Annotated in this window: 45 protein-coding genes and 10 pseudogenes (2 of these 55 cut by a window edge); 25 read left to right on the plus strand and 30 right to left on the minus strand. The window is 62.1% G+C overall.

Features of this window, described 5'->3' with window-relative positions; all coding sequences use genetic code 11:
* The 6 genes from CNE_RS19910 to CNE_RS19935 form a co-directional block, all read right to left on the minus strand.
* Window positions 1-334 carry the start of an amidase gene (locus tag CNE_RS19910; RefSeq protein ID WP_041228786.1) on the minus strand. 1148 nt of this gene lie to the left of the window's left edge, so only the first 334 of its 1482 coding nucleotides appear in the window; it begins with the start codon at window positions 332-334; its stop codon lies beyond the left edge, outside the window.
* A gap of 161 nt (window positions 335-495) precedes the next feature.
* Window positions 496-1839 (minus strand): MFS transporter, encoded by a 1344-nt coding sequence (locus CNE_RS19915; RefSeq protein ID WP_013952073.1) that lies wholly within the window; start codon window positions 1837-1839, stop codon window positions 496-498.
* Window positions 1840-2030: 191 nt separating this feature from the next.
* Window positions 2031-3305: a M20 family metallo-hydrolase gene (locus CNE_RS19920; RefSeq protein WP_013952074.1), complete on the minus strand. Its 1275-nt coding sequence runs from the start codon at window positions 3303-3305 to the stop codon at window positions 2031-2033.
* 114 nt (window positions 3306-3419) lie between these two features.
* Window positions 3420-3884 (minus strand): RidA family protein, encoded by a 465-nt coding sequence (locus tag CNE_RS19925; RefSeq protein ID WP_041228535.1) that lies wholly within the window; start codon window positions 3882-3884, stop codon window positions 3420-3422.
* 77 nt (window positions 3885-3961) lie between these two features.
* A complete protein-coding gene (locus CNE_RS19930) occupies window positions 3962-4711 on the minus strand; it encodes a creatininase family protein (RefSeq protein WP_013952076.1) in 750 nt (249 codons plus the stop codon).
* 12 nt (window positions 4712-4723) lie between these two features.
* Window positions 4724-6010: an MFS transporter gene (locus CNE_RS19935; protein ID WP_013952077.1), complete on the minus strand. Its 1287-nt coding sequence runs from the start codon at window positions 6008-6010 to the stop codon at window positions 4724-4726.
* A 160-nt stretch (window positions 6011-6170) separates the two neighbouring features.
* Between CNE_RS19935 and CNE_RS19940 the strand changes: the two genes are divergently transcribed.
* The 3 genes from CNE_RS19940 (at window position 6171) to CNE_RS19950 (ending at window position 9120) form a co-directional block, all read left to right on the plus strand.
* Entirely contained in the window at window positions 6171-7133 is a 963-nt protein-coding gene (locus CNE_RS19940; RefSeq protein ID WP_013952078.1) for a LysR family transcriptional regulator, read from the plus strand.
* Window positions 7134-7630: 497 nt separating this feature from the next.
* Window positions 7631-8611, plus strand: a complete 981-nt coding sequence (locus tag CNE_RS19945; RefSeq protein ID WP_148271643.1) for an alpha/beta fold hydrolase — start codon at window positions 7631-7633, stop codon at window positions 8609-8611.
* Between the two features lie 107 nt (window positions 8612-8718).
* Window positions 8719-9120, plus strand: coding sequence for a cupin domain-containing protein (locus CNE_RS19950; RefSeq protein WP_041228537.1), 402 nt, complete (start codon window positions 8719-8721; stop codon window positions 9118-9120).
* A gap of 126 nt (window positions 9121-9246) precedes the next feature.
* Here CNE_RS19950 and CNE_RS19955 read toward each other — a convergent pair whose 3' ends face one another.
* Complete coding sequence (locus CNE_RS19955) at window positions 9247-9705, minus strand: winged helix-turn-helix transcriptional regulator (RefSeq protein ID WP_238553114.1); 459 nt, start codon at window positions 9703-9705, stop codon at window positions 9247-9249.
* A gap of 170 nt (window positions 9706-9875) precedes the next feature.
* On the opposite strand from CNE_RS19955, the gene CNE_RS19960 reads away from it, so the two are divergent.
* The 5 genes and pseudogenes from CNE_RS19960 to CNE_RS19975 all read left to right on the plus strand — a co-directional run bounded on the left by CNE_RS19960 (window position 9876) and on the right by CNE_RS19975 (window position 15510).
* Entirely contained in the window at window positions 9876-11069 is a 1194-nt protein-coding gene (locus tag CNE_RS19960; protein ID WP_013952082.1) for an MFS transporter, read from the plus strand.
* 54 nt (window positions 11070-11123) lie between these two features.
* Complete coding sequence (locus tag CNE_RS19965) at window positions 11124-12362, plus strand: efflux RND transporter periplasmic adaptor subunit (RefSeq protein WP_013952083.1); 1239 nt, start codon at window positions 11124-11126, stop codon at window positions 12360-12362.
* A gap of 4 nt (window positions 12363-12366) precedes the next feature.
* Window positions 12367-13467 (plus strand): annotated as a pseudogene (locus tag CNE_RS43085) (efflux RND transporter permease subunit); the annotation flags it as partial.
* Between the two features lie 2 nt (window positions 13468-13469).
* Window positions 13470-14111: pseudogene (locus CNE_RS43090) on the plus strand (efflux RND transporter permease subunit); the annotation flags it as partial.
* Window positions 14098-15510 (plus strand): annotated as a pseudogene (locus tag CNE_RS19975) (efflux transporter outer membrane subunit). The pseudogenes CNE_RS43090 and CNE_RS19975, both read left to right, overlap by 14 nt.
* Before the next feature lie 115 nt (window positions 15511-15625).
* Here the strand turns inward: CNE_RS19975 and CNE_RS19980 are convergent.
* The gene (locus CNE_RS19980) at window positions 15626-15979 is read right to left on the minus strand and encodes a hypothetical protein (RefSeq protein ID WP_013952088.1); all 354 of its coding nucleotides are present in this window, start codon (window positions 15977-15979) and stop codon (window positions 15626-15628) included.
* A 540-nt stretch (window positions 15980-16519) separates the two neighbouring features.
* Between CNE_RS19980 and CNE_RS39330 the strand changes: the two genes are divergently transcribed.
* Complete coding sequence (locus CNE_RS39330; protein WP_013952089.1) at window positions 16520-17014, plus strand: SgcJ/EcaC family oxidoreductase; 495 nt, start codon at window positions 16520-16522, stop codon at window positions 17012-17014.
* A 136-nt stretch (window positions 17015-17150) separates the two neighbouring features.
* Here CNE_RS39330 and CNE_RS19985 read toward each other — a convergent pair whose 3' ends face one another.
* From CNE_RS19985 to CNE_RS20005, 4 genes are all read right to left on the minus strand, one after another.
* Window positions 17151-17498, minus strand: a complete 348-nt coding sequence (locus tag CNE_RS19985) for a phospholipase D-like domain-containing protein (RefSeq protein ID WP_013952090.1) — start codon at window positions 17496-17498, stop codon at window positions 17151-17153.
* The gene (locus CNE_RS19990) at window positions 17488-18087 is read right to left on the minus strand and encodes a TMEM175 family protein (protein ID WP_013952091.1); all 600 of its coding nucleotides are present in this window, start codon (window positions 18085-18087) and stop codon (window positions 17488-17490) included. The genes CNE_RS19985 and CNE_RS19990 overlap by 11 nt, the downstream gene beginning before the upstream one ends.
* 12 nt (window positions 18088-18099) lie before the next feature.
* Window positions 18100-18828 (minus strand): YoaK family protein, encoded by a 729-nt coding sequence (locus CNE_RS19995; protein WP_013952092.1) that lies wholly within the window; start codon window positions 18826-18828, stop codon window positions 18100-18102.
* 214 nt (window positions 18829-19042) lie between these two features.
* Window positions 19043-19741 (minus strand): hydrolase, encoded by a 699-nt coding sequence (locus CNE_RS20005; RefSeq protein WP_013952093.1) that lies wholly within the window; start codon window positions 19739-19741, stop codon window positions 19043-19045.
* 718 nt (window positions 19742-20459) lie between these two features.
* Here CNE_RS20005 and CNE_RS20010 point away from each other — a divergent pair.
* Complete coding sequence (locus CNE_RS20010) at window positions 20460-21728, plus strand: patatin-like phospholipase family protein (protein ID WP_049800632.1); 1269 nt, start codon at window positions 20460-20462, stop codon at window positions 21726-21728.
* 98 nt (window positions 21729-21826) lie between these two features.
* On the opposite strand, the gene CNE_RS20015 is transcribed toward CNE_RS20010, so the two are convergent.
* The 5 genes from CNE_RS20015 to CNE_RS20035 all read right to left on the minus strand — a co-directional run bounded on the left by CNE_RS20015 (window position 21827) and on the right by CNE_RS20035 (window position 26460).
* On the minus strand, window positions 21827-22750 hold the full coding sequence (locus CNE_RS20015) for an SMP-30/gluconolactonase/LRE family protein (protein ID WP_013952095.1): 924 nt from the start codon (window positions 22748-22750) through the stop codon (window positions 21827-21829).
* A 12-nt stretch (window positions 22751-22762) separates the two neighbouring features.
* Window positions 22763-23728, minus strand: a complete 966-nt coding sequence (locus CNE_RS20020) for a Bug family tripartite tricarboxylate transporter substrate binding protein (protein WP_013952096.1) — start codon at window positions 23726-23728, stop codon at window positions 22763-22765.
* 92 nt (window positions 23729-23820) lie between these two features.
* Window positions 23821-24756: a hydroxyacid dehydrogenase gene (locus tag CNE_RS20025; RefSeq protein WP_013952097.1), complete on the minus strand. Its 936-nt coding sequence runs from the start codon at window positions 24754-24756 to the stop codon at window positions 23821-23823.
* Complete coding sequence (locus CNE_RS20030) at window positions 24753-25436, minus strand: RraA family protein (RefSeq protein WP_013952098.1); 684 nt, start codon at window positions 25434-25436, stop codon at window positions 24753-24755. The genes CNE_RS20025 and CNE_RS20030 overlap by 4 nt, the downstream gene beginning before the upstream one ends.
* Before the next feature lie 43 nt (window positions 25437-25479).
* Entirely contained in the window at window positions 25480-26460 is a 981-nt protein-coding gene (locus CNE_RS20035; RefSeq protein WP_013952099.1) for a Bug family tripartite tricarboxylate transporter substrate binding protein, read from the minus strand.
* Between the two features lie 97 nt (window positions 26461-26557).
* Here CNE_RS20035 and CNE_RS20040 point away from each other — a divergent pair, with 97 nt between their 5' ends.
* On the plus strand, window positions 26558-27328 hold the full coding sequence (locus tag CNE_RS20040; protein WP_013952100.1) for an IclR family transcriptional regulator: 771 nt from the start codon (window positions 26558-26560) through the stop codon (window positions 27326-27328).
* Window positions 27329-27690: 362 nt separating this feature from the next.
* On the opposite strand, the pseudogene CNE_RS20045 reads toward CNE_RS20040, so the two are convergent.
* Window positions 27691-27936, minus strand: a pseudogene (locus CNE_RS20045) (LysR family transcriptional regulator); the annotation flags it as partial.
* A 116-nt stretch (window positions 27937-28052) separates the two neighbouring features.
* Between CNE_RS20045 and CNE_RS43095 the strand changes: the two are divergent.
* The 6 genes and pseudogenes from CNE_RS43095 to CNE_RS20070 all read left to right on the plus strand — a co-directional run.
* A pseudogene (locus CNE_RS43095) lies at window positions 28053-28260 on the plus strand (hypothetical protein); the annotation flags it as partial.
* A 33-nt stretch (window positions 28261-28293) separates the two neighbouring features.
* Window positions 28294-28560 carry a DUF6537 domain-containing protein gene (locus tag CNE_RS20050; protein ID WP_013952103.1) on the plus strand — a complete coding sequence of 89 codons (267 nt, stop codon included), beginning with the start codon at window positions 28294-28296 and terminating at the stop codon, window positions 28558-28560.
* A gap of 183 nt (window positions 28561-28743) precedes the next feature.
* Window positions 28744-29838 (plus strand): branched-chain amino acid aminotransferase, encoded by a 1095-nt coding sequence (locus CNE_RS20055; protein ID WP_013952104.1) that lies wholly within the window; start codon window positions 28744-28746, stop codon window positions 29836-29838.
* 265 nt (window positions 29839-30103) lie between these two features.
* A complete protein-coding gene (locus tag CNE_RS20060; RefSeq protein WP_013952105.1) occupies window positions 30104-31501 on the plus strand; it encodes an amino acid permease in 1398 nt (465 codons plus the stop codon).
* 247 nt (window positions 31502-31748) lie between these two features.
* Window positions 31749-32846 carry a Leu/Phe/Val dehydrogenase gene (locus CNE_RS20065; RefSeq protein WP_013952106.1) on the plus strand — a complete coding sequence of 366 codons (1098 nt, stop codon included), beginning with the start codon at window positions 31749-31751 and terminating at the stop codon, window positions 32844-32846.
* 26 nt (window positions 32847-32872) lie between these two features.
* Window positions 32873-34075: pseudogene (locus CNE_RS20070) on the plus strand (2-isopropylmalate synthase); the annotation flags it as partial.
* 134 nt (window positions 34076-34209) lie between these two features.
* Here CNE_RS20070 and CNE_RS42150 read toward each other — a convergent pair.
* Window positions 34210-34368: pseudogene (locus CNE_RS42150) on the minus strand (cupin domain-containing protein); the annotation flags it as partial.
* Between the two features lie 340 nt (window positions 34369-34708).
* On the opposite strand from CNE_RS42150, the gene CNE_RS20075 reads away from it, so the two are divergent.
* Window positions 34709-35278, plus strand: coding sequence for a YdeI/OmpD-associated family protein (locus CNE_RS20075; RefSeq protein WP_013952108.1), 570 nt, complete (start codon window positions 34709-34711; stop codon window positions 35276-35278).
* A 243-nt stretch (window positions 35279-35521) separates the two neighbouring features.
* Here the strand turns inward: CNE_RS20075 and CNE_RS20080 are convergent.
* Together CNE_RS20080 and CNE_RS20085 are read right to left on the minus strand one after the other, a co-directional pair.
* Window positions 35522-36428: pseudogene (locus CNE_RS20080) on the minus strand (sensor histidine kinase); the annotation flags it as partial.
* On the minus strand, window positions 36374-37549 hold the full coding sequence (locus CNE_RS20085; RefSeq protein WP_013952109.1) for a class-II fumarase/aspartase family protein: 1176 nt from the start codon (window positions 37547-37549) through the stop codon (window positions 36374-36376). The pseudogene CNE_RS20080 and the gene CNE_RS20085, both read right to left, overlap by 55 nt.
* A 204-nt stretch (window positions 37550-37753) precedes the next feature.
* On the opposite strand from CNE_RS20085, the gene CNE_RS20090 reads away from it, so the two are divergent.
* Window positions 37754-37999, plus strand: a complete 246-nt coding sequence (locus CNE_RS20090; protein WP_049800633.1) for a UTRA domain-containing protein — start codon at window positions 37754-37756, stop codon at window positions 37997-37999.
* Window positions 38000-38134: 135 nt separating this feature from the next.
* Here the strand turns inward: CNE_RS20090 and CNE_RS20095 are convergent, their stop codons facing one another.
* Window positions 38135-42142, minus strand: coding sequence for a BTAD domain-containing putative transcriptional regulator (locus tag CNE_RS20095; RefSeq protein WP_238553115.1), 4008 nt, complete (start codon window positions 42140-42142; stop codon window positions 38135-38137).
* A 432-nt stretch (window positions 42143-42574) separates the two neighbouring features.
* Here CNE_RS20095 and CNE_RS20100 point away from each other — a divergent pair, with 432 nt between their 5' ends.
* The 3 genes from CNE_RS20100 (at window position 42575) to CNE_RS20115 (ending at window position 45973) form a co-directional block, all read left to right on the plus strand.
* A complete protein-coding gene (locus CNE_RS20100) occupies window positions 42575-43519 on the plus strand; it encodes a hypothetical protein (RefSeq protein WP_013952112.1) in 945 nt (314 codons plus the stop codon).
* An 806-nt stretch (window positions 43520-44325) separates the two neighbouring features.
* The gene (locus CNE_RS20110) at window positions 44326-45378 is read left to right on the plus strand and encodes a porin (protein ID WP_013952115.1); all 1053 of its coding nucleotides are present in this window, start codon (window positions 44326-44328) and stop codon (window positions 45376-45378) included.
* Window positions 45379-45463: 85 nt separating this feature from the next.
* The gene (locus CNE_RS20115; protein WP_013952116.1) at window positions 45464-45973 is read left to right on the plus strand and encodes a GlcG/HbpS family heme-binding protein; all 510 of its coding nucleotides are present in this window, start codon (window positions 45464-45466) and stop codon (window positions 45971-45973) included.
* Between the two features lie 98 nt (window positions 45974-46071).
* Here CNE_RS20115 and CNE_RS20120 read toward each other — a convergent pair whose 3' ends face one another.
* Window positions 46072-46860 carry an alpha/beta fold hydrolase gene (locus CNE_RS20120; protein WP_013952117.1) on the minus strand — a complete coding sequence of 263 codons (789 nt, stop codon included), beginning with the start codon at window positions 46858-46860 and terminating at the stop codon, window positions 46072-46074.
* A 271-nt stretch (window positions 46861-47131) separates the two neighbouring features.
* Here CNE_RS20120 and CNE_RS20125 point away from each other — a divergent pair, with 271 nt between their 5' ends.
* The 3 genes from CNE_RS20125 (at window position 47132) to CNE_RS20135 (ending at window position 50068) form a co-directional block, all read left to right on the plus strand.
* Entirely contained in the window at window positions 47132-48178 is a 1047-nt protein-coding gene (locus CNE_RS20125) for a Bug family tripartite tricarboxylate transporter substrate binding protein (protein ID WP_013952118.1), read from the plus strand.
* Window positions 48179-48210: 32 nt separating this feature from the next.
* Window positions 48211-48861, plus strand: coding sequence for a c-type cytochrome (locus tag CNE_RS20130; protein WP_238553116.1), 651 nt, complete (start codon window positions 48211-48213; stop codon window positions 48859-48861).
* Window positions 48862-48931: 70 nt separating this feature from the next.
* The gene (locus tag CNE_RS20135; protein WP_013952120.1) at window positions 48932-50068 is read left to right on the plus strand and encodes an acetamidase/formamidase family protein; all 1137 of its coding nucleotides are present in this window, start codon (window positions 48932-48934) and stop codon (window positions 50066-50068) included.
* Between the two features lie 32 nt (window positions 50069-50100).
* Here the strand turns inward: CNE_RS20135 and CNE_RS20140 are convergent, their stop codons facing one another.
* From CNE_RS20140 to CNE_RS20170, 7 genes and pseudogenes are all read right to left on the minus strand, one after another.
* Window positions 50101-50964, minus strand: a complete 864-nt coding sequence (locus tag CNE_RS20140; protein ID WP_013952121.1) for an AraC family transcriptional regulator — start codon at window positions 50962-50964, stop codon at window positions 50101-50103.
* A 354-nt stretch (window positions 50965-51318) separates the two neighbouring features.
* The gene (locus tag CNE_RS20145) at window positions 51319-52365 is read right to left on the minus strand and encodes an Ldh family oxidoreductase (protein ID WP_013952122.1); all 1047 of its coding nucleotides are present in this window, start codon (window positions 52363-52365) and stop codon (window positions 51319-51321) included.
* Entirely contained in the window at window positions 52362-53255 is an 894-nt protein-coding gene (locus CNE_RS20150) for an alpha/beta hydrolase (protein ID WP_041228544.1), read from the minus strand. Before CNE_RS20150 ends, CNE_RS20145 begins: the two co-directional genes overlap by 4 nt.
* 304 nt (window positions 53256-53559) lie before the next feature.
* A complete protein-coding gene (locus tag CNE_RS20155) occupies window positions 53560-54087 on the minus strand; it encodes a DUF3455 domain-containing protein (protein ID WP_041228545.1) in 528 nt (175 codons plus the stop codon).
* 419 nt (window positions 54088-54506) lie between these two features.
* Window positions 54507-55953, minus strand: a pseudogene (locus CNE_RS20160) (IS1182 family transposase).
* A gap of 337 nt (window positions 55954-56290) precedes the next feature.
* Window positions 56291-56593: pseudogene (locus tag CNE_RS20165) on the minus strand (integrase core domain-containing protein); the annotation flags it as partial.
* A gap of 7 nt (window positions 56594-56600) precedes the next feature.
* Window positions 56601-57671, minus strand: the 3' portion of a protein-coding gene (locus tag CNE_RS20170; protein WP_080569612.1) for an IS30 family transposase. It continues 306 nt past the right edge of the window; only the last 1071 of its 1377 coding nucleotides appear in the window; the start codon falls outside the window, past its right edge; its stop codon occupies window positions 56601-56603.

Genomic DNA, 57671 nt, shown 5'->3' on the forward strand with positions numbered 1-57671 from the left:
GACGGAAGCTCGTCATCACGTATGAGTCTTCCTTTGCGACGGTTCCCATCGCCAGGCGACTGCACATTTCGCTCCTGCGTCCCTGCATGGTGACGCCGAGATCCTTGAGGAGAAACGGCACGCCGCCGAGCGGTCTCGGATCGGCGCTCACGATGCCAGCTGACTGTATCTCCACCTCTTCGGGCCAGTAATCGAGCACAGCATTTACCTGGGGATTGACGGCCTCGATGGCAGCCAATGCGGCTTGCGCCACTTCCATTGCGGTCACTTCTCGCGTGGCGATGAGATGATGCAGCCCCATGCCGTCAAGGGCGGTGTATTCGGCGAGCTTCATGTGGACGTTCTCATTCAGGGACATCGGGAGGGCGCGCATCGCAAGGGCTGCGCACCTGTCTGGTCTGACCGCAGGCAACGAAAGACGTTTGTCCCGCATGGCCCCCCGGGGACTTCATAGTCGAGTGCCTACAGGCATGTGTGATCAATGGCCAGAGGAGCTTACTTAGCTTGACCCACACTGGCCGGCAATGACTCGTGGCGAAGCGCAGTATCGCCCCCGGGCTTCAGCCGCAGGAACAGGATGATGAATGCACACATCAGCAACATCGCTGCCATCAGCAGGAACCCGGGGTAGATGCTGCCGGTCACGGATTTCGACCAGCCGATGATGCTTGGGCCGAAGAAGCCGCCAGACAGGCCAATCGTATTGATCAGGGCAATGGCTCCCGCTCGTGCGTTGCCCTTGATGTACGCGGGCGGGACGGCCCAGAAGACGATGTTGGCCATCCACATCAGGCCGGTGGCGACGCTAACGCATACCAGTGTCACTGCGAGATTGCCGTCGGCGAGGTACCAGCCAATGAAGCAAAGACTGCTTATGGCAGCCGGCAGGGCGATGTGGATTCGACGCTCCTGACGCCTGTCGGAGCTGCGGCCGCCGAAGAAGATGGCAAACGCCGCTGCCACATAAGGAATGGCCGCATACCAACCGAGGGTCTGTGTGCTGGTGACACCGGCGGATTTGATGATTGTCGGCAGCCAGAAGCTCAAGGCGTAGATCGGCGCGATGATGCACAGATAGGCTACCGCCAGGACATACACCTTGGGATCACGCAGTACCATGAGAAACGATTCGTGCCGCCGGTCTGCAGCCGTGTTCGTTTCCGCAGCCAGCGCGCGTTTCTCCGTGTCGTTGAGCCATTTTGCATTGGATGGATCATCGACCAGCAGAAAGTAGGCCGCGACGCCAAGCACGAGGGTGGGGGCGCCTTCAATGAGAAACATCCATTGCCAACCGGCGAGGCTGGCCGTACCGGCGAAAGCCGTCATGATCCACGCCGACAGCGGACCTCCAACAATTCCGCTGAAAGGACCCGCAAGCCAAACTATCGAAATTGCGCCGGCGATGCGGCTCGAACCATACCAGCGCGACAGGTAGAAGAGGACGCCCGGCGCGAAGCCGGCTTCGAAGACGCCCAGCAGAAAGCGCAGGGCGTAGAACACCGGAACGCTATTGACGAACACCATGCACATCGAGGTGATACCCCAGAGCACCATGATGCGGCTGAAGGTAAGCCGGGCGCCAACCCTGGGCAGCAAGAGATTGCTTGGCACCTCGAACAAGACATAGCCCACGAAAAATATTCCTGCCCCGATGCCGTAGGCGGCGTCGGAGAAGCCGAGGTCGCTCTGCATCTGAAGCTTCGCAAAGCCTACATTGACTCTGTCCAGATAAGCGAACATGAAGCCAATGAACAGCAGCGGCAGCAGGCGTATATCTACCTTTCGATAGAGGGACGCACCGTCCCTCCTGCTCCCTGAAATTTGGTCCTTCTGAGACACAGACCTCTCCTTTGGTTGGTGTGCATAGCGTCGCCACGGTGCGCGTCGGCGCCGGCATCCGTGGTCGAAATGGTTTTGGCGTTACTGCGTGGCAACTTCGCTTTGTGTCGACCGACACTTCGCGGTGGTCGCGCGTCCGATGGCTGCCCGTGTGCCGTCAGTCCGAAATCGATGTGGGCAGTTGGAACTGCTTATAGTGGTTCGGACATGATCGCAAGCATGGCGTCGCAGAGGACCTGCGCCCCAGCCGCGACATCGACTTCGCGCGCGTTTTCGGCCTCGTTGTGGCTGATGCCCTTTTCGCAAGGCACGAAAATCATTCCGGTGGGAATATGTTGTGCGGTGTACTTGGCGTCGTGGGTCGCGCCGGAAACGATGTTCAGGAATTTCATGGCCCGACCACCAGCAGCTTTGCGCACGGTTGCCACCACGCGATCGTCGAACGTTATCGGTGTGGACCTCAACAGAACCTTCGCTGACACCGGGCAGCCTTCAATCTCGCCGGAGCAAAGCTGAAGGATCGTCTCGCCGGCACGCAGGAGGGAATCGGGGTCGGGATGCCGCAGATCGATATTGAATGTCACCCTGCCTGGCACGGTGTTGGGCGATCCCGGATAAACCTCCAGCCTTCCGACGGTGAAGCGCAGGATATCCTCGGGGTCGTTTATCGCGGCGCGAAGGCATCCGATGAGCGTGGTGGCGGCCACCAACGCGTCTTTGCGATGCCGCAGCGGCGTCGTGCCCGCGTGGGCCTCGGCGCCTAGCAGTTGGATCTCGTAGGCATGAAGCCCTTGAATGCCCGTGACAATGCCCACATCGCATGCCTGGTTCTCGAGCACGGGGCCCTGCTCGATGTGGGCTTCGATATAGGCAAAGCCGCTCATGCCAAGCGGGCGCTTCTCCAGAACCGGCAGCTCGGCGACCTGGGCCGTCAATGCGCTTTCCACATCGATCCCGTTGACGTCCTTGATTGCCAATGCATCGGTCAGCGGCAGCGCGCCGGCCGCAACGGCGGAGCCCATCGTGGGGGGTGGGAACCTTGAGCCCTCCTCGTTCATCCACACAACGAGCTCTATCGGGCGTTCGGTCTCCATGCCGTGATCGTCAAGTGTCTCGAGTACCTCGAAACCTGCAAGCACGCCGTAGACACCGTCGAACCTGCCTCCGGTCGGTTGGGAGTCAAGATGAGAACCCGTCAATACCGGGCTGAGGCCCGGATTCCTTCCGGGGCGGCGGATGAACAGATTGCCGATCGGGTCGATCGAGGTCTGATAGCCACGCCTGGATGCCCACTGGAGCAATAACATCTTGCCCTGGGTGTCTTCTGCGGTGAGCGCCTGGCGGTTGACGCCGCCTTTGGCCGTGGCACCGATCCTTGCCATGGCGTTGACATGTTCCCAGAGCCGCGGGCTGTTGATGCGGGGACCGACGGGGGTAAGAGAGGAGGAAGGAGTGGGGGCGTTCATCTGGCTACTTGCCTTGTTGCGTCGCTTCGCATGAGCAACGGGTTGCCGCGTTGAAAGTTGTCGCGCGGATATTTAGAGTTCATCTGCGTGCACTGTTTGGTTCGATCTGATGCCTCAGTCCAGTTCGACGCAGACTTCGATCTCCACGCAGGCCCCCAGCGGAATCTGTGCGACACCGAATGCCGACCGCGCATGCTTGCCGGCATCGCCGAACACGTCGACGAACAGCTCCGATGCGCCGTTGGTGACCAGATGCTGCCCGGTGAAGTCGGGCGTTGAATTGACCAGGCTCATGACCTTGACGATGCGTTTGACGCGATTCAGATCGCCGGTGTGGGCCTGAAGCGTCGACAGCAGATCGATCGCGACCGCACGGGCCGCGGCGCGTCCCTCGTCCGTCGACATCGTGGCGCCGAGCTTGCCAACCCACACGTTGCCGTTCTTCTTCGCAATGTGGCCGGAGAGGTAGACAAGGTTGCCGCTCTGCGCACTCATTACGTATGCGGCAGCCGGCGCGCCTGCAGGGGACAGCTCGATGTCGAGTGCTTTCAGTCTTTGGTGGATATCGTGTGATTGCATGATGTTTGTCGATGGAGGGCAATATGGCTGGCGCCACGGGGAGTCATCGCGAGTCATGTGGCGCCAGCAGACCGGTTTCAGTCCGGCATCGGCTCGCGGCCGAAGGCTTCGAGTTCGCGCGCCAGGGACTGCGCGGCCAGTTCGACCAGTGCGCGGCCTTTCTCGCGCGTTGCCAGGCCTGGATCGGAACCGATGCGTCCGTCCGGGAAGCGGGCACGGAAGTCGAGGGCTTCGCGGATCGGGCCGGTCGGGGCAATGGGCGGCGCATAGTCGGCCGACTTGATCGAATCGGGGAAGGCGTACTGCGTGATAGCAATTTCCGAAGGTGTGGCATGCGCGCCGTGGCCGGTCGGGAACTGGTCTCGTGCCAGTTCGCCCACCCCTGCGAGATCCCACCAGTTGCAGAGCTTCAGTGCGAAGCCGGCACGACGACGCGCAAAGCTTGCTTCGGCGTACAACTCGGAGAACGCGGCATCGATCGACGAGACATTGCCGCCATGGCCGTTCAGGAACAGGATTTTTTCGAAACCATGTACCACCAGCGAGCGGGTCCAGTCGCCGATCGCGGCGATGAACGTGGACGGGCGCAGCGAGATGGTGCCGGGAAAGCCGAGGTGATGCTGTGCCATGCCGATGTTAAACGTGGGGGCCACGAGGATATCGGCGGATTTTTCCGCTTCACGCGCAATGATTTCGGGACAGAGCCAGTCCGTGCCCAGCAGCCCTGTGGGACCGTGCTGTTCGTTGGAGCCTATCGGCACGACGATCGTGCGGCTGCGCTTGAGGAACTGCTCGATTTCGGACCAGGTGGAGAGATGTAGAAGCATGACGACTCCTTGTTACCGCTTCGCGGGAAGCTTGTTGGCGAGGATGATCAGTGCGGCGATGATTGGCAGCGCGGACAGGATCAGCACACCGAGGTGAAGGTTGCCGGTGGCGGTCTTGGCCCACCCGATGATGGCCGGGCCCCAGAAGCCGCCCGATAGCCCGATCGTGTTGATCAGTGCGATGCCGCCTGCAGCCGCCGGGCCCTTGATGTATTCGGAGGGCATGGCCCAGAACACCGTGTAGGCCATCCACAGCGCGCAGGTACCGAGCGTGAGCAACACTAGCGATGCCGCAAGATTGCCGTCGACGAGGATGGACGCAGCGAGCAGCAATCCGCCGACGGTTGCGGGCACGGCACTGTGGAAACGGCGCTCCCCGACCCGGTCCGAGCGGCGGCCCATGTAGTACATGCCGAAGGCCGCGGCGACATAGGGCAGGGCCGAGTACCAGCCGAGTTGCACGGTGTCGTTCACGCCCTGGGCCTTGATGAAAGTCGGCAGCCAGAAGCTGATCGCATAGATCGCGGCGATGATGCAAAAGTACGCCAGGGCCAGCACATAGACCCGGACATCGCGGGCCACGGCCAGGAAGGAATGATTGTGCGCCGCGCTGGATCCGATCTCGTTGGCGAGCAGGCGCTTTTCCTGCTCGGTCAGCCAGGCGGCGTCAGCGGGACGGTTCGGCACGAAATACAGGGCGAGCACGCCGAGCAGGATGCAGGGCAGGCCTTCGACCAGGAACATCCATTGCCAGCCGGCCAGGCCACCGGTGCCTGACAGCGCGGTGATCAGCCATGCCGAGACCGGGCCGCCGACAATGCCGCCGAGCGGGCCGGCAAGGAACACGATCGCAATGGCGCGCGCCATGCGCTGAGGCCCGTACCAGCAGGACAGGTAGTAGATCATGCCCGGGGCAAAGCCTGCTTCGAAGATGCCGAGCAGGAAACGCATGGCGTAGAACATCGGCACGTTGCGCACGAACAGCATGCAGGCCGAGGTGATGCCCCAGAGCACGAGGATGCGGCTGAAAGTCTTGCGTGCGCCGATGCGCGGCAGCATCAGGTTGCTCGGTATCTCGAACAGCACGTAGCCGATAAAGAAGATCCCCGCGCCCACGCCATATGCGGCATCGGAGAAGCCGAGGTCGCCTTGCATCTGAAGCTTCGCAAAGCCGATGTTGACGCGATCGAGGTAGGCGAACAGGTAGCAGATCAGCAGGAACGGCAGAAGTCGCCAGTTGATCTTGTTGTAGAGGGTGGGGGTGTCGTCTACTGCGCTTTCGCTCGAGATCACCAGCATGCCAGTCTCCAATGTCTTTTATGTGGGTACCGCGTGGATGGATCGATAGTGGCAGCGTCAACGGCAATCTCCAACAGCAACCATGTCCACACTTCGTTGCCTTCCGGGCAACGCATCAGGTATGGTGTGAGTCTGTCATCGGCCAAGTGGATGGTTCGACATGCGCGAAATCAATCAGCAGCGGCTGCGCTACTTCCGCGAAGTGCTTGAGCAAGGCACCATTCGCGGCGCTGCGGAAAGTCTCAACACATCGCCATCTGTGATCACCCGGCAGATCCGGCTGCTCGAGGACGAACTTGGCACGACACTGTTCGAGCGACAGGCGCGTGGGGTCAGACCGACCGAGGCCGCCGCGCATCTGCTTGAGTTCTGGCACGGCTACCGGTCACATCAGGAGAAGCTCGAGGACCAGCTCCATGCCCTCAAGGGCCTGCAGCAGGGGCAGGTCCAGCTGGTCCTGAGCGAGGGGTACGTGGATGCACTAGTCAATGAAGTGCTAGCGCCGTTCTGCGCGCAGTACCCGCTGCTCGACGTCAGCATGGAGATCCTCGGCGTGGATCAGGTGCTCGACGCCGTGGCCGAAAGTCGCGCGCACATCGGACTTGCCTTCAATCCGCCGCCACATCCGCGCATCGAGTATCTGGCGAGCTCGTCGCAGCCGGTCGGCCTGCTGGTGCGGCCCGACCATCCCTTGGCATTGCGTGGCGGCGCAGCCAGCGTCAAGGACATCTTGTCCTGGCCGCTGGCCATGATGCCGGCGTCATTCGGCGTCGGGCACGCCGCCAAGATGCTCGAATTCGCGGAGAACATCAGGATCCGGCCGACGCTGGTCACCAACTCACTGACGGCGCTCAAGCAGTTTGTTGCCTACGAAAACTACATGACGCTGATCGGCGGTGAGTTCGCCGCGTATCGCGAAATCGCTGCCGGAATGCTCACGGTGGTGCCGATCGATCATCCGCTGTTCAGGGGCACCCAGGCGCGCTTGCTGGTCAAGGCTGGGCGACCGTTACCGGCGGCGGCGCTCAAGCTGCTTGAACATATCCTGCGGGACATGCCGATGTTTGCACAGGGCGGCCATAGATTGCTGTCAGCACACGGGAAATCTGACGGGTACGGGTAAGCAGGCAGCTCCGCAGGATTTCACTGCCTGCGCTGTCCTTTTTTGCGGTGCTGGAGTCAGAAGTCTTCATGGTGATTGAGTTGCATATGCAGCCATTCTGGCGGTCAACATAGCTAATTGCATCAAAACCCATTTAAGACAGGGCTTGTGTCCCGTCTGTATTGCGGTCTGTCCTGATTTGTCACGGAACGTGTCAGCGCCGGACAAATCGCCTCAATGCCCGAGATGGATCCTGAGGCCTTCAGCTGCGTACTATGAGGCCGACCACTTCGCGTGCAACTTGACGATGGGCACTTGCATTTGAGCAGACGTAGAACTGCACACTGAGGGATTTTTGTATGCCAACGTATCGATGGCAGCGGCAGATACGAACAAATACGTTGGCCCCGGCGATTCACTACAGTAGGAATACAAATCCATTCTTCAATGCTGCATATGCAACAGAAACCCGCCGCGTCGGTTTGGGTGCTTGCAGGTCAAGCAAAATGGTGAAAGACATGACGATGAAAACCACGGTTCGCAGCGCGCTTCGGTTCACAGGTGCCGCCGGTCCTGCAGCCGCCCTGGTTGCCACATTGCTCATTGGCAACGCACACGCGGCAACGCCGAACACGACGCCCGAGATCGGGTTCGTGCAAGTCAATCCCGATATCAAGCTAAGGCGTCTGGTTGTGCACAATGCGCGCGCTAAAGGCACGGTCTTGTTTCTGCACGGATTTCCTGAAACGCTCTACGCGTGGAAAGACGTGGCGTCTTCCCTGGGCCAGGACTATGAGGTTCACGCTTTCGACTGGCCCGGCTATGGCGAATCGTCTCGTCCCGGCGTGGACAAGTTTTCCTATGCGCCCAGGGACTATGCCAAGGTGCTGGTGGATTACATCTCCACGACCGGAATCGATAAGCAGCGGCTGGTGATCTACGCGACCGATATCGGGGCGCTGCCCGCCCTGATGGCTGCCGTCAATGAGCCAGCCATCGCCAGACGGATCATTGTTGGCGACTTTGCACCGTTCAACCGTCCGCAGTTCATGCAGGAGCGACTGCAGGGGCTCAAGGATCCCGCCACCGCGGATGCTGTGCATGCGGCGTTCAACCGGACCCGCGACGAGATCCTGCAGAACGCATTCACGCGTGGGCTTCCCGAGTCCTCACACTATGAAGTCTCGCCGGAGTTCAAGGCAGACATGGCCCGTGGATGGCAGAACGGTGAACTGACCTCTGCTGACGCGTTCTATCAGTACTACACCCGGTTCACACGCGACCAGGACGATTTCGAAGCGAACCTGGCCAAGTTGAAAACGCACGTCACGGTGATCTGGGGCGAGAAGGACATCTACATTCGCAAGGAGATGGGCGAGGAGCTGGCAAGCCGCGCGCATCTGAATCTGAAGCTGTTGCCCGGCATCGGCCATTACCCGCATCTCCAGGACAAGGCCGCGACAATTTCAGAGGTGCGCGCCGCATTCGACGCGGAGTAGGCGAGGCCGCTCCAGCATCACTCACACGCGATGAATCGTTGCGGATGCAGCCAGCCGGCCCCGCACGAATCGCTTGCTCGCTTCGAAAGACAATCAAGGAAAGTGAAATGAATATCGTCCGAATCACGATGGGTGCCCTGGTCGTCGCCAGCCTTGCCGCGCATCTCCACAGCGCGCAGGCACAGACGCCTGAAGTCCATCGAACCGATCTGGCCAGCCACGACCTTAGCGTCCCGGGTCGGGAAGGCATTCAGGTCCGCGTGGATTTCGACCGCGGCGCGTTCGCACCGAAACACTCGCACCCCGGCGAAGAGATCGCCCACGTGCTGCAGGGGACACTTGAATACCGGCTTGCCGACCAACAGCCGGTCAGGCTCAACGCGGGCGAGTCGTTATTCATTCCCGCAGGCACGCCACATTCAGCTAGGAACGTCGGCACAGGGCAGGCGTCAGAACTCGCGACCTATATCGTCACGAAGGGCGCCCCACTCGTCGTGCCTGGCAAGTAGGGGGAGGGCAGCGGGCGCGCGAAGTACCACAACCCCGGACCGCATGGCGAAACGCGCCGCTGGTGTGCGGCGGCCGCCGGGCCCGCGCGACGCGGAGGCCTTGCCAAGATGTGAGTGACTGGATGATTATTTGCCGAGTATGGCCTTATTGCGGGCGTCGATGATCTCGGCCGTTTGCGCCGTCGCACCCTCGCCGGCTTCCAGACGCACGTCGCGCAAGCCAAGCGTGCGCGGACCCACGCGCAGGCTGACCGGTTCGACCGGCTTGCCGGTGCTGTCCTCGACGAGGCGGATGGGCTTTCGCGAGCTGCACCATTCGTCGCCCCATTGCATTAGCCCCACGATGATCGGATAAAGGGCCTCTCCCTTTTCCGTCAGTCGGTACTCGGTGCGCCGTTCGCTGCCCTCCGCCACCACCTTCACCAGCACTCCATGCTCGAGCAGCGTGTTCAGTCGCGTGGTCAGCACGTTTCGCGCGATCCCGAGGCGTTGCTGGAAGTCGTCAAAACGAGTCGTCCCCAACGTGCACTCACGCACGATGAGCAGGCTCCACCATTCGCCGATTTGCTCGAGGGCGCCTGCCACGGAGCAGTTCATTCCTGTGAAAGTTTTACGGTGCATAAGCGCAATCATAGATGATTAAGTTGCATCATGCAACTTAATGCGCTATCGTAAGTTTCATCAAGAAACTTACGCGGGCTGTGGTCCTGCAATTCCCTCAATAGGCGGCCGGGTGTGCCGCGAAGGACTCTCACATGGATAGACGTCTTATCGTCCTCGCCAGCGGCATGTTCGCGATTGGCACGGACAGCTTCGTTGTTGCCGGCGTTCTGTCGCAGGTCTCGGCCTCGCTCGGCGTATCCGTGGCGCTGGCCGGGCAGATGGTCACGCTGTATGCGATGAGCTATGCGCTGCTGTCGCCCGTGATCGCCGCGGCGGCAGCCCACTGGCCGCGCAAGCGGTTGCTGCTCGCCGGGCTCGCCGTGTTCGTGGTGGGCAATGTGGTGACCGCCCTGGCGCCGAACATCGAATTGGTGCTGGCCAGCCGGCTGATCGCGGGCCTCGGCGCGGCGATGTTCAGTCCGACCGCGACCGCCACAGGGGCGTCGTTGGTGCCGCCAGAGCAGCGTGGACGGGCGCTTGCCATCGTGATCGGTGGGCTGTCCAGCGCGACGGCTTTAGGCGCGCCGCTGGGCACCTTCATCGGCGGTGCGCTGGACTGGCGGGCGACGATGTGGTTCGTGGCCGCCGTCGGCACGTTGGCCGGGCTGGGCGTGGCCTGGCGCCTGCCGGAGATCCCGACGCCGCCGGCCATCAGTCTGTCGCGCCGGCTCGCACCGCTGGCGGACACTCGCGTGCTGCTGACGCTGCTGACCACCTGGATGGTTTATGCGGGCCTCTTCCTCGTCTACACCTACATCGCCCTGAGCTTCGACCGCGCCACTGGTGGCGACTCACGCGTGCTGGCGGCCTTATTGCTGCTGTGGGGTGTGGCGGCGACCGCCGGCAATCTCGCCGCCGGCCGCCTGACCGATCGCTACGGCAGCCGCCGCATCATCAACGTTGCCATCGCCGCCCTGGTCATCGACTTCGCGCTGTTGCCCCTGACGTCGGCATCTCTGGCGAGCGCCGTTCCCGCACTCATTGTTTGGGGCGTGTGCGGCTGGGGTGTGCTGGTCCCGCAGCAGCACCGGCTCATCAGTATCACGCCGGCTGCCGCGCCGCTGTTGTTGGGGCTGAATTCGGCGGCAATCTACATCGGCGTATCGATGTCAGGCGTCATCGGCGGCGCGGCTATCGCCTGGTTCGACCGTCATGCCCTCGGCCTCGTGGGTGCGGTCTTTCTGGTAGTGGCGCTGTTTGTCGCCGAATGGGCGCGACAGCGGATCGCCCGGCCGGAAGTGCGACCGACCGGCGTGGGCGGCGCCACGTCCGGTTCGGCGCGCTGAAGCTGAGGAGCGAACCCCGACAGGCGCGCGGCGCGTGAGTGGATCGAATCACGGATGAATCAATCGATGGATTGGGCAGCAGAGCATGGCAGACAGAAAAGCCGGGCCGCTAGGCGGCGGTGGCTATTGGCAGGTGCGGTACTGGTCGTGACGACTGGCACGCTGGTCGCAACGATGGCATTGAAGGACACGCGTGCGGCAACAGCCCCGGCGGCGTCCGCGCCCGAGGTCTTGGTGAAGACACTGGCGCCCGAGAACGTGCGCGTCTGGGCCAACTTCTCTGGCCGCCTCAATGCGGTGGACGAAGCGCTGGTCCGGCCCGAAGTGGGCGGAAAAATCGTGGAAGTCCGCGTGCGCGACGGGCAAACGGTGAAGGCGGGCGATGTGATGTTCGTCATTGACCCGCGTCCCTACGAGGCCGCCGTGGCCCGTGCCCGCGCCGAACTGGCGTCGACCCGAGCGCGTGCCGAATTCGCAGCCGCCGAGCGTGAGCGTGCCAAGGGCCTGATCGACGCCGAGGCGATCCCGCTGAGCCTGCACGACCAGCGCACCAACGAAGACCGCATGGCCAAGGCGGCCGTCCTGGCGGCCGAAGCCGCGTTGCGCCAGGCCGAGATCAATCTCGACTATGCCTACGTCAAGGCGCCAATTGCCGGCCGCATCAGCCGGGCGGAAGTCACCCTCGGCAACCTGGTCCAGCCCGGCGCGAATGCGCCCGTGCTGACCCGCATCGTGTCGAATGACGGCATCTATGCCGACTTCGACGTCGACGAACAGGCCTACGTCCAGTCTATCCGCCGCCATGCCGAGACCCAGAATAAGGAGCAGCACATCCCGGTGGAAATGCGCGTGCAGGGCGATATGGAGCGCATCTACCAGGGCGTGATCTACACGATCGACAACAAGATCGACACCCGCAGCGGCACGATCCGCGCGCGGGCGAAGTTCGAGAACCGCGACCGGGCGCTCGTCCCGGGCATGTTCGTCTCGATCGGGCTGGCCGGCAGTGGCGACACGTCGGCCCTGGTGGTGCCGGACGTGGCCGTCGGCAGCGACCAGAGCAAGAAGTTCGTGTACGTGGTTGGCCAGGACAACAAGGTGGCCTATCGGGAAGTCGCGCTCGGCACGGGGCTCGACGGCAGGCATGTGGTCGCGAGCGGCCTCAAGCCAGGCGAGCGCGTGATCGCGCGCGGGCTGCAGTTCGCGAAGCCCGATGCGACAGTTACGCCGAAGGAACTGGCTGAAGACGAAGTGAAGACCGCCGCCTCGACGGCACCACGCGGGGCGGAGTAGTCGCATGAATCTGTCTAAGTTCTTTGTCGACCGGCCCAACTTCGCGGCGGTCATCTCAATCCTTATCTTCCTTGCCGGTGTGCTGGCCATTCCGAAGCTGCCGATTTCCGAATACCCGGAAGTCGTGCCGCCGTCGGTGGTCGTGCGCGCGCAGTTCCCCGGCGCAAATCCCAAGGTCATCGCCGAAACCGTGGCCACGCCGCTGGAGGAGCAGATCAACGGCGTCGAGAACATGCTGTACATGTCCTCGCAGGCTGCCAGCGACGGCGTGCTGACGCTGACGGTCACGTTCAAGCTTGGCACGGACCCCGACCTCGCCGCGCGACTGGTGCAGAACCGCGTCAACGAAGCGCTCCCGCGCCTGCCCGAGGTGACCCGGCAGCTCGGCGTCAGCACGGTCAAGAGTTCGCTGGACCTGACGATGGTCGTCCGCCTCATCTCGCCGTCGGACCGCTATGACAATCTTTACCTGCGCAACTACGCGCTGCTGAACGTCAAGGACGAACTGTCCAGGATTCCCGGCATCGGCCAGATCAAGCTGTACGGTTCGGGCAACTATGCGATGCGCGTCTGGCTCAATCCGCAGGAGATCGCCGAGCGCAACATGACCCCCGACGAGGTCGTGGCCGCGATCCGCAAGCAGAACATCCAGGTGGCGGCTGGCGTAGTGGGCGGGCCGCCGTACAAGGACAACGTCGAGATCCAGTTGCCCGTGAACGTGCAGGGCCGCCTGGCCGACCTGGACCAGTTCGAGAACATCATCGTCAAGCGCGAGGGGGGCGTGGTCACTTACCTCAGGGACGTAGCGCGCGTGGAGATGGGCGCGAGCGAGTACGCCCTGCGCGCGCTCCTCGACAACCAGCAGGCGCTGGCGCTGGTGATCTTCTAGACCCCGGGCGCGAACGCTATCGACATCTCGAACAACGTCCGCGCCAAGATGGCCGAACTGAACAAGCACTTCCCCGATGGCCTGGAGTACCGCATTGCCTATGACCCGACGACGTTCGTACACGATTCGATCAAGGCGGTTATCCATACGCTGCTCGAAGCCATCGTGCTGGTGGTGATTGTCTTCCTGCAGACCTGGCGCGCGGGGCACCCGCCTACTCCACCGGACAGGCGCAGGCGGCAATCACGCGCATCCTGAATGACACGCTGCCGGGCGACATGGCCTTTGAATGGACCGAGTTGGCCTACCAGCAGATCCTGGCCGGCAACACTGCGCTGATCGTGTTCCCCATCTGCATTCTGCTGGTGTTCCTTGTGCTGACCGCGCAGTACGAAAGCCCGTTCGTGCCGCTGGCCATCATCCTGATCGTCCCGATGTGCCTGTTCTCGGCCATCGCGGGGGTCTGGCTGACCGGCGGGGAGAACAACCTCTTCACGCAGATAGGGTTCTTTGTGCTGATAGGACTGGCCTGCAAGAACGCGATCCTGATATGCGAGTTTGCCCGAGAACTGGAAATGCAGGGCAAGGACACGCTTGCGGCAGCCATCGAGGCTGCGCACCTGCGCCTGCGGCCGATCCTGATGACGTCGATCGCCTTCATCATGGGGGTGCTGCCGCTGGTGCTGTCACATGGTGCCGGCGCCGAGATACGCCACGCCATGGGAGTGGCCGTGTTCTTCGGCATGATCGGCGTCACGTTCTTTGGCCTGTTCCTGACGCCGGTCTTATATGTCCTGATCCGGAACCTGGAAAAGCGCATCACGCGGAAGGAAAGGGTGCAGAAGCATGTTGAAGCTTGAGCGATTGGCTGCCTCGGTCCTTGCTGCCGCTGCGGCTGTCGTAGCCGGTTGCACGAGCCCGGTAGGGCCGCAAAGCTCCGGTGTCGACGTCGCGCCGCGCTGGCAGACACTGGCGCCCGCGCAGGCGGACGCCGACCTAGTCGTCAGCCACGACGATGCACAGGTCGACCAGCAATGGTGGTCGCATTTCCACGACGCCGCGCTGGAGGCGCTGATCCGTGAGGCGATTGCCGGAAACAAGTCGCTGGGAATTGCGCGGGCACGGGTAGAAGAGGCGCGGGCAGCGCGGCTGCAGGCGCAATCTGCGCTGGCCCCGGAGGTAACCGCCGTGGCGAGCAGCGAGCGCGGAAATCGCGGGCTGCTGACCAACGACAAGTCGGTCACGGTGAACCAGGTGGCCCTATCGGCGGCATGGGAACTGGACCTGTTTGGCCGCAACCAGGCCCGCACGGCACAAGCGACAGCGATCCTCCAATCGACCGAAGCCAGCGAGCAGGCCGTGCGCGTGGCGCTGCTGGCGGAGGTGGCGCGCACCTACTTCGAGTTGCGCAACCTGGACCGGCAGATCGAACTGACGACCAGCAACCTGGAGACGCAGCGCAGGACGCTGAAGCTGGTGGAAGCCCAGCTGCGCGGCGCGCTGGTGAGCAACTTGGACGTGCAGCGCGCGGCCGCGCAGACTTCGACGACCGAGTCGCGCGTGCCGTCGCTCCGGGCTGCGCGGGACGCCGCGGCTAACCGGCTGTCCGCGCTACTCGGTCGGACGCCGGGCAACCTGAAGGAGGTGGCCGCAGCGCCGCAGCCGCCGCTCGACGGGCGTATCGTGGTTTCGGCCCCGGCCTCAGTGATCGCCACGCGGCCGGATGTGCGGGTGGCGGAGCGACGCTTCGTCGCTTCGATCTCCGCACGAAAGGCGGCGGTCGCAGAACTGTTCCCGAAGATTTCGCTAAGCGCGCTGTTCGGCGTGCAGGACGCCACGCCGTTCTCGTCAACGCCGTGGGGGATCGGCATCGGGCTGGTGCAGCCGGTGCTGAATTTCGGTCGCATCCGCTCACAGATTGACGCTGCCGATGCGCGGCAGACGCAAGCCTTCCTGGCATACCAGCAGGCAGTGCTCGATGCACTGGAGGACATGGAAAGCGCGATGTCGGCCTACCTGAACGAGCAGTGAAACACGTTGCTCGCAGCGGGCGTGGCCCAGAATCGGCGCGCGGCCGAACTGGCGCGAGCGCAGTACCGTTTCGGTTATGTGGGCTTGCTGGACGTGTTGGTGGCCGAACGTGATCTTCTCGACGCAGAGTCGCGACGGGCTACGTCCGATGCGAGCCTGCGGACGAACCTCGTGCGAATTTTCGCTGCTGCGGGCGGTGGTTGGGAGGTTGAAGAAGATACCCACTAAACTCGTTGCGCCAGCGGTCACCGTTCCGTGCTGGGTAGAAACGGCGCTCTATTGGAATGGCATCTAAGCCAACCCATAGAGCTCGGATGAAGTCGCCGACTTAGAATTTGCTAGCTCACTTGGACATGTCGCAGGCATCGACATTCTTCAGCGTCATGGTCAGCTTGCTTCCCTTGGTTACAGAAATGGTCTGTCCATAGCTGACTGTCGGCATGAACTGAATGTCAGGTGCCACAGCCACCGGCGGGTCCTTCGCGCCATCGATGGTCAGGTCGAGCTCCACGGTGACCGAGTCAAAGGAGCCCTGCTTTCTTGCCTCAGCATCTTTCTTGAATGCGCACAGTCCGGCGGCGACTTGTTGCAGGGCGGTGGGGATATCAACCGGTTTGCCTGGCGGAATTGGCGCCGTGTTACACCCGGCAACGATCAGCGCGGCGAAAGCTGGAAGCAAAGGGAGGTGGGTGCACATCAGGATTCCCCAGCGGCACAGTAGGGAGATAAGTCTGCATCGGCCTCTCGCCCGCTTCCGTTCACTTTCGAACCGACATCCATGGATGCGCCCGTGTCAGGACCGCGCCTGCGATTCCAGCGGGGCTGAACCGCGGCCCGAAGGCAAAGGAGCAGCGGCTTTGCCTCCCGCGCGAGATCAGCGGCGTCCGTTCCGCGTCGTCGTTCCTGGTCAACCTGAATATCGGATTGCGCGTGGGGAAGGGCGTGCTGCTCTTTGCCGTGGTGCTAGCGAGCTAGCCCAAGGCCGTACTCGACCCGTTGCTGCCGTTAAGCTTCGAACTTCCGACGGCAGCAATGCCGCGATTGCGGACGTTAAAACGAAGAAGTCCCTCGCGCGATAGCGTTATTTCGTCTGCTTGGTTTAATTGACGCGCTGCAAAAGGGCGGGTAACTTCGACGTGTACAACCGTACGAAATACGGTCCGTACAAACCGAAGCTGGTAGTGCGAGCTTACGGCACGATACGGATCGATTGGTAACGTACAAAAAGGGACCCAGCATGTCCGCTCGCTCAGCATCGTTAAGCATTGTTTTTGTCCTCAGCACAGTACTGTCGGCTTGTGCAACGACCACAACTGATGACAATGTCGCAAAAGAGCAGGTTGCCGCGGCGACGCGCGCCTGGATCGACGCGATGAGCAGCCACAATCAGGAACAAGTTCTCGCACTGTACGACCCCGAGGCCGTGCTGTGGGGCACCACGTCTCCCACGATTCGTGACAATCCTGAGAGCGTTCGCGAGTATTTCAATTTCCTGCGTACGGCGCCTCCCTATTACAAGGGAATCCTTGGTGAGCAACGTATCCGTGTGCATGATGACATGGCCATCAACACCGGCACATATACCTTCGTTGGACCGGCCGTCGACGCGGCTGGTAAGCCGGTGAGTCGTCCTGCGCGATTCAGTTTTGTCTATCGGTATCGCAACGGGCGATGGCTGATTGTGGATCATCACTCGTCCGCAGTACCAGCACCTGCTGCGCCAACAAAGTAAACCGCCTAGCCACTTTGACAAATGGCGGCGAGCGGCTTCTTCCCGTGTATTGCTGCCGCTGGCAGCGCGAACATCACCGGCAGCAACTGGCCGGGAAGAGCCCGATTGTCGCGGCGATCCTACAAGCTGGCGCCAGTCAGGATGTGGGATATGCCTTCCCGAGATCCCAGCGTGATTGCCAATGCTCGATGTACTGGCGTGAAACTTCCGGCATGTCTCGAATGACGACCACATTCTCGGAGTTGACGGTCTCGGCGGACGGCGCGAAATTGAAGGAGCCCGTTTCGACCGTGTTGCCGTCGACGATAGTCGTCTTGTCGTGATGGATGTGGAAATCGTCGTTGGTCCGCAGTTCCACACCGTTACGGGTCACGAAGCCCATGGCTGCTTTGTGTTCCAGATGTGCCAACGGAGCGTGGCATGCTCCGTATTCTGGTGCCCGTACATCTGGCTCAATCCTGAGCCCCATACCGTCAGAGTTCATGGGTATTGCTACCGAGCAGATATTTTTCAATGCGAGAATCGGGAAAAAACCATATGCCAGCCATCAAGGTCAGTATGAAAAACGAAGCTACGCTGCTGAAAAAACTGGCCAGGATCGCTAATGCGTAGATAGGGATGGAGAGCTTCCCTTTGAGGTCGTTTCCGATGGCTTGCCCAAGTGCGGAATGTTCGCCGTCATACTTGATGATGAGTCTCGTGAGCAGTGAGTAAGAGACGGCGCACATGAACAGGACAAATGCATACATTGCCGTCGGTGTCTGCGCGAAGGCAGACTTTCCGGTCCAGGTGGTGGTGAATGGAATCATGCTTAGCCAAAACAGCAAGTGGAGGTTCGCCCACATAATTTTGCCGTTAATTCCACGGGCAACTTTAAACAGGTGATGATGGTTGTTCCAGTATATTCCGACGTAAACAAAACTTAGTACATAGCCGAAAAAATTAGAGGAATTATTAAGGATGTCTTTAAGCGAAAAGCCTTCCGGAACCTGTAGTTGAAACAACATGAGTGTCAAGCTTACGGAAATGACACCATCGCTGAATGATTCAAGCCTGTTTGTGCTGATGCTCATGATGTCATTCACTCATCTGAATTGGTTGCGAAATGCCATGCGCGCCATATATGCGACGGGAAGTATAAATGGAAGGACACTCCAGAATCCGATCGTCACATAGAGGGATGCACCCAGGAAAGCCCCGATCACAAAGCCGATCACAACACTTGCGCTTTTGAGAAGATCCTGGAAATTGGTGCGTGTCCTGGCACGCAGGTAATTCGACAGATCGATACCCAACTGGGTGGTGTTCCCGGTCATCATGGTGCTGGGGCTGATGTACTTGATCAGTGTCTTGCTGGCAGTATTTCGGACGGCAAGTGCGACAAGGCCGAGGCCTCCAGTCAAAGCAAGGCCCGCGCCATCCGGATTATCGAACGGTTCGAGATACAGGCCGGCGACCATGAAACCCAGCAAGAAGGTCGCTTCAGCAATAAACAGCCAACCTAAGGTCTGGTGGGTCTGGTGGGTCCGCTGGTTGCGGTCAATCAGCATTTTGCTGATGATGACAGTGACAATGAAGAGTGGTATGGCGCCGAGCTTAATCCATAAGCCGGCCCCACCTTTGACGAATGCCGCTCCCGCGAGCACGAGGTTTCCGGTGACGTGTGCGGTGAAGAAGCCCAGCAGCGCAATAAAGCCAATCGTGTCGATGGCGCCGCCCACAATAGTAAGAAGGATTGGTGCTTTGCATATTTCCCAGAGACTGGGGTTTTCGTTTGTTTCTGTATTGTCTGATGCGTTGACGTTTGCGCTCATGGTTGAGATCCATCCTGTAGCAGGGGCATGCCCGCGGGGGAAGGCCCCCGCGGAGGGGGCGATCATGCGATCAGTGCGTTGGCGACGATCGCTGCCGCCGCTACGCTGGACGTGCTGATGGCCAGCCAGCATCCCAGCAGGAGGGCGCCGTTGGCTACGCTTCGACCTGGAATCATCTTGTGCGCTCCGAGGGATGACTGGTGGCAGACATGCATCAGCGCTCGACGACCGGCGCGTGCACGGGAGCCAGCGATTCGTGCGTGGTTGCCGTGCGTGGCGCGGCCTTGTGGACCATCGTATAGGCATAGTCGACCCCCATGCCATAGGCGCCCGAGTGTTCCTTGGCCACGGCCATCACATCGTCGTACGTTTCGCGGTTCTTCCAGTCGCGTTGCCATTCCAGCATGACCTGTTGCCAGGTCACGGGCACCACGCCTGCCTGGACCATGCGCTGCATGGCGTAGTCATGGGCTTCCTTGGTCGTGCCGCCCGATGCGTCGGCCACCATATAGATCTCGTAGTCGCCCTCAAGCATCGCGCACAACGCGAAGGTAGTGTTGCAGACCTCGGTCCACAGGCCGGCCACGACGATCTTCTTGCGGCCATTGGCGGCCAGCGCGTCGCGCACCTTCTGGTCGTCCCAGGAGTTCATCGAGGTGCGTTCGAGCGTTTTCTTGCCGGGGAAGACGTCGAGCAGTTCGGGGTAGGTATAGCCGGAGAATGAATCGCTTTCGACCGTGGTAATGGTGGTCGGCACATCGAAGATCTTCGCTGCCTTGGCCAGGCCCACGACGTTGTTCTTCATGGTCTGGCGGTCCATCGACTGCACACCAAAAGCCATCTGGGGTTGGTGGTCGATGATGATCAGTTGGCTGTTGCGCGGGGTCAGGACTTCCAGTTTGGCGTTCGACATGGTGCTCTCTCAGATGAAATTTATTCAATGATTCTGGGTTCTTTGCGTGGCGACGCTTTGTCCGCTCTGTTGCGTTGTCGCGCCGTCAATGTGAAGAACTATAACGAAGGAAAGTGCGGAAACAGCCAGCCTGAATTGTAAATATAGTTCAAAAAATTTGATGATCTGTGGATGTGAGATCCTGGCTCCGGTGAGCGGTTTGATTCCTGGAACTCGCGAGCGTGGCGGCTCCGATAACTTGGAGTCGATTGAAGATGACCGCTAGCGGCGTGGCACCAAACGAACCAATCAAAGTCGGTCAAGTTAGCATTCGGTACCGGATTGATCTTCGCCCGCCCTCCAACCTTCTTCCGAAGCTACTCAGGCGCCATCTGCGGGTCGTGCGGCCCCCATGGAGATGCCGTAATATTCCGAGGGACCCGGACACACTGGGTCCTGGCGGCAACGAAACTCGACCTTCCCTTCCTGCGGGCCGCCACCACGCCGAACCCGTTCCTGACCTAGTCCAATGTGCAAGTTTCGACATGACCACACTCTTCGCCGCAAGAGCGGCCTGCCTTGGCGAGTGGGGGGGGCAGGGAGAGAGCGACACGCCTGCGGCAGGGCCTACCGCACTCTGATGCTGCTTCTACTTGCGGGACTCAGTGCCTGCGGGTCGCTTCCTCACAATGCTCCGCGCAATCTGCCTCAGGCCGCGGCTGGCAGCGCATCCGCGGCCTTGCGCGAACCCACCGACATCGCCGGCCAGACAACCGTCGCCATGTCGTTCTCTGGCGGTGGCACGCGAGCCGCAGCCTTCGCCTTCGGCGCTCTGCAGGGGCTCGACGCCATGAGAAGTCCTGGGGGCGCGTCCCTGCTCGACGACATCGCGTTCATCAGCAGCGTGTCCGGAGGCTCCATCACCGCGGCGTACTACGGTCTGCACGGCAAGGACAGCCTGGCGACCTTTCGATCAGTGCTCTTGAAGGACGGAGAGGCGGGACTTCGCTTCAGTCTGCTGAATCCGGTCAACCTTGCGCGCCTCTTCGCGGGGGGCCTCAACGATCGGGAAGATCTCCGGACATGGCTCGACGAAGACGTGTTCAAGGGCGCGACGTACGCCGACATGTTCCGCCGCGGCAAGCCAATCGTTTGGATCAACGCCACAAACGTCTACTACCGGGTCGCGTTCCCGTTCAGCCAGCTGGCATTCGATGCGCTATGCAGTGATCTCGCGAGCTTTCCCGTTTCCGAGGCCGTCGCCGCATCCATGGCGGTCCCGCTCTTCTTCGCACCGATCGTCCTTCAAAAATATCCCGAGGCTTGTAGTGCACCGCTGCCGAGCCTTGACCACGTCCAGAGGCCTGGGCAATCGCTGCTGCTTGGCGCGTTGGCAACCGCCGTTCGCGGTCACCGGGACACTTCAAAGGGAAAGTACATCAAGCTGGTCGACGGCGGGGTGACCGACAACTACGGCCTGGCCACCATTTTGCAAACGCGTCTGCTGCTGGGCACGGCTTACGGTCCCATGAGCGAGAACGACGCGATCAATGTGCGGCGGCTGCTTTTCATCGTTGTTGACGCCGGTCAGGGCCCGCGCGGCGATTGGAACCGAAGCCAGGGTGGCCCATCCGGAATCGAAGTCGCCAGCGCGGCCATCGACGCGGCAATGGCGACCAACGTTCGAATGAGCTATGACGCCTTCGTTCCCATGATGCGGCAGTGGCGCGACGACCTCGTGGCGTATCGGTGTGGGATGCCGCATTCCCGGCAGCAGGAGATCGCTGCACGCCGCCCAGGCTGGCGGTGCGATGAAGTCGAATTCTTCGTCACGCGGATCTCGTTTGAGGCCCTCGACAAGGAGCGTGCTGCAAGTCTGAACGATCTGCCGACCAGACTTCGTCTGCCCGAGAAGGACGTCGATCGCCTGATCGAGGCGGGAAGGGATGCCATCCTTGGCAACCCGGTGATCCGTGAGTTCGAGCGCGAATCGACCGAGGCGCGATAGTCCCGCGGCACGCGGCGTGGGTGAGGCCGCGTTCTTGCTGCTCGGCCGCGGCGCTCTGGCGGAGGTGTCCGGCATGGCGAGAACGCCCGATATTCCGTTCATGCCAGCCGTCCTCCGTGCACCGGTGCACCGCCCACCGACATGTCGGCGCACAGAATCGTCCCGGTGGTCGACTCGGTCATGAATAGCGTGGTGCCCTCGGTGCCGCCAAAGCACAGATTGGTCAGCGATGTGCCGCCGGGGCTACGAATCACCTCCACAGGCTCGGCGCGATGGTTGAGCACCCAGACATAACCAAGTCCAGGATTCGCCACCAGCAGATGGCCATCCGATCTCATTGCCAGACCGTCGGGGCCGCTCGGGCCGTAAGAGGTAAAGAACTGCCCGACCTTGCTGACCGAACCGTCGGCCTGCAACGGCACGCGCCATACGCTGTTCCCGCGGGTCATCGCGACGAACAGCACCTTCTCGTCAGGCGAGAGGACGACACCGTTCGGGCTCGGTGCGTTGTCCAGCAGGACGTCCAGCTTGCCGTCGGGCGTCAGCCGATAGACGCGGCCGGTCGGATCGTGCAAGCCGGTCTGGCCCTGGTCAGTGAAGTAGAGATTGCCCTGCGAATCGAAGGTCAGGTCGTTGACGCCTCGGAAGCGTTCCGAATTCCTACGCTCAAGAAACGGGGTTACGGTTCCCGACTTTGCATACAGACGCACCAGGCCGTTGCGATAGTCAGTGATCAGGAAATCACCGCTGACCAGGCGCTTCATGCCATTCGGTTCACCGTCGTACTCGGCAACAAGCTCCCAGTCGCCCTGCATCGAAACACGGAAAATGCGACCGTAGGGGATGTCCGTCACCCAGAGATTGCCATCGGCCCAGACCGGCCCCTCCAGGAATGAGTCGATCGTCGCCCCGCCGCGATTGGCATGCGCCCACGCGTTGTCGGGGTCGTGCCGACGGAACGACTCCGGAAGCCGCGTGAGCACCTGTGCATCGCGTACGGCCGGTTGCTGAAGTAGGAACATCGCCGCTCCTGGTTATTGCTTCTCAATATGCGCCTTTTGCGCAACCGTTGCCCATTGTGCGGTTTCGCGCTGAATCAACTGCGCGAACGCGGGGCTGTCCAGGTTGCCTGGCTGCGACCCCATCTGCGCAAGGAACGTCTTCATGTCGGGCGCCTGGAGCGCCTTCTGGATTTCCGTTTGCAGGCGCGTAATGACATCGTTCGGCGTGCCCTTTGGCGCGGCAAGGCCTGACCAGTTGAACAGGCTGAAGTTGGGTACACCAGCTTCAGCGAACGTAGGGACGCTCGGGAACACATCCACCCTGGTCTTTCCACTGATGCCCAGCAGACGCATCTGATTACCCTTGACCGGCGCCAGCGCGGTCGGGGTCGACACGACCAGCAGATCCACGCTACCGGACAGCAGCCCGACCATGGCCTCACCAGCCCCCTTGTACGGCACATGCATCAGCTTGATACCTGCGGCCTGTTGGAACGCCTCGGCAGCAAAATGCGGCGAACTACCGGGGCCGCCGGTGCCAAACGTCACCTCTCCCGGATGCGCCTTGGCATAGCTGACGAGGGAAGCCAGGTCCTTGAAGCGCGAATCGGCCTTGACGCCAAGCACCACCGGCGAAAATGCGAACGGCGCGATAGGGACCAGAGCTGTTTGATGGTCCCAGTTCAGCTTCTTGAAGACATAGGGGAGCGTGGTATAGGAGTTGTCGTTCGCCAGAAGCGTGTAGCCATCGGCGGGTGCGTTGACAACCTGGGACGTGCCGATCGTGCCGGACGCGCCCGGCTTGTTCTCCACGACGAAGCTCTGCCCCGTCTGCACGGTGAGCTTCTGTGCGACCTTGCGCGTCACGACGTCGACGGCGCCGCCGGGAGGATTCGGCACGATGATGCGGACCGGTTTGTCCGGGTACGCCGCCACTGCGGACAGGCTGACAAGCAGCGTCGTTGCTGCCACCAGGCAGCCAATTGTTCGAGAAAGCACCTTTGTCTCCTTGTGCTGCGGGAGAGACCTAACCGTCCGTCGGGTCCTCCCGCGACACTTCTGTTCTAGTTGATGACGCAGCCGTGCGTCGGTCAGGCCGGCGTAGCCACGCCTTGCAGCACCGCCAGGACGTTCTTTGCTGCCCCAACGCCCATGTTCACGTACGCCGCGTTGCTGACGCCGCCGATGTGCGGCGACAGGATCAGGTTGGGAATGTCGCGGAACGGATGCGGCACGGGCATCGGTTCCACGGCAAAGCTGTCCAGGCCAGCGGCATACAGTTTGCCGCTCTGCAGGGCTTCGGCCAGTGCAGGCTCGTCGATGAGTCCGCCTCGTGCCGTATTGACGAGGATCGCGCCGTCCTTGAACGTCGCCAGTGTTTCACGGTTCAGCATGCCACGGTTCTCTTCCGTCAATGGGCAGTGCAGCGACACCACGTCCGATTCCCTGAACAGCCGAGGCAGGTCGACAAGCGTTACGCCTTCCGGGACCGTCGTCGCATAAGGATCGAAAGCGGTGACATGCATGCCCATCGCCACACCAATCACGGCGGCGCGTCGGCCGATCTCTCCGAGCCCCACGATACCGAGCGTGCAACCGTTCAGTTCGACGGCCTTGTAAGTTGCTTTGTCCCAATGACATTGGCGCATGCGATCGTTGAGATGTGGAACAGCTTTGGCGCACGCAAGGATCAGCGCCCAGGCATGTTCAGCCACGGCGGCGGCATTGGCCCCGGCCGCGGCGGCCACCGTGATGCCGCGCGCCTGCGCGGCGGCTTTATCGATGGTGTCAGTTCCGGTGCCGTGTTTCGAAATCACTTTCAAGGCTGGTGCGGCGTCCATGACTTCAGCGGTTATGCTGCCGTAGCGCACGATAATGCCGACCGGGTTGTGCTCCTTTGCCAGTGCTGCAATATCGGCGGTCTGGGGCGTTTTCCCCGCGAATACGATCTCATGGTCATCCAACAGCGCGAGGGCTTCCGGCGCGAGGTCGGCACCCGTGACGATAATGACTTGCTTGTTCGTCACAGTGCTTCTCCCTGCTTCAGGACGCCCGCCGTCACCAGCGATGCCAGCAGCCAGGGCGCGGTGGTATTGCCTTCCTTGATCTGGGCAATGCGCTGGGCTTCTGCGTCTTCCTTCTTTGCCGCGGCATCGAGCAAGGCTTCGATCTTCTCGCGCTCCACCACTACCAGGCCATCGGCATCGCCGCAGATGTAGTCGCCGGGGTTCACCGTGACGCCACCAACAGAAATGGGGTGTCCAATGCGCCCGCCAACTTCCTTGGTGGGGCCGTTAGGGTTCGTGCCCACCGAAAAGACCGGGAACTGCATTTCCTCCAGCTCGAGGCTGTCGCGGACCGCGCCGTCGATGACGACACCAGCAAGGCCGCGCTGGCGAGCGGCATGCATCATGATCGTTCCCATCAGCGCAGAGGTCTGGTCACCTTTGCCGTCGACGACCAGAACATCGCCCGGCTGCGCCAGCGCCAGCGCTGCGTGGATCATCAGATTATCACCGGGGCGAACCTCGACAGTGAAGGCGGGCCCGGCGACTTTCATGCTCGGGCGCAAGGCCCTGATCCGGCCATGCAACGCACCGCGGCGTCCGCCGACATCGGACAGGATCGCCGGTTGGAACTTGGCAGCCCGCGCCACGATCTCGGCAGGCACGCGCTCAAACGATTTGATGATGTTGGGCAAGGTCATGATGGACTCCAGGCAATATGAAATAGATGGGTAGATAAGGGCGTCAATCCAGCTTCGTGCCGGAGGCCTTGATGACCGATGCCCAGCGTCCGATGTCCTGCTTGATCAGCGCACTGAACGCCTCAGGCGTGCCAGTCAGCACCGATGCACCTTGCTCGTCCAGCTTGGTGGCAAGCGCCGGAGACTTGAGCGCCTTGTTGAACTCGATATTCAGGCGCACCACGATGTCCTTCGGTGTCGCGGCAGGCGCGACGAAGCCGAACCAGGTCGCGGTATCAAAGCCGGGATAGCCCAACTCGGCCACGGTCGGCACCTGAGGCAGGTCCTGCAAACGCTTGGGAGACGTCACCGCGAGCGGCCGCATCCGGTTGTTCTTGATATGCCCGAGCAACGTAGGCACCGAGGCCATGTAGAGATCGACTTGTCCGCCCATCAGGTCGTTGACCGCCTGCGCTGCGCCCTTGTAAGGGACATGGGTGAACTTCACCTTCGCGGTCGTTTGAAGCAGCTCACCGCCAAGGTGCGCCACCGTTCCGTTGCCCGGAGAGGCGAAGTTGATGGCGCCGGGCTTTGCCTTGCCCGCCTGGATCACGTCCTTCAGCGTCTTGTAAGGCGAATTGACATGGGTCACCAGCACGAGCGGCGCGGATGCCACCAGGCTGATGGGTGTCAGATCCTTCAGTGGGTCATATGGCAACCGTTCATACAGCGAGGGATTGATGGCAAGGTTGCTGGTCTGCCCCATGACGATGGTGTAGCCATCGGCCGGCGCCTTGGCTGCCGCGTCCACCCCGAGGTTGCCACCGGACCCTGGCTTGTTCTCCACCACAAAGACCCAGCCGGTCGACTTGGCAACCGTATTGGTGACTTCTCGCGCAATGATGTCCGTGCCCCCGCCGGCGGGAAAAGGCACGATGACCCGGATGGGCTTGGTGGGGTACTGCGGCGCGGCTTGGGTCGTGGCGGACGCCAGAACCAGACCTGTTGCAAGCACGAATATGCAGCGACGGGAAATTGCCTTCATTACTGTCTCCGAATCTCGGTTTCGTTGTGATTCGGATTGTGATCGACCGTTTCACGGCATACAATGGCGTTTCATACTGTGCACCCCGTTTCGTTCTATGAATGCGAATAGTGACCCAAAGGGCGCTTCAAGGGGCGACGATGGCGCTGGGGGCGTCATTGCGGTCACCCGCGCCCTGCGCGTACTCGAAGCGTTCGGGGTGAACGACCCCCAGCTCTCACTTGCCGAACTGAGCCGGCGGACCGGCATCCACAAGACCACCGTGCTGCGGCTGGCGCGCACGCTGGCGGCGGACAACTATCTGGTGCAGAAGGAAGACGGCAACTGGCGGCTCGGCCGCGCAGCAGGGTGGCTGGGCGCGTGCTACCAGGCAACCTTCAACGTTCAGGAAGTGGTGGAGCCGGTGCTGCGGGAGCTGACGATCAAGACCGGCGAAAGCGCTTCGTTCTACGTCCGGGAGGGACAACAGCGAACCTGCCTCGTCCGGGTCGAAGGACCGCAGGCCATCCGGCATCACGTCAGGATCGGGGCGGCACTGCCGCTGGACAGCGGTTCGCCAGGCCGCGTCATCCTGGCGTTCTCAGGCGAGCCGGGCGAGCTTTATGAAATGATCCGCCGCCGTGGATTTCATCTGTCGCTTGGCGAGCGCGAGGCCGAAGTCTCGAGTGTGTCTGCACCGGTGTTCGGATTGCACTGGCGGCTGCTTGGCTCCATGTGTATTTCAGGACCGACTTCCCGGCTAAGCGAAGAGCGTTTGCTGGAGCTGGCACAGACAGTCGTCGACGCGGCGAACAAGCTTTCGTATGCCATGGCAGGCAGTCAACGGCCTGCGATGCAAATTGAAAGGCCGTCGACCTGGCACCCTTGATATTGCAGATGTGGGGCATGAAGAGCCGATAGAAATCGTAGATGACCTCTGTCAGTCGCGAGCCGGTCGTCGCTTTTCGACCCGTTGCCGCCGCTCAGGCCTCCGTGACGGCAAAGTCCGCTTTCATAGCCTAGCCGCCGTTCAAGCGGGGACGCGTTAGTCGATGCGGCGGAACTCTGCTCTTACCCTGTTCGGCTGCCACATACTGGTGAACAGCGACCAATTGCCCAAGTGGTCCTCGTCCATGACGGTCTGGCATCGGGGCGTCGATCAGCAGCCCCATCTTCGTCCACGACTCGTCATTTCAGATTCACGCCCTGTCCGGGTATTTGGTGCGAAAGCGCGCCAGCAGGCTGGGCAGGTGCGTGCTGGTAGAAATGGTGACCTTCGGCGGTCAGCGCCACGCCTTGGGGCAGGCACGCGAACAGGCGCACCGCCAGATGCTGCTCGAGTGTCAGCACCGCATTGGGGATGGCCGATTGCGACACATGCTCGGTGGTGGCCGCCTTCGAAAACTGCCTGGTCTCGGCGGCTGCGGCGAAGTAGCGGAACTGCAGCAGCGTAGTCTCGTCGGCGATCCTTTCCGGTGCCTCGCGAGACCTGGCCATGTCCATCCCTCCGCTATATGTTTTGTGGATATCAGGTTTTGGAATTTTTGATTTTACGATGGCGCGGGCGCTTCCTACACTCCTCCGGACAAAAGAAGCATGCGGAGACAGACATCGTGAATACCCCACTATCGCCAACCTGCGCGAATCCCTGGCCGCGGCCAGCCTGGACGACAAGGACACCCTCAAAAGAGGCCGCGTCTACTTGAGCGGCACCCAGGCGCTGGGGCGACTGCCACTGCGGCAATAGGCCCGCGACCGGGCCGCGGGATTGAATACCGCCGGCTTTATTCCGGGTACCGGAGCTCGCCGCTGGGCGGGCTCCATGACGGCCGTCTGCTGGCGCGGCTGAAGGGCTTGCGCGACACCGCCTTCGGTATATTCGGCAGGCCTACCGAACGGCGCGCAGAGCGGCAACTGATTGCCGAGTATCTCGCCACGGTGGAGGAGCTTGCGCAGTCCCTGAGCGACGGCAAACTTGACACTGCTGTCGCAATGGCTTCACTACCAGACGATATTCGCAGTTTCGGCCATGTGAAGGAGGTCAATATGCAGAAGACGGCGCAGCGGCGGACGGCGTTGCTGGGCCAATTTCGCAGTGGCGCGTTGAGTGCTGCTGCCTGACTCCGGCCGCAGCAGAACAGTTTCCTGTGGCAGGATCGAGCGCGTCCGGCTTGGCGGTGGTGGGGCTTGCGAAGGCGCGCCGCTCTTTGGCAAGTAGCACTCCACCCTTGTAAGGCACCCGCCCCGGCGACACTACCGCGGCGGCCAGGGCCGTATGGCCCAACATCCTCGGAACACTGAAAAATGAATACGGAAAATCAACTACAGTTCGTTGTAGAGCCTCATCCCGGGCCCACCCCCGCCGATGAGATCGCTGCCAAGTTGGCAAATCCGACGTTCGGACGCATTTTCACAGATCACATGGTCACGATCCGTTGGACCGACGGTCGCGGCTGGTATGACGCCAAGGTCGAAGCACGCCGTCCTTTCCAAATCGATCCCGCCTGCGCAGTACTGCACTACGCGCAGGAAATCTTCGAGGGCATGAAGGCATACCGTGGCGAGGACGGCAAGATCTCGCTGTTCCGACCACAGGAGAACGCAAGGCGTTTTCGCGCCTCTGCTGCCCGCATGTCGATGGCCGACCTGCCCGAGGCCACATTTTTGCAAGCCGTGGAAGCGCTCGTCGATATTGACCGCGCCTGGATTCCAGGTGGCGATGGAAGCCTCTACCTGCGTCCATTCATGTTCGCCTCGGAGAATTTTCTCGGCGTGCGCGCGTCGGCCGAATTTGTATTTTGCGTGATTGCTTGCCCGGTCGGCCCGTATTTCAAGGCCGGCAAGTCGGCGGTGACCGTATGGGTTTCGGATCGCTACACCCGAGCGGCCCCAGGCGGCACCGGCGCGGCCAAGTGCGGCGGCAACTACGCAGCCAGCCTGATCGCGCAGACCGAGGGCTCGGCCAATGGCTGCGACCAGGTCGTGTTCCTTGACGCTGCGGAGCACCGCTGGATCGAGGAGCTCGGGGGCATGAATGTTTTTTTCGTGATGGATGACGGCTCTCTGCGCACGCCCCCATTAACAGGGACAATCCTGCCGGGCATTACGCGCGCTTCGATCATCGAACTGGCCAGGCACGAGGGTATTCCGGTCAATGAAACAGCATACGACTTCGAGACGTGGCGCACAGATGCAGCCAGTGGCAGGGTTAAGGAAACTTTTGCCTGTGGCACGGCCGCGGTCGTCACCGCCATCGGGCAGGTACGTCACGCTGGTGGGGGGTTCACGATCGGCAATGGTGGGGAAGGCGAAGTTACGCAACGCCTCCGTTCGTTGTTGACCGGCATCCAGCGCGGCAAGATCGCCGACCCGTTCGGATGGGTTCATCACGTCGATTGAGACCGGCGTGTTTGACATCAGCGGCGTGCAAGGAATCGGAGGGCCGTGCGCGCCGCGTTGATTCGGTTTGACGTCTGTCCCCGTGGCCTGGGCGGTCCGGGTAATTCCAACAAATACCGGGACCGGGGCGCGACCTGCGTGCCGGCAAGCCGTGCCGTCGACCCCGGCAGCACGCTGCCCGGATGCCTTCGCGCCCGCATGACTCGTCGCCATCTCCGGCGCGGGCCCGTGCGATCGCTCGGCAGCACATGCAGGAGACACCTATATGAGCTTGTTCCGAACCAAAGACATTGACGCCATGCTGGTGGACAGACGCGTTTGCAGCCTGAAGAAGGTGCTGGGTCCGGTGGACCTCGTGCTGATGGGCATCGGCGCCATCATCGGCACCGGCATCTTCGTGCTGACCGGCACCGGCGCTTTGACCGCCGGCCCGGCGCTGACCGTGTCTTTCGTCATCGCGGCCATGGCCTGCGGCTTCGCCGCGCTGTGCTATGCCGAGTTCGCCTCCGCCATCCCGGTGTCGGGATCGATCTATACCTATAGCTACGCGACTCTGGGCGAGATCATTGCCTGGATGATCGGCTGGGACCTTCTGCTCGAATACGGCCTGGCTACCTCGGCGGTGTCGGTGGGCTGGTCGGGATACTTCCAGTCGCTGGCGGCGGGTTTCGGTCTGCATTTGCCGGCGGCGCTGACGGCGGCTCCGGGGGCTGTGCCGGGCGTGCACACCTTGTTCAACCTGCCGGCCTTCCTAATCATGCTGATCACCACTTGGGTGGTGTCGTGCGGCGTGCGCGAGTCGGTCCGTCTCAACAACCTTATGGTGGCAATCAAGATTTCGGTGGTGGTGCTGTTCATCGCGGTCGGCGTCTGGCATGTCAAGCCGGCCAACTGGCAGCCATTCGCGCCGTTCGGGGTATCCGGCATCTTCAATGCGGCGGCGCTGGTGTTCTTCGCCTTTATCGGCTTCGATGCGGTGACCTCAGCCGCCGAGGAAGTGCGCAATCCGCACCGCGACCTGCCGGTCGGCATCATCGGCTCGCTGACGGTCTGCACAGTGCTATACGTGATAGTCGCGGCCATCATGACTGGCGTCGTTCCCTTCGCCAAGTTCGCCGGCATCGACCATCCCGTGTCGCTGGTGTTGCAGTACGCGGGACAGAACTGGGTGGCTGGCTTTGTCGACCTGGGCGCCATTCTCGGCATGACCACGGTGATCCTGGTAATGACCTTTGGCCAGACTCGCGTCATCTTTGCCATGTCTCGCGACGGCCTGCTGCCCGCCAAGCTGTCGTCGGTCCACCCGGTGCACGCCACCCCATTCTTTGCCACCTGGACCGTCGGCATCGTGTTCGCGATGATCGCCGCATTCGTGCCGCTCAATGTGCTGGCCGAGTTGATCAATATCGGCACGCTCTCCGCCTTCACGCTGATCTCGATCGCGGTGCTGGTGCTGCGCCGGACCCGTCCCGAGCTGCCGAGAGCTTTCCGCTGTCCTGGCGTGCCGGTGGTTCCGCTGCTATCGGTGGGCTTCTGCCTGTTCCTGATGGCGCACCTTCAAGCGCTGACCTGGATCGCTTTCCTCATTTGGCTGGGGATCGGCCTGTCGATCTACTTCCGGTACGCGCGCCGCAACGCGGTGCTGCACGGTGGCACCAGGTAGCACGCGGTGCTGGCCGTAAGAGTCCCGAGACACGGTAAGCGGATGTGGAAGCCGACCTTGGAGTAAGCGAAAACCCCAGCCCCGCCCGCACCGAGAAACTGGGTAAGATGCCAACCCGGCGCCGGCGCGACAAGATCGCCCGCAGCCGAACGGGATTGGGGCTCCCCGCCCCATCAACGCCGCACCGCACTGTAACCCAGGCGGTGTGTCAAGGAAGGCAGAGCTACAGCTTTGCATTCCCCACGTCATGGAGAAGAAGTTGAACGACCGTACCCACGCGGCGGCCGCTGTCCGCCTTTTCGGCACCTGCGAAGGCCTGTCCCACGAGCGCGTGACGCTCGCGACCGATCCGGAATCCGGCCTGCAGGCCATCATCGCCATCTACAACACCAGACTGGGCCCCGCCTTCGGCGGCTGCCGGTACTGGGCCTATCCCGCCGAAGTCGACGCGCTGTCCGATGCGCTGCGCCTGTCACAGGGCATGGCCTACAAGAACGCCCTCGCCGGGCTGCCGTTCGGTGGCGGCAAGGCGGTGATCCTGCGTTCCCCGGCGCAGACCGACCGCCAGCAACTCTTCCGCGCCTTCGGCCGCATGGTCGAGTCGCTGCAAGGCAGCTATATTACGGCCGAGGACGTCGGCACGACGGTGGACGACATGCGTGCCGTCCAGGCCGAGACCCGCTACGTCAGCGGCATGCCGCGCGACGGCGGCTTCGGCGGCAATCCCTCGCCGTGGACGGCATACGGCGTGTTCGTCGGCATCGAGGCGGCGGCGCTGTATCGCCTGGACCGCAAGTCGCTCGCCGGCTTGTCCGTGGCCGTCCAGGGACTGGGTTCGGTGGGATGGGAGCTTTGCCGCCGTCTCCATGAAGCGGGCGCCACCCTGACCGTGGCCGATATCGACGCCGGCCGCACGACGCAGGCGCAACAGCAGTTTGGCGCCCGCGTCGTATCGCCGGAAGCCATCACGGCCGTCGACGCCGATGTATTCGCGCCTTGCGCGCTGGGTGCCGTCATCACCCCGGCCGTGGCCGAAAGCTGCCGCTTCCGGGTCGTCGCCGGCGGGGCAAACAATCAACTCGCTTCGCTCGCCGAAGGCGACACCCTGCACCAGCGCGGGATCTTCTATGCGCCCGACTTCCTCATCAATGCCGGCGGCATCGTGAGTTGCGCCCGGGAATACCTCGGCGGTGTCGACGAATCGGCCCTGCGCGACGAAGTGGCAGGCATCCGCGAACGGGTGCTCAGGCTGGCGCAACGCGTGGAGTCGACCGGCCAGGCGCCGGCGCGCGCGGCGGTGACATGGGCGCACGAGGTGTTGTCGCGTGGCATCGGGCCGAACTGAGCGTCACGTCGACCAGGAGGAAGCCGATGAACGAATTCCCGAAGCCCCACAGTTCGACCAGCGCCAGCGACAAGCTCGTCATCCTTGATACCACCCTGCGCGATGGCGAACAGTCGCCTGGCGCGGCAATGACCGTCAGGCAGAAGATCGCGGTCGCCGAATATCTCGATGCCCTGAACGTCGATGTCATCGAAGCTGGCTTTGCAGCCAGCTCGGATGGGGACCATGACGCCATCCGGGAGATTTCCGGGCAAGTGAAGGGCAGCGTGATTTGCTCGCTCGCCCGTGCCAATGAGCGCGATATCGAGCGAGCCGCCAATGCGTTGAGGAGCGCGAGAAGATCCCGCATCCACACCTTTATCGCCACGTCGGCGTTGCACATGGAGAAGAAGCTGCGCATGACCCCGGAGGAGGTGTATCTGCGGGCGTGCACTGCCGTCCGCTTCGCGCGCCAGTTTACGGACGACGTGGAATTCAGCCCCGAGGATGGGAGTCGATCGGACCCCGATTTCCTCTGTCGCGTGATCGAAGGGGTCATCAAGGAAGGGGCGACCACGATCAACGTCCCCGATACCGTTGGCTATGCCATGCCCGTCGAATTTGCCGAGGGACTGCGGAAGCTTCGCGAGCGCATTCCCAACTCCGACAAGGCCATATGGTCGGTGCATTGCCACAATGACCTCGGCCTGGCGGTTGCCAATTCGCTGGCGGCCGTCAAGTACGGTGGCGCCCGGCAGATCGAGTGCACCATCAACGGGCTTGGCGAACGCGCAGGCAACGCGTCCCTGGAAGAGGTCGTCATGGCGGTAAAGACCAGGCGTGACCTGTTCGGACTTGACGTTGGCGTGAACACCACGCATCTGGTCGCTGCCTCCAGGGCCGTTGCCGAGGCCACGGGGTTCATCGTTCCGGCGAACAAGGCGGTGGTCGGTGCCAATGCCTTCGCACATGCGTCAGGCATCCACCAGGATGGCATCCTGAAAGCCCGTGAGACCTATGAAATCATGCGGCCGGAAGATGTTGGATGGGACAAGGGCGCGCTCGTGCTCGGCAAGCTCTCCGGCCGGAATGCTTTCAAGCACAGGGTTCAGGAACTCGGGCTGCATTTTCCCGACGACGAAGGGCTGTCCGCTGCCTTCGCCCGCTTCAAGGGACTGGCGGATACGAAGGCCGCGATTACCGATGACGATCTGAGGCACATTGCCCTCGGCGTGGCGGAATCCAGTACGGTCGGCGCTTCATAAGCGCTCCCGGCCACGCCGCCGGGAGCTACCGCAGGCGGCGCTCAAGACAGCGCCGTCTGCTTCCCGAACGTCGGGACAAGCCGACGCCAAAGCTCCGGTAGCCGCGCGAGGCGCGCAGCATGATTGACCACCAGCAGCGCCGTCGCCACCGTCTTGCCCGGATTTGTGATGGCATGTGCGACGTCCGCGCCATAGCGGGCGGTCTACCCATGTTTCAGCCTCTCTTCTTCCCCGCCTGAGCGCACCGTCATTGACCCTGACTGGACCGACAGGTGCTCGGGTTACCCCAGGGGGTCCCATGCCCGCTTCCGACATCGCCCTCCACGACCCGCTATCGGCCTGCCGCGCCCGGGTGATCGGGCAGGCCAATGAAGGGAGGCGCTTCTAACAATCGGATGACCGGTTACGGGGCGGAGCCGACGCGTGAACGTCCGAATGACGACGCATGTGAATGGCGGCTTGTGGCCTTGAACGGACCGATGCCCGCCGCTAGAAGCTTGTCACGTCCGGGCCAAAGGCGACCGGCCTTCGGCCGACCTGGATGCTGAGGTCCATATAAACGCTGCTAGACTTCGGACGAAGCCCCTCGCTCAGAATTCAACCGTCCGGTATAGTGACATGACTGAATTCCCTCTAACGTTTATCAGCCAGATCGAATGGGAAAGCTGGTTGGCGCAAAACGGCGGCACTTCGACCGGAGCATGGCTGCGCCTGGCGAAGAAAGGAGCCGAACAGCCAACCGTAACGTACGAACAGGCGTTAGAAGGCGCTCTATGTTATGGCTGGATTGATGGTAAAAAACAGGCCGAGAGCGAGAAATACTGGTTGCAACGCTTCACGCCACGCTCGGCAAAAAGCATCTGGTCAAAGCTAAACAAAGACAGGGCTGAAGCGCTGATCGCCGCAGGGAGGATGCGCCCGCCTGGCATGACGCAGATCGAGAGAGCTAAGAAGGACGGCCGCTGGGAGGCAGCTTACGCGTCAGCAAGTAAGTCGATAGTGCCGGACGACTTACAGGTAGCGTTGGACGCAAATCCGAGAGCCAAGAAGTTCTTTGCAACATTGGATAGCCGCAACCGCTATGCCATCCTGTTTCGCGTACAGAATGCCAAAAAGCCAGAAACCCGGGCGCGCAAAATCGAAGAGTTCGTCAACATGCTGAATCGCGGTGAGGCCTTCTATCCCTAGAGCCTTTCACTTCTGGCGGAATTTTCGCCACATGGGCATGTCACCTCTACTGACCGTTTTGGCCGATGGCCGCCGCGTGCAGCGCGTACGGGTAAGCGACAGAGACTGGCCGAGCCCGGAAGCTTGAAGCCGGGTGCCGGCCGTGCTGGCGATCCCACGGCCAGCTTCCGTATTCGACCCGTCACGGTCATTCGCGGACCCATCTGCGAACGACCGAAGTTCGATGCAGATCATCCCAACTGATTACGCTGGACCGGCCTTCTCGCGCATCGGCCTCGCGGGCGCAAGCGGCAAACCATCGATGGTCACCTGCAGGCCGTCCTGCCAGCCCGGAACCGGTGAGCGCAGCGTAAGGACCGAACCCGCGCCGCGGACAATCGCTTCGACGATCGCCAGGCCAAGCCCGCTGCCTTTGGCTGTAGTCGCGCCGCGCTCGAACGGTTTCGTCAGGCGCTCAAGTTCATCGTCCGGCAGCACTGGTCCTTGATTCCTTACACTGAGCGTACCGGTGACCGACAGCACAATCCCCACCGGTCTCCCGGGCGCACCGTGCTTGAGCGCATTTTCAACCAGATTGCGCACGACTATGGCGAATGCGTCCGGATCGATCCACGACGGCACGGGCTGGTCGGGCAGGTCGAGCTGGATCGGCTTCGCAGATGCAACGCGCCGAAAATCCTCGACGACAAGCTCCAGTACCGGGCGCAGATCCTGCGGCGCGTCCCCGAGCACGCGTCCATTTTCGGCCTTCGCGAGTTGCATGACTTTCGCTGACCCGCGACAGGGCGTGCAGGGCTCTCTCGACATTCTGCACGCGTTCCCGCATGGCGGCGGAAGGCATTTCGGCCATGAGGCGCTGCGTCTGCGCGAGGGCTGCGGCAATCGGGGTGCGCAACTCGTGTGCGCTATTGGCAGTGAAGCTACGCTCCGCAGCCAGCGCGCGCTCCAGGCGAGCCATCAGGTCATTGACCGCGTCGGCAACCGGAGCGACCTCCGTCGGCAGTTCCTTCTTTTCGAGCGGTGTCAGGTCGTTCTGGCCGCGTGCAGCGATGCTGCCGCAGAAACGCCGGATTGGCCGTAGCCCGGTGCGGACAATCAGCCAGATGCCACACAGGCCCACCGGCAGAAACAGGATGAGGACCCTGGCGACACCACATCGTGGGCCTGCTGACGGCCGATGTACGGGGCCATGCCCATCATCACGGCCTCGGCCACGATCAGGCCGCGCGAGATGCCGAGGTTGTGCTGCATGCGGGCTTCGTCGACGATCAGCCCGCCCAGCGCGAACTTCGCCTGGTGCAGCGCGCCCGAGGTGAGGATGAAGCTCTCCGGAATGGCGATCCATTCGGCGTGCCAGGGACCGGTGGCACGCTCGAAGTCCTGCACCATCGCGTCGACCATCAGGCCCGCGTGCTGGCGCACCGCCTTCGAGGCTGCGAGCATCAGTTCGCTCGAGATCGGGTTGCGCTTCTGCGGCATGGTGCTGCTCGCGCCGCGGCCCTTGACGAAGGGCTCGTAGACTTCGGCGAATTCCGTCGAGGCCATGATCATGATGTCGAGCGCGATCTTGCCCAGCGAGCCGGTGACCAGCGCCAGCAGGTTGACCGCCTCGGCGAAGCCATCGCGCGCCACGTGCCAGGTGGTGGCGGGCACGCCCAGGCCCAGCTCGGCAGCCAGCGCCTCTTGCACCGCGAAGCCCTTGTTGTCGCCTTGTCCGCCCAGCGACGCCAGCGTGCCGGCCGCGCCGGCGAACTCCACCACCGCCACGCGCGGGCGCAGTTCGGCGATACGCTGCTGGTGGCGGTCGAACATGGCCAGCCAGATGGCGGTCTTGTAGCCGAACGTCACCGGCAGCGCCTGCTGCAGGTGGGTGCGGCAGGCCATCGGCGTGTTGCGGTGCCTGGCCGAGAGATCGGCGAGAATGGCGCGCAGCTCGCGGATGTCGGCGTCGATGCTGTCGAGCGCGTCGCGCATCTGGAGTGCCACGGCGGTGTCCATGATGTCCTGCGTGGTGGCGCCCCAGTGCACGTAGCGTCCGGCCTCCCCGCACATTGCCACGAGCTGGTGCACGAGCGGCAGGATCGGGTAGCCGACGATGTCGGTTTCCTCGCGCATGTGGTCGAAGTTGATGCGCTCGATGCGCGATTCGCGGGCAATGGCCTCGGCCGCCTCCGCCGGGATCACGCCTGCCCGGGCCTCGGCCTTGGCCAGCGCGACCTCGACGTCGATATAGCGCTGCACCAGCGCACCGTCGGAGAAGATCTGGCGCATCTTCTTCGTGCCAAAGGCATCGCGGAAGAGGGCGGAGTCGACAACGGTGCTGGCGGCGGGAATCGCTGGAATGGAGTGTCTCGAGCGTGCGCCTGAACGATGGTCGCGATGGCCGCGCCGATATGCCGATAGCCTGGACAGATGTCTATATCGATCCTGCCTACACGGACTTTGGCGACATGGTGCGCGCGTCGCCGGACACACTTGTCAGCACGACTGATCGAGTCGCGCTACGGGCGGCAGATTGCCGAGATCGAGCAGGACGTAAGCGCGTCGACCCTCGCCGACGAAACCGTGGCGAAGGCGCTGAGGCTCGAACCGGGTGCGTCGGTATTGAAAATCGTCCGGCGCTATCTGGACGCCGACGGGCAGACCTTCGAGGTTACGGCGACGGTGCATCCGGCGGACAGCTTTTCAGTGTCGATGCGATTGAAGCGTTCCACTTCGTAGGCGAATGCTGCTTTGGGCGGGGAGCGGCCTTTGCATCTTCGGTTTGGGTGGCGCTTCCCCACGGCAGATTCAACCGGTCGATGCAACAGCTTGATGGAATCGTTCAGCCGGTGTAGCGAAGTTTAGTGTCTTGCGCTAGCGATTCTTCAGTTCAGCCAGGAGCGTCTGCGCGGTGCGCACATCGGTGAGGTCACTTCCTTCCCTAATGCTGTCGCAGGCGGGCTGTAGCACGGCGCATGCATGCTGAATGTCGCCCGCTGCTGCCAACTGACGGGCAAGGCTGATCGCCGCCCGAAGCCCGGGAAGACCCGCGCCCTGTCTTTGTGCAACGGCGATTGCCTCGTGAAGGGTCGCTAGTGCTTCGTTTCGTTGCATGGGGTGCCGAGTCGCAAGCAATTCGCCTTTCAGGCGCAGCATTTCCGATAGCTGGAAGCGTCCGCCGTGACGATTGACAGCGGCGAGCGCCCGATCGATCTCGACGAGCCCTGCCTCTGGTTTGCCCGCGCAGCCAAGCGCCTCGCCAAGCAGCGCATTGAAGTATGGCAGCCCCATTTCCGCACCGGTTGCGCTGATTGCTGAAATTCCCTCCCGCATCCTTTCTATGCCTTCGTCGAGATCGCCCATTTGCGCCAGCGACCAACCCAGCTGAAACTTACCTTGCGACAGCAGCAAGGGCAGCATGTACTCATCGCAAACTGCAATTTCCCGTGCAGCCCACTGCTTCGCCAGTTCAGGCTCGCCCCGCAAGATATGTGCGAAGCTGCATGCCCAATAGGTCAAAGCGGTCGTCAGTGGATGACGGAGTTCTTGCGCGAGCCCCAGCGCCTCGTCGCAGATCGCCAGTGATTTGTCCGGGTATCCACGCAGGCACTGAACCAGCGCGGTGAAGCACCGGCAGCACACACCAGGATCATGTCCAGAGTATTTGAATGTCAGCGGGTGGTCTCGCTCTCGCTCGTAAAGGACCATTCCGCTTCTGCTATGAAACTCTGAAGCAGCATATTCCCCCATGAAAAAGCTGTTCGTCCAGAAAAGATGATGCGTCTCGATTTGCATCCCGGGATCATGCGAGCCCGCGGTCAGAGCTGTGCACCGGTTACCAAGTTCGCGGGCGATTTCTGACTCACCACGGATCATCCGATACTGTCCTTCTCCCCGCAGTACGGTGAACAGTTCGCTCTCGTCTCCAAGCTCCTCGCAGAGCGCCCTTGCTCGCGTATACGCGTCAAGGACTTCTTTTGCCGCCCAACCCTTCGCTGCCATCATGGTCACGCCAAGGACCTTTTGATACTCGAGCTCTTGCCTGAGCAGCGCAGGAGAGCGAGGCAACATCCGGATGATCTCGAGCCCTCTGTTCAGGTGATCAACGGCCTGCTGATACGCGAACCGCTGCAGCGCCTTGCCCGCGGATTGGTACAGATAGTGAACAGCCTTGTCCCAAAGTTCGCCAGCAAGCGCGTGATGCGCGAGGAGTTCGACATGCTCGTCAAGACGTTGCGTGTAAAGTTGCTCGATGACGCCCACAAGCTGCACGTGAATAGGGCGTCTTCGCTCCTTGAGTACGCTTGCATATGCGACTCGATGCGTGAGCGCATGCTTGAAGGTATATTGCTGATGCGGCAACAAGCGGGTCTGATAGAGGAATTCAGCCGCTTGCAGATCGGCGAGCAGATCGAGTAGCCGCTCGCGATCGAGATTGGCTATCGGCTCAAGAAGATCGACGGGAAATTCATGGCCGATCACGGCCGCCATCTGCAGAAGGGCCTTCTGCTGCGCGGACAGGCGATCGATCCGCGAAGCGAGAACTGCATGCACGGTTGATGGAATATCGAACGTGTCTATCGTTCGCGCCATCTGGTATGCGCCTTTTTGGCCAACCAGTGCGCCCGAATCTGCGAGCGCACGAACGGATTCTTCCAGGAAAAACGGTGTGCATCCCGTGCGCTCGATCAGGTGACGCCTAAGGGCGGAAAGCTCGCTGCCGTCGCCGAGCAGCGACTGCAGCAGCTGCTTCGCGCCTTCGGTGCCGAGACTGTCCACGTGCAGCTGGGCAAAATAGCTCTTGCCAGACCATGTGTGCCGATACTCGGGTCGATGGGTCACGAGAAGCATCACGCGTGACGCACCGATGAAGTCGACGAGATGATCGAGCACGGCCTGCGTGCCGTCATCGATCCAGTGCAGATCCTCGACAACGAGGATCGATGGGCGGTGCTCACTCGCTCGGATCATGAGAGAGGCAATCGCTTCGAGTGTGCGCTTGCGCCTTTGCGGCGGAGTCGCCATGTCCCACTGCGGATCATCCGGCGGTAGGTCCAGCATTGCAGCCAGCGCAGGACACGTCCAGGCGAGCGCCGGGTCGACCGCGTCGACGCCGCGACGAAGCTTCTCGGCGGCCCCATCCAGTGTGTCATGCGTCCCGATGCCGAACCACGTCCGGAGCAGATTGGCCAGGGGAAGATAGATCGCGCTCGTGTCGCGCGATGTCGCGCCCGTTTCGAATTTTGTCCACCCGGCCGCCTGTTCCGAGTTGACAAACTCATGCACGAGGCGAGACTTTCCCACGCCCGGTTCCCCGACGACGGCGCATACCTGGCCAGCGCTGTGTCCGGCACGCGCAAGCATCCCCTGCAAACTGGCCATCTCTGTGTCGCGGCCGACAAAATGCGTGAGGCCGCGTACGGTACGAGCGTTCCAGCGAAGACGCAACTCGGACTTTGTCCCCAGCGTGAAGATCTCAAGGGGGGGCGTCGCACCAGGAAGCGATCTCGCGCGAAGATCCGAAAGTTCGATGAACCCTTCGGCACATCTCGCCGTGTCCGCGCTCACGCCGATCTCTCCGGCCGCGAGCGCGACATCGATCTGATTCGCGATCTGCGGTACGGAGCCGAGCGCGTCATAGTGCTGCGACCCCTCGTCGCCAATCGTCCGGACGACAGCCTCGCCGGAATGTACGCCAATTCGCACATCCAGGGATCGCTCAATGAGTGCCGAAATGCGTGCGCGCATCGCGAGCGCTGCATAACAGGCTTCCACCGCATGCTCTTCGTGTGCGACGGGCGCTCCAAATAGTGCTGTGACACCATCGCTTCTGAGTTGGGTGACGAGGCCGCCGAATCGCTGAACGGAGTCGACCATTGCCTTCAATACAGCGTCGACGCGCTCAAGTGCCGTCTCCTGATCGATGACGCTGATGGGTTCGCGTACGCGGGCGCAGAGCACACTCAGGTGCTTGCGCTCCGCCGGCAATGCCGTTGCGCTATCCGCTGCGTAGCCAGCGCGCGACGCAATCCCGGACTGCTTAGCCGGTTCCCCGACAGCCACGGCCGGACCTGCAGGCTCTCTAGCTCCGCCTGAATCCTGCTGGATTTGAGCAGCCAGACGTTGAGTGCTCTCGGCCGGGGCAATGCCGAGTTCGGTATTGAGCACTCGGACGCATTCCTGGTACTGGCGGACAGCAGCGTTCCGGCGTCCCGTCCTCGCATACAGCCTCATAAGCAGCGCATGGGCCCATTCGAGTGACGGGTCCAAGGCCAATACTCTGCTTGCCGTCGCAATTGCACGATCAAATTCGCCAGATTGTTCGTAATGGCCGACGAGTTCGGTGAACACTTCCACGGCGCGTTCATGAAACCAGCGACGCTCGATGATCATCCACTGCTCGAACGGTTCTTCACGAAGGCTGAAACCATCGAGTAGGGCGCCCCGATAGAGTGCAACAGCTTTCGACAGGGAGTCAGGAGATCGTTCAGTCGCGAGGCTCGTGAATTGCAGCGCGTCGACTTCCACGAACTGTCCGTCAAGCCATATGGCATCCGGCTCCGCGTTCAAGATTGGGGGCGCGTTCGGCAGGACCCGGCGCAAGCTCGACAGAGTCTGCCGCAAACTGGCCCTTGCCTGCTCTTCCGCACTGCGCTCCCAAAGCACGCTTGCCAGTTGCTCTCGCGACCGCAGCATCCCCGGCGACAGGGCAAGGTAGGCCAGGATGGCCTTGCTTTTCCTGGTGGGAAAAGCGAGCGATCCATGCTGTCCGGCAAGCCGGACTTGCAAGCCTCCGAGGACTTCTATCTTGAGCCGGGCCATGTCGTGCGTGAGGTGAAGCGTCGCTCTCAAAAAGTCTAGTCCGCCCGGCGCGACTTTCACGCATCAATGAAGACTGCCCTCCCACCGGTCTTTTGCAGGTCACTTCTTCAGGTTCACCTCGTCCTGAAATGGGTCGGGGTAGGCATAGGCTTGGTTGCCGACTCGAATCCGGCCTCAGGTGCAGGCTACCCGGCAAGATGCGGCCGCTTTCATGAGAATTTTTTTTACGGCGTTTTTACGCGACCCCGCCCGCAGTTCACGGATTGATGACGTCAGGCAACGATAGTTGGAATCGTGATGTTGCCGTACTCCAAACGTGGCTTACCCGTTCGAAAGGATGGGAAATCCGGGCGGCACCAACACGTATGCCAGGCGGCAGATCACGTACCAAGTGCCTCAAACCGCCGCCCGGCGTTCGAACCGTGCAAGGTGGAAGGATAGTCGTCGCTCGCGGCGGCCACGGGACGTGTGACGTATTGAAGGAGCGTTTCAATGGAAATCATGACTGATGGGCATAGGGTGACTACTACCAACCGCTACGCCAAGTGCATCGCTGCATCCAAGCGCGTCCGCTGGGACATCGACCGCGACGTAATTCGCGGCCGAAGCTTCGATTTCACGAAGAAGTTTTTGCCAGACGCTCTATCAAAGGTCGATTCTCTCGCCTTTCTCGGTCACGACGAGCAGCGTCTGCTCAGCCAGATTCAGGGCCGTACGTACGCGAACATGTTCGGTCTCGTCGAACGCTTCATCGCGGCGAAGGTACTGGAGATGAGCGGCCCATACCGACTCGGCGATCAGAGCGCGCTTGAAGCACTTGTCCGGTTCAGTGATGAGGAAATCAAGCATCAGGAGCTATTTCGCCGCATCGAGCGCATGTGCGCCGAAGGCATGCCAGCTGGTTATTCGTTCTTGCCGGACGCAAATAGTGTGGCCTCGTTCGTCCTCGCAAAGTCCACCTGGGCAGTGCTCGCTCTAACCTGTCACATCGAACTCTTCGTGCTCGCGCACTATCGAGGCAGCATCGACGGCGACATGAATTCCTCTGAACTATGGAAAGACGTCTTTCTCTATCACTGGCGCGAGGAATCACAGCACGCGATTCTCGATGAAATCGAATGGCAACGCGAAGATGCGAGGCTTTCGCCTGAAGAACGTGACGCAGCTGTCAACGATCTGATCGAATTGGTCGCCGCCGTGGACGGCATTCTGCAAACTCAGGCTAATGCGGACGCAGACTACTTTGCGATGATCTGCCCACGATCGCTGTCGATGGCTGACAAAGATTCCGTGCGCATCGGCCTGCTTGCCGCTTACAGGTGGCAATACATCATTTCCGGAGTGCAGGAGCCCCGCTTCAGTCAGGCTCTCAGTAGCATGATCACCGGGAGCCAGCTATTCAGAATCGAAACTGCGATGGCACCGATCATGAGCTAGCGTGCGCGATATTAGCGGCTGCGAACTACACGTTCGCAGCCGCTAAGCATCGTGAGCTTCGCGACGAAAAGGCGGAGCCAGAATCGCTGGAAACAGCGTTAGCAGCACCGTGCCCCCGGTCAAGGCTTCCTGCTGGAAACGCGCCATGTCGGGAAAAGCTGCCACGCCCACGCTTGCCGGCAATGGCCCGTTCGATTCAGAAAGGCACCTTCGTGGGGTGGTATAGACTCAACTCACGCTTCCGCCGTACCCTGGCGGACGATTTCGACGCGAGGTGCATCATGATCCGATTCCTGGCTGCCGCAATACTCTGCGGATTAACGCTAAGCATGTTCGGTTGCGCCGGCCCGCAGATGGGTGCCGACAATACGCATCGTTTCAACAGCGATCCCTACAACTACGAGTTCAGTCGAAACCTTTAGCGCGTTTCCGGCGCGGCGTCCCAGCCGCCAGCCGGCCGCGACACTTGCCAGGACGGTTGGCGCCCGCTGGGGGAGGGCGATTTCATGCGAGGCCGGGTTCAGCCCGGCCAGCCTACTGCGTTCCTACCACCTTCCCGCTGCGCCTCTCCATCGGCTTGCCGAATCCGCCAGCGCTCCCCGCGGACTTCCAGGCCTGTCCCCCCCGCACCCTGCTCGTGAACCTGCCCTCCTGACCCGCCCCGGTTCCGCATTCCGGACACCTTTCCAATTGGCGGGACGATTGGGTTAGCGCTTTCCCAGCGCGAACCCATACCCTTGCTGCGCCGGTGCAAGACCGTGCAAGAACCATATCGTCAAACAGGACGGAACAGCGAGGAGAAACGCATGAGAAGAATGGGAGCGCTCTTGGTAGTGGCGGTGGCAGCGGTGCCGGGCATAGCGGCGGCACAATCGGGGGTGACCATTTTTGGCGTAGCCGATCTCTACACCGAGTATGTCAAATCCGGGGCAAATCATGTCGCGCGGGTCGAGGACGGCGGGCTGTATCAATCGCGCTGGGGCTTGCGGGGCAAGGAGGAACTGGCGCCGGGACTGTCCACGGTATTTACACTGGAGACCGGCCTTGCACTGGACAGCGGCACCGCCCAGCAGGGAGGACGCCTGTTTGGCCGCCAGGCCTGGGTCGGCCTGAGCAGCAAGGACTGGGGTGCGCTGACGCTTGGCCGGCAGAACACGCCGATCTACTACATCGAAGGGCAGGCGTCGGCCTTCGGCTTCTCGCCGTATGGCCCGCTCGGTCGCCTGCAGAACGGCGGCCCCGCAGGCAGCAGCCTGACCGCGCGCGCAGACAATTCCATCAGGTACGAAAGTCCCGAACTTGCCGGGCTGCAGGGCAGCGTAATCTATTCATTCGGCGCCGAGCGGACCAGCGCGCCACGCGACGCCGACCGGCTGGCGGCCGGCGGGCTAACTTATGCTCGCGGTCCGCTGTGGCTGGGCCTTGCCTACGAACGCACCTACAGCATCGGCGCGGTAACGGATGCCGACCGCGACGAGCGCGCGATCGGCGCCACCTACGAATTCCCTTGGGTGAAGTTGTTCGCCAACGTACGCCAGGCCACGCGATGGGTGCCAGGGCAGGCGACTCTTAAGGACCGCGGTTTCCACGTCGGCACGACCATTCCCGTGGGAGGCGCTGGACTGGTACTGCTGGCATACGGCATGCAGCAATCGGTCGGCACGCCGAACCGCGGCCAGCAGGCTTCGATCGGCTACCAGTACTCGATGTCCAAGCGCACAACGCTCTATGCCAACGCCAGCAAGATCTGGAACACGAACAAGGCCAACTACACATTCTCGAACATCCCCAATGAGGTCACGGCAAGCAGCGTGTCCGACCCGCGCGGGGTCATGATGGGCATGCGCCATCTCTTCTGATGTGCGCACGGACGTGCGCACCGGCCGGTCGCCGTTGCCGGCCAGGTGCCGGCGCGCCGCGATCCCGTCAAGCATAGGAGAATCCATGAAGCGCTTTACTCTCGCCGTGGCCTTCGGGCTGCATCTGTTCTGCGCGCCGATCGCATCTGCGGCAGGCGTAACCCAGCTGCAGACCCTGGGCGCGGACGCCGCGGTCCGGCTTACTGATGCCGCCAAACGGTTTGCCGAGGACCGAAAACTTGCCGTCAGCATCGTCGTGGTCGACGTCTCCGGCCACTTTCTCAGCGGCGTGAGAATGGATGGCGCCCCGTTTGCGACCTTTGACGTCGCGCGCGGCAAAGCCATCGCCTCGGCGGCAACGGGAGGCGCCTCCGGCGCCGAGCTCGTGAAGCGCTATCAGGCCAATCCCATCGTCTTCGGCCAGATGAGTTCGCTGGTCTATGGCGGGCCGGTCTTTCCGTCGCAAGGTTCCCTGGGCATCTACGTCGGTGGCCGGCTGGTCGGGGCCGTCGGCGTCAGCGGGGGGCCATCGGACGTGGACGAGGAGATCGGGCGCCGCGGCGTGGTCGCGATCGGTGCGACTGAGGCACCCTGAGTGGTGCATGCGCCTGGGCGCATCGTTCATGCTTGCGTCATGGTCGCGCCTGCCGGCGTATGACACCGGCAGGCGCGCTGTGGGGGCACGCCAGGGCGTCAGGGCTCACTACGGCTCTGGATGTCCGACAGGAAGCGCTCGATCCGCGTGGCGAGGTCCACCGGCGTCTCGTCCATCGGATAGTGTCCTGCGTTGCGGATAACGTCGATGGCCAGATCGAGGAATGCTTTGCCGTACGTCTGCTCCATGATGTCAGCAGTCAGCGACGGGTCGTGCTCACCGACCAGCAGCAGCGTGGGAACGCTGCTGCCGGCAACTTCAGCAGAGAAGTCGGTGTCGGCCCATGCCCGGAAGTAGGCGGCAAACGCGTCGGCATCGGCATGCTGCGTCGAGGCCCGGACCATCTTTTCCACCCAATGCCGGCTCAGGCGTTTGCCCGTCGAATTGTCGAGGACCGCGATTCTTGCCGCGAGCTCGCCGGCGGCACGTTCGAACAGAGCGCGTGCTGGCTTGTCGAACGGCACAGGCGTAGGCGGTACTGGTGTGACGCCGACCATGGCCGTGACGCGTGCAGGGGCCAGCATGGCGACGGCCTGCATGGCCTTGCCTCCCATGGAGTGCCCGATCAGCGAGAAGCGCTGCCATCCCAGTTCGTCACCAAGCGCCAGCACGTCGGCGGCGATCTCCCGCATGTCGAATCTGCCCTGGATCCCTCGCCGGGAACCATAGCCTCGATAGTCGATGAAGGCGTAGGTGAAGCGGTCGCCGTCGAGCACGTCCACAAAGGGCCCCCATCCGCGTGCATGGCCGAACCAGCCGTGCAAGGCGATGACATGGTTCGGGCCGTTGCCGATGGTGACCACGGCGCCGTCTTGGTTGTAATGCATTGCGTTTCCTCCGGTCGTCGATGTGGCGCTCCATATTGCATGAGGAGCTGCGGCGCGAGCGGAGTGCCTGTCAAGTTCTTGGACAATCCGGTAAGCAGGCGCCGTGCGGCGTCTGCGATCGTCGGCCAGCGTACCGCAATACCGCAGAACGGAGGACGTTTTGGTAAACGGCTCCCCAAATGGGGAAGCGCCTTGTGTCCGAATCAGTAGAGTATGAGCCCGGGCTGACCCTGTCGCCCACGCATCGCGATTCACAAGGAGACAAGAGTCAATGCAAAGCCGGAAGCCTCCGTCATTCCTGACCGCCCCTCGGCGCGTGGCCACGCTTGCCGCCATCACTGCGGCCATCACCGCCACACTCGCCGTGGCTGTCGCAGGCCTGCGGCCCGTCGCCGCCAACGCAGCGGCAGCGGACACGAATATACAGGCCAGCTGGAAGCCTTCGAAGCCTATCGTCTTCATCGTGCCGTTTCCGCCGGCAGGCATCAACGACGTGCTGGCCAGGGCCTTGGCGCAGCGCCTGTCGAACGCGCTGGGACAACCAGTCGTGGTGGAGAACCGGCCGGGCGCCAGCGGCAACATTGGCGCGGAGGCGCTCGTGCGCGCGGCGCCGGACGGTTACACGATCGGCATCCTGAACAGCATCCACGCGGTCAACGCTGCCTTCTACCGCAAGCTGCCCTACGATGTGACGCGCGACCTGGTACCTGTGGCGCCGCTGGGCGAGTCACCGCTGGTGCTGGTTACGAACCCGCACACGCCATACAAGTCCGTCCCCGAACTGATCGCCTATGCCAAGGCGAATCCCGGCAAGATCAACTATGGCGGCCCGACCAGCTATCCGCTCGAAATGATCAAGACGATGGCCGGTGTCGACATCACCAATATTCCTTACAAGGGCAGCGGCCCGACGATCAACGACATGATCGCCGGCCACATCGACCTGGCGACGGGACCGCTGCTGGAGTACATGCCTCATGTGAACTCCGGCAAGCTGAAGCTACTGGCCGTCGGCACCGCGAGCCGGCTCAAGGCTCTGCCCAACGTGCCCACTGTGGCCGAGAGTATTCCCGGCTACGACACTACCGTCTGGTATGGCGTGTTTGCCCCCAAGGGCACGCCGGCGCCCGTGGTCGAGCGGCTGCGCGGCGAGATCCACGCCATCATGAGCGATGCCGGGATCCGCGCCAAGCTGACCGGCCTGAGTGTTGACACCGCCTTCAGCCAGACCGGCGTGACCGGCCTGAGCACCCGTCTGACCAGCGAAACGCAGCGCGCGCACCAGATCGTCGCCAAGACCGGTGGCTACCTGAACTAGGTCGGGCAATGCCTTGTTGTGAGAATTCCGACGTGAAACATCCCATGGAGCGCCGCCGGCTGTCTGCCTGCATGCTCGCGTTGTGCGCGCTGGCCGTGCCTTCGCTGGCGCAACCGGCACCGGAGGCAGGCGAATCACGGCCCGCGCGGCTGATGGTGGAGCAGGTCTGCGCGGCATGCCACGGCAACACTGGCCAGAGCACGCAGAAGGAATATCCCAGCCTGGCGGGCCAGAACGCAGACTACCTGTTCAAGCAACTGCGGCAGTTCAAGGCCGGTGCCGGCGAGCCAGCACTGCGCCAGGACGCCACGATGGCCGCCGTGGTGCAGAGCATGAGCGAGACGGAGATGCGCGAGGTGGCGCGCTACTTTAGTCGCCAGCCACCCGCGCGCGGACAGGCCGCCTTGCCGCACCTGGTCGAGGCGGGCAAGGCCATCTACTGGAAGGGCAATCCGTCCAATCGGCTGCCGGCCTGTATTTCATGCCATCGGCCGAAAGGGGAAGGCATCGCGCCCGACTTTCCGCGCATTGCCGGCCAGCAGCCGGAATACGTGGTCAGGCAACTCCACGCGTGGAGATCCGGCACGCGTGGCGGTCCCGGCAAGTTGATGAGCCTTCTGGTGCCGTTGATGACAGACGAGGAGATCGTCGCAGTTGCGCAGAATGTGGCGCAACTGCACTGAACTGATGTGCTGCATTTCGCCGTCCAGCGGGGTGGTGCCGCGGACGGCCCAATCGAAAGGAACCAAAACGATGATGATCGACAGGAGACATTGGCTGAAGGCTGCCGGCGCCCTCGGCCTGGGAGCCGCGTCGCTGAAGGCGGCGGCGCAGGTGACGGCGGGGCGGAACACGCCGCTTGCTGCATCGGACGCCGCTTCGCTCCCCATAGTCAAACCGGGCAAGATCCACCGGATCGAGTCCGCCACCGAGACCGTGCGCGTCGGCATTCTCGACCCCAAGGCGGCGCCGGTCGCCAGCATCGAGTCGGGCGACCTAGTGATGTATCCCAATACCTGGGTCAACTGGGCCAACGGCGCCTCGTACGGCATGAGCTACGAGGATCGCGAACCCGTGCGCAAGCGATTTCCGCAAGGGCCGTACTCGAACGTCGGGCCAGTGGAACTGCGCGGGTCGATGCCCGGCGACGTGGTGGAGTGCCGCATGGTCAAGCTGCGCCCGATCGGCTGGGGATGGAACTCGGCACCAAAAGGGGTCGGTGCACTGCCGAACGACTTTGCGAAGCCGTACCTGCGCTATTTCAAGTTTGACGAGAGCCGGCAGTACACCGAGTTCGCGCCGGGTATCCGCATCAAGCTGGCGCCATTCCAGGGCGTGATGGCGGTGCAGCCCGCCGGCGACGAACCGGTCAGTGGCATCCTCAGCGGTCCGTATGGCGGCAATCTCGTGTTGCGCGAGCTGGTTGAGGGTACGTCACTGTTCCTACCGGTGCAGCGGCCGGGCGCGATGATCTGGACCGGCGACTCGCATGCCGCCCAAGGCGACGGCGTGGTCAATCAGACCGCCATCGAAACCGCGATGGAGGACATGCAGATCCAGTATTTCCTGCACAAGCAGCGGCCCTTGGCCCTGCCGATGGCGGAGACGCCCAGCCACTGGATCATTCTCGGCTTCGGCAAGAATCTCGACGAGGCGCTGGTCGCCTGCCTGCGGCAGATGCTCAACTGGGTGAGCGCGGCGACCGGCATGGATCCGCATGACGTGTACTCGCTCGCTAGTATCACCTCGGACTTCCGCATCACGCAGTACTCCAACCAGACGGCTAGCAACTACACGTCGATTCCGGCCAAGACCGTGCACGGCATGCTGCCCAAGGCGGTATTCGACGCGGTCATCCAGGACAAGCTGTCGCGCTCGCTGCGCGGCTGACCGGCAGCGGATGCCGGGCGGCGTGGGGCGCCTCAGTCGCCGTGCGCGCCGCCCGGCATGCCGGTGCGGCGGAACTCCGACGGGCTAAGCCCCAGGTGCTGGACGAAAAAGCGCGTGAAGTGTCCTTGCGCGCTGAATCCGAGTTGGTGTGCCACGTCCCCGATGCTGGCATGCCGTTCCGCCAGCAGGCGTGTGGCGATGCCGATTCGGATCCAGTCGAGGTATTGCTGCGGCGAGATGCCCATGCAGGCCTTGAACTGGTGGAAGAGCCGGCTGCGGGACATGCCCACCGCGCTGGCGACCGTTTCAACGTTGGGGTTTTCCCCGGCGTGGCTGCGTATGTACTCGGTCGCGCGCTTGATCCGGTAGTCCAGCGGCCTGGTGTTTGCCAGCACTTCGGTCATCGACCGCCGCTGAAGATGGCAGGCCGACACCCTGCGCGCCAGATTCGCGACGGCGGCCTCGCAATCTGCCGAGCCAATTGCCGAATCGTCGGCCAGATCCCGAGCCAGGCAGGTACCCAGCGCCGTCAGCGATGTGACGGTATCCGCATCCATGCGCACCAGCGCTTTACTGAAGTGCAGGCCGCCGGCAGGATTGTCGACGCCGAGCGTGCGCCCGAGCCATTCCGGCTCCAGCAGCAAGGCGAGCAGCAGCGAAGGCGAGCCCTCCTTAGCGCTCTTCGCATGCGTCGACCAGGGATTGATCAGCAGCGCGCAGCCGTCGGTCAGTGTCGCCGGTTGGCCGTCGATCTTGAATGTCGCATCTGTGCCGCCGATCTTGAAGATCAGATGGAACTCCGCATGCGCATGCGCGACGAGCGGCCCCGATATCCGATGGAGGGTGGCACGGCCGAAGCTGCCGTGGACGATGCGTATCTGGCGGTCCTTTGCCATGCAAGTTGTCTCCTCAAGCAAGCCAAGGGGGAATCGTGCCGATGCGCTGCAGGTGGCGGAGCGCGATTTCACTTTCAGTCAACCGGCGCCCGACCAATCGATGCCGAAGAAGTCGTACAGGAGACAGAGGACCCGTCAGTTCCACACGCTTCGGCGAATCACTCGATAACCCCCAAAAAGTGCAAACGTTTGCATTCGGTCAGGATTATGTCATGTGTGTGGCAGCCGTCAAGGGAAAGACAGTGCAGTCCCGTCGATTCGGCCGAACGTGAAACAAGGTCCACACGGGAAGGGGAACGGGCAGGGCGTTGCTAACGATTCCTCGGCGCGCCTGCAGGTGACTTTCCGGCCACGCTACGCCCAGGGGGCGCGGATGCCAGCCTGGCTGGCAAGTGCCTCCAGCGCGTCAGCAGTCACAGGCGCCAAGGCAATCCCGTTCGCGCCGCGCTCCCGGGCTTCGGCGTAGCCGCGTTCTCCCGGCAGCCGCGGAGGACCTTCGACAGAGGCCGGCAGGTTGTGGATGGCCCCAGCGAGCTCGGCCAACTGCGCTTGAAACAGGGAAGGGTCCACCACCTGGGCGATATCGATCACGAGCAACCACGCGTTCTGCGTGTGGCGATGACCGGCAGCGGGGGCCAGCAGCGTGGGTGCCAGGATCGGATGGTTGGTCAGCAGGCTGCAGGCGATCTCGGCCATCAGCGCGAGGCCCGACCCTTTCGGGCCGCCCAGTGGCAGCGGCGTTGTCGCCTGGCGCGCGTCCGTGGTGGGATTACCCATGGCATCGATGGCCCAGCCCGGCTCGAGCGGCCGGCCGGTGGCCCGAGCCTGCATCAGCTTGCCGAAGGCAACGGCTCCCGAAGCCATGTCGAACACGATCGGCTCGCCTAGCCCCGGGCAGGCCATGGACAGCGGAGCAGTTGAGACGCCCGCCACCGAGGCGCCATGGTAGGCCATCAGCGGTGACGAAGCGGCCATTGCCATGGCAAACATTCCTGCACTGGCCACATGCGCGGTGTGAAAGCCGAGCGCGCCGGTATGCGTTGTCTCCCGCAAGAGCACCAGGCTCGCCCCGGCCTGGCGCGCCCCGGCGATAGCTTGCCCGGCGGCAATGCGCATGCCCAGCGCACCGGCGCAGCGATCGCCCTCGACCACGGTCAGGGCTGGCAGGCTTAGCCCCGGGCGCGGTTGTGCCTGGCCATTCATGTCGCCCGAGGCCAGCCACGCAGTGTACTGCGGGATGCGCGAAACCCCATGTCCGGGCGAACCGCGCAGGTCAGCCCATACCAGGCTCTCCGCCACCAGTGAGGCGCCAGGTTCGTGCAGCCCGGCCGATGCAAGTAGTGCCTGTGCGAAGGCTTGCAGCCCGGCTGCGCTGATCATGGTCGAGGGGCGCGCAGTCATGCGGCCCCCAAAGACGCCTGGCGGGCCGGGAAGAACTTGTGCAGCCAGTCCGTGACCAGGTTCAGGACGGCCCGGTTGTCATCGGAGAAGATGAAATGATCGATCTCCGAGAACAGATGCAGTTCGGCCGGCATCCTGGCGTTGCGGAACAGCCCGATCGACTGGTCTGTAGGGGTGACCGAGTCGTCCGCCGGATGCAGCAGCAGGAGCGGACGCGGGGCAATGTTGCCGACCACTGCGTTCGGCCGAAAGCGCAGCATGCTTTCGACCACCTCGAACGGGAACTCCATGAAGCTTCCCGCAGGCAGACTGCTGCGCATCTCGGGGGGAATGGGCACGATGTCAAAGCGCGAGACCTGCATCGACTGGCCCGTGGCCAACCGGGCACGGCCTTCTTCCACCATTGCCTCGAAGCGCTGCCAGGCGGCCGAACCGGCATGCTGCTGACGCAGCTTTACTTCCCCATCGCCCCATCCGGCCGATGAGATGCAGGCCACGATGCGAGGGTCAACGCCAGCCGCATAGACCGCCACGGCCGCACCGAAGCTGTGACCCATCACAGCAATCTTCGCGGGCTCCACTTCGGGCAGGCTCTGCAAGTAGCTGACCGCGTTGCGGGTGTCGCTCACCTGGTCCTCGCATAGTACCTTGCCGCGCGCACCTTCGCTGTTACCGCAGCCCCGCATGTCGAAGCGCAGGACCACATAGCCCAGCGACGAAAACAGGCGCGTTGCCAACTGCACCATGCCGTCGTCCTTGTTGCTGCCGAACCCATGGAGCACGGCGATAGCGGGACGTCGCTCGCCTGCGGCAAGATCGGGGGGTAAATGCAGGGCTCCGGCCAGGCGAAGCCCGTCGGAGTCAAATTTCACAACCGTGTGCACGCTCATTTCTCCAAGTTTCGTGGCACACGATGTTGTACGAAATCCGCCTTCCGATGGCTGCCCAAGCATCCACTGACTTACCCGATCGTCCGCTTACTTGAGAGGGAGAAAAAGATGGAATGAACGCGCCCCCGCCCCCACGAAGCGGGAGCGGTTCCATTTAGATCTGGGAAGCGAGGCAGGTAGGCGTGCCCCCTCATCATGAAACGGCATCGCTGTGCCAGAGTGGGGAGTGCCTTTCCTTACAACCAGCAGGCCACCGCCAGCGGGAAGTATTAAACCGGCACGGTATCTGCCAGCGTCACCTTGGCTATTCCAGGAAGACGTAGTCCGCCCGATACGGCATGCGATTCTCCAGTCCCTCCTGTGTGCAGGCCTGAGGGAGGGCTTGTCCGCCTAGCGTATTCAGCCGTTGCACGTAACGCGTCCTCGCAAGCAGGCCAGTTCCGCCGGTGCTCGTTGCCTGCAATAGCAAGAGTGGAATACTGTCCGGCTCCTGAGCATTGGGCGTCTGTCGTAATACCTTGCCGGTCACCTTGCTGCCGTCAGGCGCTTCCCAGGTTGGCCCAGCGTAGTGTTTGACGACGAGTTGTCCGGTGTCATCCTTCAGGGTTGCTTCCGGGGCCAAAAAGCTCCATAACAACCGGCCGTCGTTCGCACGCTTGCACTGATAAATCTGTACACCGGATGCGTGCAGCACCGCGATCGTTCCACGCGCGTCGGTGGGTTGGAGTTCGGGCGGAGCCGATATCCTCGGTGTGGTACACGAAACGAGCACGCCTGCCATGCAGAGTACAGTAAGATTCGCTTTGCGAAAATGCCGAGAACCTTGCGACATTTGGCCTCCTTACCTTAGCCCATGGGAGGATAGTACTTCCCGAGCCACGTTGCCAGTTGCGTCCGCGCGGGTCCGGACGGTGCCGGCCCGCGGGTGGAGACCATCGGCGAACGAGTCCCGGCGCCCACATGCAAGCATCCGGCGGCTTGCTCTTCGGTAGCGGCGGTGGTGAGAGCGCCGGCACGGGCGCTTCTGGCCCAAGAAGGGGCCTTGGCCTGGGCTATAGGGGCGTCTCTTCCCGACCGAGGCCGGTGGAAACGTCTCTCGAATCGCACCAATGCGCGTCCCCTCCGGGGCGTAGCCTGTCTTATCGAATTTTCGGCTAATCCGGTCGTGGGCGGCGTCGGAACGGGTGCGAACAGCGCTAATGGGCCCCTGAGCGTGGTCGTCAGCCCCATTTTTTGGGCGCAATTGGGTGCTTACGCACCCACCAGGCGCATGGCCTTCATTGTTTTCGAGAACCCGAGAATTCGAAGGACGCGCTTCAGGTTGTACGCCAGAACATGCAGGCTCATTTCAGTTCCTACATTCGGTAGCGTGCGCGTCAAGAAGTGCGTGTAGCCCATCCAATGCTTGAAGGTTCCGAAGACATGCTCGACGGTTCGCCTGCGAACCTTCATTGCATCCGGCGTCTTGTCGAGCCGGCGCTGGACGGCCTCCAGCACTGCCTCATGCTCCCATCTGGAGATGCGCCGGTACGGACTCGGCGTGCATTGAGACCGCATGGTGCACTGAGGACAAGCACTACTCCAATAGCGGCGTAACTGCAGTCCATGCTCTTCTCTGGTGAAGCGGTATATCGCACGTTCGCCGGCGGGACATTGATATTCGTCGTCTCGGGCAATGTAGATGAAGTCCGCCCTATCAAATCGACCTCCCGCCTTCGCGCTGGACGTCGTTGGCTTGGGCAAGATGGCAGCAATGCCCGTATCCGCGCACGCCCTGATCTCCTGCGCACTGAAGTAGCCACGATCAGCTATGGCTTTAAGCCTGGTCTTACCCATCGCATCGCGAGCGGCTCGAGCCATCGAGCTGAGTTGCGCCCGATCATTGCCAATATTGGTGACCTCATGAGCGACGATCAGATGGTGCTTTGCATCTACGGCCATCTGTACGTTGTAGCCGACCATTCCAGAGCCCTTGCCACTTGTCGCCATCAAGCGCGCATCCTGGATCGGTCATCGAGATCTGACCATCTGGCAGCGTCTTGAGCTCTTGCTTTATCTGGTCAAGGCTATGCACCTGCTGACGCAGTTGCGCAATCTTCTCGCGCAGTCGAGTTGTCTTGAGTTCTATCTCCGCCGGCTGCGTGCGATCCGCAGTCTCCAGCGCGCTCAGATACCGCTGGATGCTTTCCTCGATTTGCTGCTGGCGCTTGTCGACCTTGCCAGCAGTGAAATTGCGGTCCCGAGTATTGACTGCCTTGAACTTGCTACCGTCGATGGCGACCAAGGCCTGCGAGAACAACTTTAAATCGCGGCACAGAACTACGAAACGACGGCAGACATTGCGAATGCCCGTGCTGTTATCCCTGCGGAAGTCTGCAATCGTCTTGAAGTCCGGCGCCAGTCGGCCGGTCAGCCACATCAGCTCTATATTGCGTTGGCATTCGCGTTCTAGACGGCGGCTGGACTGGACCCGGTTGAGGTAGCCATAAATGTATATCTTCAACAGGACGGCAGGATGATATGAGGGGCGACCTGTAATCGAAGGATTGGCACCTTCGAACCCGAGCGACTCGAGATCCAACTCTTCAACAAACGCGTCGATGATCCTAGCGGGGTTATCCTCGGCGATGAAATCATCGAGGCATTCTGGAAGCAGCGTAGCTTGCTTGCGGCCTTCTCCCTCTATGAATCGCTTCATCCGGTCCCCCAATCTGAATGCGTTGATCCAGTCTAGGTGATCGAGACGTTTTCACACACCCTCGACCCAATGTTGCCACTGGGCCGTGCGCATCGCCAACGGCAGCTTCCCAGATACAACAGTCATCCGCTCGGCCACTTCGGTAATCGAGGATCTGGAGGCAATAGACTCAGAATTGCCGGGAAGCGACGGTTGCCTCGGAGATCCATAGAGCACTCATCGGCCTTCACGAACGGAACGGACTGGAAGGCGCAATCGACCTGAGCGATCGCGAAACGCCCCGCATAATGACGCGGGGTGCCCCTTGTCTGTCGATAATCAGAGAAAGGTGTAGTGGTCAAGTTATTTCGGACAGGCAGATAGGTTCTTTTTCTATCGATTTCGCCTCGTAGGCAGCGGGCGACAGATACCCCAGGGTTGAGTGCAAGCGCACCGGATTATAGAAACCAACGATGTACTGGGTGATGTCGCGCCGTGCCTCGGCGTGGTTGGCGTATTGACGCTGCCACACGCGCTCCATCTTCAGGTTCAGGAAGAACCGTTCCGTCACCGCGTTATCCCAGCAATTGCCTTTTCGACTCATGCTGCAAACAATCTGATGGCGTGCCAGCAAGGTCTGATACTCCGCGCTCGCGTACTGGACGGATTCAACCGGTCGTCGCAACACTAGATTGTTGAACAGATTTTAGATAGTCGTCCAGGGCTTCGGCAGGTGTCTTCCAACCAAGCGTTTTTCGGGGCCTGGTATTCAGTGCATTGGCAACGGCCTGGATCTCTCGAGCGCTCCAACGGGATAGGTCTGTGCCTTTTGGAAAGTATTGTCGCAGAAGACCGTTCGTGTTCTCGTTCGTGCCGCGCTGCCATGGACTGTGCGGATCGGCGAAGAATACCTTTACCCCGGACTCGACGGTGAAGCGGGCGTGATCGGATAGTTCCTTGCCACGATCCCAAGTCAATGACCGCCACAACTGGGCAGGCATGTCGGACACCGTCTTCTTGAGCGCATTGGCCATCGTGACAGCTCCGTAGCCAGCCAGTGCGGGGCCATTCTTCGTCCGGGGAGTCGACCCATAGCCTTTCTCCCGAGGCAGGTGGACGAGCATGGTGAAACGGCTTGATCTCTCCACCAGCGTCCCAATAGCAGATCGGTTCAGGCCGATGATCAGGTCACCCTCCCAATGCCCTGGCACAGCACGATCCTGCGCTTCTGCAGGCCGGCTAGAGATCATCACATCCTCGCTAACATGCGCCCAGGCCTTGGCTTGTGCCCTGGCCCTCGGTACGCGCAACGCCCGCCCAGTGCGCAGACAGCTGACCAGCTCGCGCTTGAGAGCGCCGCGGCCCTGGATATAGAGCGCTTGGTAAATGGCTTCGTGAGATATGCGCATGGATTCATCATCCGGGAAGTCGATCTGCAGCCGATTGGAAATCTGTTCGGGCGACCAGCCATTGACCCATTTGCGGTCACCGCGATGCGGTTTGTTTCTTCCTTTGAACGGCGCTTGCCGAGGCCCAGAAATTTCACGGCCATCAGCGTCGCAAACCTTGCCCTCCAAACGATCTTGCACATAGTGGCGCAGCCGTGGGTTAGTCACCAATTTCGACGGTTTGGGTCTTTTGGCAACCAGTTCCGCCTTCCACTGCGCAACTGAAGCCCGATACTCAAGCTGGCCGCCACGAGTTGCAGCGTTACGCGTCAGTTCCCGGGAGACCGTTGA

Source organism: Cupriavidus necator N-1 (assembly GCF_000219215.1).
In the GTDB taxonomy this organism is placed as follows: domain Bacteria; phylum Pseudomonadota; class Gammaproteobacteria; order Burkholderiales; family Burkholderiaceae; genus Cupriavidus; species Cupriavidus necator.

Bases quoted from the DNA above. Each gene is read 5' to 3' on its own strand.
- CNE_RS19920 (WP_013952074.1), bottom strand. From the start codon at position 3,305: ATGAACGCCCCCACTCCTTCCTCCTCTCTTACCCCCGTCGGTCCCCGC.
- CNE_RS19925 (WP_041228535.1), bottom strand. From the start codon at position 3,884: ATGCAATCACACGATATCCACCAAAGACTGAAAGCACTCGACATCGAG.
- CNE_RS19930 (WP_013952076.1), bottom strand. From the start codon at position 4,711: ATGCTTCTACATCTCTCCACCTGGTCCGAAATCGAGCAGTTCCTCAAG.
- CNE_RS19935 (WP_013952077.1), bottom strand. From the start codon at position 6,010: ATGCTGGTGATCTCGAGCGAAAGCGCAGTAGACGACACCCCCACCCTC.
- CNE_RS19940 (WP_013952078.1), top strand. From the start codon at position 6,171: ATGCGCGAAATCAATCAGCAGCGGCTGCGCTACTTCCGCGAAGTGCTT.
- CNE_RS19945 (WP_148271643.1), top strand. From the start codon at position 7,631: ATGACGATGAAAACCACGGTTCGCAGCGCGCTTCGGTTCACAGGTGCC.
- CNE_RS19950 (WP_041228537.1), top strand. From the start codon at position 8,719: ATGAATATCGTCCGAATCACGATGGGTGCCCTGGTCGTCGCCAGCCTT.
- CNE_RS19960 (WP_013952082.1), top strand. From the start codon at position 9,876: ATGGATAGACGTCTTATCGTCCTCGCCAGCGGCATGTTCGCGATTGGC.
- CNE_RS19965 (WP_013952083.1), top strand. From the start codon at position 11,124: ATGAATCAATCGATGGATTGGGCAGCAGAGCATGGCAGACAGAAAAGC.
- CNE_RS19980 (WP_013952088.1), bottom strand. From the start codon at position 15,979: ATGTGCACCCACCTCCCTTTGCTTCCAGCTTTCGCCGCGCTGATCGTT.
- CNE_RS39330 (WP_013952089.1), top strand. From the start codon at position 16,520: ATGTCCGCTCGCTCAGCATCGTTAAGCATTGTTTTTGTCCTCAGCACA.
- CNE_RS19985 (WP_013952090.1), bottom strand. From the start codon at position 17,498: ATGAACTCTGACGGTATGGGGCTCAGGATTGAGCCAGATGTACGGGCA.
- CNE_RS19990 (WP_013952091.1), bottom strand. From the start codon at position 18,087: ATGAGCATCAGCACAAACAGGCTTGAATCATTCAGCGATGGTGTCATT.
- CNE_RS19995 (WP_013952092.1), bottom strand. From the start codon at position 18,828: ATGAGCGCAAACGTCAACGCATCAGACAATACAGAAACAAACGAAAAC.
- CNE_RS20005 (WP_013952093.1), bottom strand. From the start codon at position 19,741: ATGTCGAACGCCAAACTGGAAGTCCTGACCCCGCGCAACAGCCAACTG.
- CNE_RS20015 (WP_013952095.1), bottom strand. From the start codon at position 22,750: ATGTTCCTACTTCAGCAACCGGCCGTACGCGATGCACAGGTGCTCACG.
- CNE_RS20030 (WP_013952098.1), bottom strand. From the start codon at position 25,436: ATGACCTTGCCCAACATCATCAAATCGTTTGAGCGCGTGCCTGCCGAG.
- CNE_RS20035 (WP_013952099.1), bottom strand. From the start codon at position 26,460: ATGAAGGCAATTTCCCGTCGCTGCATATTCGTGCTTGCAACAGGTCTG.
- CNE_RS20040 (WP_013952100.1), top strand. From the start codon at position 26,558: ATGAATGCGAATAGTGACCCAAAGGGCGCTTCAAGGGGCGACGATGGC.
- CNE_RS20055 (WP_013952104.1), top strand. From the start codon at position 28,744: ATGAATACGGAAAATCAACTACAGTTCGTTGTAGAGCCTCATCCCGGG.
- CNE_RS20060 (WP_013952105.1), top strand. From the start codon at position 30,104: ATGAGCTTGTTCCGAACCAAAGACATTGACGCCATGCTGGTGGACAGA.
- CNE_RS20065 (WP_013952106.1), top strand. From the start codon at position 31,749: ATGGAGAAGAAGTTGAACGACCGTACCCACGCGGCGGCCGCTGTCCGC.
- CNE_RS20075 (WP_013952108.1), top strand. From the start codon at position 34,709: ATGACTGAATTCCCTCTAACGTTTATCAGCCAGATCGAATGGGAAAGC.
- CNE_RS20085 (WP_013952109.1), bottom strand. From the start codon at position 37,549: ATGCGCCAGATCTTCTCCGACGGTGCGCTGGTGCAGCGCTATATCGAC.
- CNE_RS20100 (WP_013952112.1), top strand. From the start codon at position 42,575: ATGGAAATCATGACTGATGGGCATAGGGTGACTACTACCAACCGCTAC.
- CNE_RS20110 (WP_013952115.1), top strand. From the start codon at position 44,326: ATGAGAAGAATGGGAGCGCTCTTGGTAGTGGCGGTGGCAGCGGTGCCG.
- CNE_RS20115 (WP_013952116.1), top strand. From the start codon at position 45,464: ATGAAGCGCTTTACTCTCGCCGTGGCCTTCGGGCTGCATCTGTTCTGC.
- CNE_RS20120 (WP_013952117.1), bottom strand. From the start codon at position 46,860: ATGCATTACAACCAAGACGGCGCCGTGGTCACCATCGGCAACGGCCCG.
- CNE_RS20125 (WP_013952118.1), top strand. From the start codon at position 47,132: ATGCAAAGCCGGAAGCCTCCGTCATTCCTGACCGCCCCTCGGCGCGTG.
- CNE_RS20135 (WP_013952120.1), top strand. From the start codon at position 48,932: ATGATGATCGACAGGAGACATTGGCTGAAGGCTGCCGGCGCCCTCGGC.
- CNE_RS20140 (WP_013952121.1), bottom strand. From the start codon at position 50,964: ATGGCAAAGGACCGCCAGATACGCATCGTCCACGGCAGCTTCGGCCGT.
- CNE_RS20145 (WP_013952122.1), bottom strand. From the start codon at position 52,365: ATGACTGCGCGCCCCTCGACCATGATCAGCGCAGCCGGGCTGCAAGCC.
- CNE_RS20150 (WP_041228544.1), bottom strand. From the start codon at position 53,255: ATGAGCGTGCACACGGTTGTGAAATTTGACTCCGACGGGCTTCGCCTG.
- CNE_RS20155 (WP_041228545.1), bottom strand. From the start codon at position 54,087: ATGTCGCAAGGTTCTCGGCATTTTCGCAAAGCGAATCTTACTGTACTC.